Origin of the sequence: Stutzerimonas kunmingensis (assembly GCF_900114065.1) — a bacterium.
GTDB lineage: Bacteria > Pseudomonadota > Gammaproteobacteria > Pseudomonadales > Pseudomonadaceae > Stutzerimonas > Stutzerimonas kunmingensis.
Window position 1 is genome coordinate 170,741 of record NZ_FORS01000007.1, and the last position, 57,671, is coordinate 228,411.

Here is a 57,671-nt window from a genome sequence, read left to right on the forward strand (position 1 = left end):
CTCGGGATCGAGGGATTGCCAATCGGCCATTAAGAGATGTCACCTTTCATTCATTTATAGGGCCAGAACGCCCTTCTTCTATTGAAGCGCGAATCGCTCCCGGACGGCAGCTTTCACGCGAATTATTTTTCGCCATCAGGGGTTTACAAGGCCAAACCTCAGCCGTATAGTTCGCGCCCACAATGTCTGGCAGACGTTGTAACACGGAAACGGCTTAGTATCATCGTTTCTAGTGCCCAGGTGGCGGAATTGGTAGACGCACTAGGTTCAGGTCCTAGCGGTGGCAACACCGTGGAAGTTCGAGTCTTCTCCTGGGCACCACTTATTCAAATGAAACCCGCTGCGACATGGCGAGTCTCATGCAAGACGAAGAAGCCGACTTCGGCCGATCTGATCGGTGAAATGGCAAAAAGCCGGTGAGCGATCATCGCAATGTGCCCAGGTGGCGGAATTGGTAGACGCACTAGGTTCAGGTCCTAGCGGTGGCAACACCGTGGAAGTTCGAGTCTTCTCCTGGGCACCACTCTTCAAGAAAAAACCGAGCCTCTGGCTCGGTTTTTTCGTTTCGGCGAGCAACTGATTGAACTGCCCCTTCCGATAGCCGGCCACGCCAGACAAAAGAAGACCGCCCGAAGGCGGTCTTTTTGTACCTGCAGCCTAGATCAGGCGTAAGGGTGGCGCAGCACAATGGTTTCGTTGCGATCCGGGCCGGTGGAGATGATATCCACCGGCGCCTCGACCAGCTCCTCGAGACGCTTGATGTACGCGCGCGCATTGGCGGGCAGCTCATCAAGGGTCTTCGCACCAACAGTCGACTCGCTCCAGCCCGGCATCTCTTCGTATACCGGCTGCAGGCCGTCATAGCTGTCCGCATCGGTCGGCGCGTCAACCAGAACATCGCCGTTACGATCCTTGTAACCGACACATATGCGGATGGTTTCCAGACCATCGAGCACGTCGAGCTTGGTCAGGCAGATGCCGGATATACTGTTGATCTCGATGGCGCGACGCAGGATCACGGCATCGAACCAGCCGCAGCGCCGCGCACGACCGGTAGTGGAACCGAACTCGTGACCGCGCTCGGCCAGGCGAGCACCGATATCATCGAACAGCTCGGTCGGGAACGGACCGGAACCCACGCGCGTGGTGTATGCCTTGGTGATACCGAGAATGTAATCCAGATACAGCGGACCGAAGCCCGAACCGGTGGCAGTGCCGCCGGCAGTGGTGCTGGAGCTGGTGACGTAGGGATAGGTGCCATGGTCGATGTCCAGCAGCGAGCCCTGCGCGCCCTCGAACATGATGCAGGAGCCCTGCTTGCGCAGCTCGTGCAGGCGGGCGGTGACATCGGTGATCAACGGCTTGAGGATTTCCGCGTAGCCGAGCGCCTCATCTAGGGTCTTCTGGAAATCAACCGGCTCGACCTTGTAGAAGTTCTGCAGCACGAAGTTGTGGTATTCCAGCAGCTCGCGCAGCTTGACCGCGAAGCGCTCCGGGTTGAACAGGTCAGCAATGCGCAGGCCGCGACGCGCAACCTTGTCCTCGTAAGCCGGACCAATGCCACGACCCGTCGTGCCGATCTTGCCTTCCGAGCGCGAAGCCTCACGCGCCTGATCCAGCGCCACGTGGTACGGCAGGATCAGCGTGCAGGACGGACTGATGCGCAGGCGCTCGCGTACCGGCACGCCCTTTTCTTCCAGCTTGGTGATCTCACGCAGCAGCGCATCGGGAGCGACCACCACGCCATTGCCGATCAGACACTGCACATTGTCACGCAGGATGCCGGACGGAATCAGGTGCAGCACGGTCTTCTCACCGTCGATGACCAGGGTATGTCCGGCATTGTGGCCGCCCTGGTAACGCACGACCGCAGCCGCCTGATCGGTCAGCAGATCGACGATCTTGCCCTTGCCCTCATCACCCCACTGGGTGCCCAGGACCACGACGTTCTTACCCATAACCCTCTGTCCTCTTCGGCGAAGCATGCCGGTCGCAACCGGCGATAATCGAAACCAGGCCAGCGCCGCAGCGCGGCGCCACAGCCATCAGGACGCCAGCGAAGCCACCGTCCAGACACCATCCTTCAATTGCAATTGCCGGTCGCAGCCGAGCTGCGCAGCATCGGCTCGCGACTGCCCATCAAGGGCTTGCACCACGCGCTCGCCCTGACGCCGCAGCTGACGGACCGCATCCCACAGACCCGGTTCGCCGTCTTGCGGCGCCCAAACGCCCGACACAGGCGCGGAAAGATCAGCACTGCCCAGACTGACCAGCGTCTTCAGGTCGGTGGAGAAACCCGTCGCCGGGCGTGCGCGACCGAAGTCGGCACCAATGTCGTCATAACGACCACCCTGCGCGATCGACTGACCGACGCCGGGTACGAACACCGCGAACACCACTCCAGTATGGTAGTGATAGCCACGCAACTCGCCCAAATCGAAATACAGCGGCACATCCGGATAACGCGCCGCCAGTTGATCGGCAATGGCCGTCAGCGTTTCCAGCGCGGCTTGCACCTCGGCGGGCGCAGCCGCCAGCACCATACGCGCCTGATCGAGCACTTCCCGCCCACCGCACAACCGCGCCAGCGCGCGCAGCATGCCGGCCAATGCCGAATCGAGCGCAGCAGTCTGCTCGGCAATCTCGTCCATCGCCTTGCGCTGCAGCGCATCGAACAACCGCTGCTCGGCTTCGCCGCTCAGCCCGGCAGCCTTGGCCAGACCGCGATAGATGCCCACATGCCCGAGATCCATATGCACATCCGGCACCTCGGCAAGCTCGAGCATTTCCAGCATCAGACTGATGACCTCGATATCACTGGCAGCAGACGCATCGCCATACAGCTCAGCCCCCAACTGGATAGGGCTGCGCGAGGTGGAAAGCGCCTGCGGCTTGGCATGCAACACACTACCGGCATAGCACAGGCGACTGGGACCTTCGCGACGCAGGGTATGCGCGTCGACCCGGGCCACTTGTGGCGTGATATCAGCCCGCAGCCCCATCTGGCGACCGGAAAGCGGGTCGATGACCTTGAACGTACGCAGATCCAGATCCTGCCCGGAACCGGTGAGCAACGACTCGAGAAACTCCACGTGCGGGGTGATGACCAGCTCGTAGCCCCAGCACTGGAACAGGTCCAGCACGCGCCGACGCGCCGTTTCGATACGCGCCGCCTCCGGCGGCAGCACCTCTTCGATGCCATCTGGCAAAAGCCAGCGGTCTACCGTTGCCATTCGCGAAATCACCTCTCGTTCCGGTAAGCCCAGACGAAAACCGCGGCAGCAGCCTTAGCCGGCCTTCGGTCGCGTGCAGTTGTATTCGAACCATGGCATCCGAGCCATGCCCTGTGAAGGGATCGGCATGACCGCTGCATGCCTGGGATAGCCTGCGACCTCAAGGGCACAGACGCAAAAAAGCCGGGATTTTCCCGGCTGGCGGATCATAGCAATCTTTTCTCTAACGGTCACCCGACGGCACGGCCGTACCGCCGGGGAACCTTCATCTCGCCATCAACTAGTTGCTCTTTTCCAGATAACGGAAGAAATCGCTCTTCGGATCGAGCACCAACACGTCTTCCTTGCTGGAGAAGCTCTCGCGATAAGCCTGCAGACTGCGATGGAAGGCATAGAACTCCTGATCCTGACCATACGCCGCGGCATAGATGGCAGCAGCCTGAGCATCGCCATCACCGCGCAACTCCTCAGCCTCGCGGAACGCCTCGGCCAGCAGGACACGGCGCTGACGATCGGCGTCGGCACGGATACCTTCGGCTAGCTCTTTACCTTTGGCGCGATGCTCACGAGCCTCACGCTCACGCTCAGAGCTCATCCGCTCGAACACGCTGCGATTGACTTCCCGCGGCAGATCAATGCCCTTGACGCGCACATCGACCACTTCGATGCCCAGCTCCTGTTGAGCGGCGCGGTTCAGACTGGTTGTGACCTGAGCCATCAGCTCGTCACGCTGACCGGACACGGACTCGTGCAACGTGCGCTTACCGAACTGGTCACGCAACGCCGCCTCCAGACGGCGAGCCAGGCGCTCGTCGGCAATCTGCTTCATCCCCGAGGTCGCGGTGTAGAAGCGCTCGGCATCATCCACACGCCACTTGGCGTAGGAGTCGACCATCAGCGCTTTCTTTTCCAGGGTCAGGAAGCGGGAAGTCGTGGTATCCAGCGTCAGCAGTCGCGCATCGAATTTGCGCACCGAGTTCACGTACGGAATCTTCATGTGCAAGCCAGGCTTCACATCAGGCTCGACGATGCGACCGAAGCGCAGCAGGACTGCACGCTCGGTCTGCGAGACGATGTAGAAGCTGTTCCACAGAACGATTGCCGCCACAACGCCCACGATCAGGGCGGTAAGGGATTTATTGCTCATCAGCGGCTCTCCCTCGTACGAACTTCACGCGGATCCAACTCCGGCGGCAGACGGGTGCCCTGGGTAGCCGCGCCCGACGCAACTCCGGCCGGAGCAGGCGTGCTCGCACCACGACTGTTAATCATCTTGTCCAGCGGCAGATAGAGCAGGTTCTGCCCGCTGTCACCACTCACCATGACCTTGCTGGTATTGCTCATGACTTCCTGCATGGTTTCCAGATACAGGCGCTCGCGCGTCACTTCCGGCGCCTTGCGATATTCGGCGACCAGCTTGCTGAAGCGATCCGCCTCACCCTGAGCGCGGGAAATCACCGCGTCGCGGTAACCACTGGCTTCTTCCAGCATGCGCTGGGCCTGACCGCGGGCTTCGGGAATCACGCCATTGGCGTACGACTCAGCCTGGTTCTTCTCACGCTGCTCGTCTTCACGCGCGCGAATCACGTCATCGAACGCTTCCTGCACCTCACGCGGCGCAGCTGCGCTCTGCAGGTTGACCTGGGTGACGACGATGCCTGTGGCGTAATTGTCCAGGAAACGCTGCAAGCGCTCCTTGACCTCGCCAGCCATCACTTCACGACCTTCAGTCAGCACCTGATCCATGGCGGTCGAACCCACCACATGCCGCACGGCGCTATCGGTCGCATGCTGCAGACTTACTTCAGGCTGATCGACATTGAGTACGAACGCCTGAAGATTGCTGATCTTGTACTGAACGGTGAGCGGCACCTCGATGATGTTCTCATCCTCGGTGAGCATCTGCCCCTGCTTGCTGTAAGAACGCTCGCGGGTGACGTTTTCCTGGAACTTGCGATCGATCGGCGGGAAGTAGATGTTCAGGCCCGGCCCGACCGTCTCGTGATACTTGCCGAAGCGCAGCACGACGGCCTGCTCCTGCTCGTCGACGATATAGATCGCATTGAACAGCCAGACGGCCAGCAGCACGACCAGGGCAATCCAAACCAGACCGAAGCCGCCGCGCTTGCCGCTGCCACCGAAATTGCTGCCGCCGCCACGCTTCTTGCCACCGAACATGCCGTTCAGGCTGTCCTGCAGCTTGCGGAAAGCCTCATCGAGGTCCGGCGGGCCTTTCTGGTCGCCACCGCCACCACCGCGACGGCCACCGCCACCACTGCCCCAGGGATCCTGGTTGTTCGAGTTGCCACCCGGCTCATTCCAAGCCATAGCGCTCTCCATTCAAATAAAGCTAAAGGCGCGCCCACGGCGCGCCCGCCAATGCTACAGAAAGCCCCGAACTACCGGCAAAATTGCCACTAGAGGCTTTATTGCAAAGTGTGTTGCTCGATGAACTCATCCACCCGCAACCCTTCGCGACTGATCAAGCGATTCAATTCGATTCTTGGCAAGCGAACTTCCAGCAGGCTGCCACCCTCGTCATCATGCGTTTCCCGCTGCACCGCGCTGAGCTCGAAGAACTGCGCCCGCAGCCGCCCGAGCCGCTGTGGCAGGCACAGCGTCCCGACAAACAGATCGTTGCCCAACAGCTCGGCAATGGCCTGGCGCACCAGATCCAGCCCCAATCCATCACGAGCGGACACCCAGACACGCTGCGGCTTGCCATCGGCGTCGCGCTGAATCTGCGGCTCGATGCCCTCCATCAGGTCAACCTTGTTGTAGACCTCGAGCATCGGCAACTCGTTGGCGCCGATCTCACCGAGCACCGCCAGCACCTGCTCGATCTGCTGATCACGCTCTGGCTCGTGCGCATCGATGACATGCAAGAGAAGATCGGCGTTGCTGGACTCTTCCAGCGTAGCCCTGAAGGACTCCACCAACTTGTGTGGCAGATGACGGATGAAACCCACGGTGTCGGCCAGCACCACCGGCCCGACATCATCCAGCTCAAGCCGCCGCAACGTCGGATCGAGCGTGGCGAACAGCTGATTGGCCGCGTACACATCCGACTCGGTCAGCGCATTGAACAAGGTGGACTTGCCGGCGTTGGTGTAACCAACCAGCGACACGGAGGGTATATCGGCACGACGACGCCCGCGACGGGCCTGCTCGCGCTGACCGCGGACCTTTTCCAGACGCTGCTTGATTTGCCGGATGCGCACACGCAGCAAGCGGCGGTCGGTTTCCAGCTGGGTTTCACCCGGGCCACGCAGACCGATACCGCCCTTCTGTCGCTCAAGGTGAGTCCAGCCGCGAACCAGGCGCGTACTCATGTGCTCAAGCTGGGCCAGTTCGACCTGTAGCTTGCCTTCATGGGTGCGTGCGCGCTGAGCGAAGATATCCAGAATCAGACCGGTACGATCCAGCACGCGACATTCGAGCGCTCGCTCGAGGTTGCGCTCCTGGCTAGGCGTCAGGGTGTGATTGAAGATCACCAACTCGGCCTCGCCATCCTTGACGAGGTCATGCAGCTCCTCGACCTTGCCACTGCCGATCAGGAACTTGGCGGACGGCTGATGCCGGGCGACATTGACGAAGCCAACCGCCTCGGCGCCTGCCGAGCGCGCCAGCTCCTGGAATTCCTGAGGGTCCTCGCGCGCCGCGGGGTCCTGGCCGTCCAGGTGCACCAGGATAGCCCGCTCACCACCACCGGGACGTTCGAAGAACAAAGAAACCTACCTCAGTCGTTGCTCGACTCGGATTGCTCGGCATCACCAGCGGTCGGCAGGCGCACAGGGCGGCCCGGAACGACAGTGGAGATGGCGTGCTTGTAGACCATCTGGCTGACGGTGTTTTTCAGAAGAATGACGAACTGGTCGAAGGATTCGATCTGGCCCTGCAGCTTGATGCCGTTGACCAGATAGATGGAAACCGGGACGCGTTCCTTACGCAGTGTGTTGAGGTAAGGGTCTTGTAGCGAATGCCCTTTTGACATGTGCCGCACTCCTTAGAGGATCTGTTTTCATTAGTGTTCTAAAAGTACAACCGACGATCCACTTGTCTGAGAATAGACGGTCAATTCGCAGTGTCAGCTCAATATGGAGAGCGATTGCAGGTATTTCAATGCGCGCGGCAGATTGTCGCGGGACAAACTGTCCAGCCAGTGCATCTCCCCCCAGCTTCGCAACCAGGTGAACTGCCGTTTGGCCAGTTGCCGGGTTGCGATGATGCCGCGCTCCACCATTTGCTCTCGGGTCGATGATCCGTCCAGATATTCCCAGACCTGACGATAACCAACCGCTCGAATCGACGGCATGCCAAGGTGCAGATCACCCCGATTCCTCAGGGCTTCGACCTCTTCGACAAAGCCCTGTTCAACCATGTGCAGGAAACGTCTCTCGATGCGTTCATGCAGGATGTGGCGTTGTGCGGGGGCGATGCACAGTTGCGCGACAGTATAAGGCAAGACTCCTGAGCCTGGAGCGTCTGCGACGGCTTTTTGCGACCTTTGTCGGGCGCGGTGCTCGCTCATGGTCAAGCCGCTGACGCGATATACCTCTAGTGCGCGTACCAGCCGCTGCGGATCGTTAGGATGAATGCGCGCTGCCGACTCCGGATCCACCTGGGCCAGCTGATCGTGCAGCACCTGCAACCCTTGCGTCGCGGCCAGCGCCTCGAGCTCGGCACGTAGCAAAGGGTCAGCTGCCGGCATATCGGCGAGTCCTTCCTGCAACGCCTTGAAATACAACATGGTGCCGCCAACCAGCAGAGGAATTCGGCCAGCCGCGCTGATCTCGGCCATGGCCGCCAGGGCATCTGCGCTGAACTCTGCAGCCGAGTAGCTCTCGGCCGGGTCGAGGATGTCCACCAGACGATGGGGAAACTCGGCCAACACCTCAGCCGACGGCTTCGCCGTGCCGATATCCATGCCGCGATAGACCAGCGCCGAATCGACACTGATCAGCTCGCAGGGCAGCAAGCGCGCCAGTTCCAACGCAAGATCGGTCTTGCCCGACGCAGTGGGGCCCATGAGGAAGATAGCAGGAGGGAGAGCGGACATCAGGAAGCTCGACGGTCTTGGCCGCATAGTTTCCGGCGGCAGGCGGTCGGCTGCAAGCACGGCTCGCCGCCAAGGCTGCTCAGCGACCGCGCAGGAACAGCTTGTCCAGTTCGTCCATGCCGAGCTGCGTCCAGGTCGGACGCCCATGATTGCACTGCCCGCTGCGCTCGGTATGTTCCATATCGCGCAGCAAGGCGTTCATCTCCGGCACCGTCAGCCGCCGGTTGGCGCGCACTGCGCCATGACACGCCATGGTCGCCAGCAGCTCGTTCAGATGGGCCTGAATACGGTCACTGGTGCCGTACTCAAGCAGATCGGCCAACACGTCGCGGACCAGCCGGGTCGCTTCGGCCTGCTTGAGCAGCGACGGGATCTGTCGAATCGCCAAGGTTTCCGGCCCCAGTCGTTGCAGCTCGAAACCCAGCATCTGAAACCATTGCCCGTGCTCTTCGGCGCAGTCGGCTTCACGCTGACTCAGCGCAATCGACTCAGGCACCAGCAATGGCTGCCCGCGCAAGCCTTCGCTGGCCATGGCGGTTTTCAGTCGCTCATAGGTGATGCGTTCGTGAGCGGCGTGCATGTCAACCAACACCATGCCCTGGGCATTTTCGGCGAGGATGTAGACGCCCTTGAGCTGCGCCAGCGCATACCCCAGCGGCGGCACGTCATCCTGACTCGCCGGCAGTGCCGCGGGACCGCTTTCGGGCAACGGCGTGAAGAACTCGCGATAAGCACCCTGAGCTTCGGCGGTATAGCCGGCCGAAGCTGGCCGTGGCGCCTGATAACCGGCCCCTGCGCCGCGCCAGGACGACGTATCACCCTGGGGCCGCTCAAGCACGCTGGCCGCCAGACTCATTTCGTTCTGCCCGGCGAACTCGCCAGCGGCCAGTCCGGAAACCTGCGTCATCGGCGTGACGCTGGCCGGTGCCGCGAGCTGATCTTCCGGCCGCACATCCCCCAGCGCGCGATGCAGCGTGCCGTAAAGGAAGTCATGCACCATGCGGCTGTCGCGGAAGCGCACTTCATGCTTGGTCGGGTGCACGTTGACGTCCACCACCGCCGGGTCGACATCGAGGAACAGCACAAACGTCGGGTGCCGGCCATTGAACAGCACATCGCGATAGACCTGGCGTACCGCATGGGCCACCAGCTTGTCGCGAACCATGCGCCCGTTGACGTAGAAATACTGCAGATCCGCCTGACTGCGCGAGAAGGTCGGCAGCCCGACCCAGCCCCACAGTCGCAAGCCGTTACGCTCGATCTCGATGGGCAGCGCCTGCTCGAGGAACGCCGGCCCGCATACCGAAGCGACACGACGCGCGCGCGCCGCATCGTCTTCGGCCTGGTGCAGCGCCAGCACGACCTTGCCGTTGTGGCGCAGATGGAAGGCCACGTCGAAACGCGCCAGCGCCAGGCGCTTGATGACTTCCTGAAGGTGATCGAATTCGGTCTTCTCGGTGCGCAGAAACTTGCGTCGCGCCGGCGTGTTGAAGAACAGATCGCGCACCTCCACCGAGGTGCCCACTGGATGCGCCGCGGGCTGCACCCGCGCTTCCATTTCACGCCCCTCGGTCTCCACCTGCCAGGCCTCGCTGGCATCGGCGGTGCGTGAAGTCATGGTCAGACGCGAGACGGAACTGATCGAAGCCAGCGCTTCGCCCCGAAAACCCAGACTCATGACCCGTTCGAGGTCTTCCAGATCACGAATCTTGCTGGTGGCGTGACGCGCCAGGGCCAGCGGCAGATCGTCCGGCGGAATGCCGCAGCCGTCGTCGCGCACTCGCAGCAGCTTGACCCCGCCCTGCTCGATGTCCACATCGATGCGGCGCGCGCCCGAATCCAGACTGTTTTCCAGCAGCTCCTTGATCACCGAGGCCGGGCGCTCCACCACCTCGCCGGCGGCAATCTGGTTCGCCAGCCGCGGACTTAGCAGCTGGATGCGCGGCACCTCGCTCATGGCTGCGAGGCCAGCGTGGTGGCGGGAATGTTCAGCGTCTGGCCGATCTTGATCACATCATTGCGCAGATTGTTGGCGCTGCGCAGGGAAGTCAGGCTTACCTGATAGCGCTGGGCGAGCAATGCCAGGCTCTCGCCGGAACGTACGATGTGCTCGCGCGGCGCACTGGCGATCTTGCCGGAATCCCGCAACCAGGCCACATAGGTTCCAGGCGGCGGATTCTCATGAAAGAACTGCCTTACGCCACTGTGGATCGAGCGCGCCAGCGACTGCTGGTGGCTCGCCGTCTGCAGCTTCTTGGCCTCGGACGGGTTCGAGATGAAGCCGGTCTCCACCAGAATCGACGGAATATCCGGCGACTTCAGCACCATGAAGCCCGCCTGCTCGACCCGCCGCTTGTGCAGCGGGGTGATGCGCCCCATGTTGCTCAATACTTTCTGCCCGACATTCAGGCTCGATGACAACGAGGCGGTCATCGACAGATCCAGCAGCACACCTGCAAGCATCTGGTCCTTGTCGCCGAGGCTGACGTTGCCGGCACCGCCAATCAGGTCGGAACGGTTCTCGCTGTCGGCCAGCCAGCGCGCGGTTTCCGAGGTGGCGCCGCGGTCGGACAGGGCGAACACTGAGGCACCGTAGGCCGCCGAACGCGGCGCGGCATCGGCATGGATCGAGACGAACAGATCGGCGCCCTTCTTGCGCGCGATCTCGGTACGTTTGCGCAGCGGGATGAAGTAGTCGCCGGTGCGTACCAGCTCGGCTCGAAAACCCTTGTCGGCGTTGATCTGCCGTTGCAGTTCCTTGGAAATCTGCAGCACCACGTGTTTCTCGTAGATCTTGCCGGGGCCAATCGCGCCGGGGTCTTCGCCACCATGACCGGCGTCGATGGCGATCACGATGTCGCGTTTGCTGCTCGCGGTAGCCGGCAGCTTCACCGCTGGCAGGGTCGGGGAAACCGGCGCGGCGGGCGTCGCCGGGGTAGCGGTGGCTGGTGGTTGGGTCGCGGCGCGCGCGGCTGTCGCCTGATCGAAGAGGTCGACCACCAGGCGATGACCGTATTGTTGATTGGGCGCCAGACTGAAGCTCTTCGGCGCTACCGGCGCATGCAGATCGACGACCACGCGAAGTGTGTCGGCATCGTGCTGGCCGGCGCGCAGAGAGGCGACCGGCGTGTTCTTCAACGGAAGCTTGTCGAGCTCAGCCTTGAGCGTCGCGCCGGTCACGTCGATGACCAGCCGATCGGGCGCGGTAAGGGTAAATATCTTGTGTTCGACCGGGCCGGATAGATCGAACACCAGGCGGGTGTTGTCCGGCGCACGCCACAGACGCACGCTCTGCACATCGCTGGCGGCATGAAGGTCGGTTGCCATCAGCAACAGCACCAGTCCACCAATCAGGGTGCGAATGCGCATACCCAAACCCATGTTATTCATAGCTCTCCGTCGGTCAGGGCGACACACCAGGCTTCACCCCGCGCGGTGTGGGGCGACAGGCGCAGCGTACGGCCGGCCTCATGCGGTGCAATGGTAATGTCCATGTCGGCCTTTGGCAAAATGCCGGCCCCGCGCTCCGGCCATTCGATCAGGCACAGCGCATTGCCTTCGAAATAGTCGCGGATGCCGAGGAACTCCAGTTCTTCCGGATCGACCAGACGATACAGGTCGAAGTGGTAAACCTGCACATCGCCCAACTCGTAGGGTTCGACCAATGTGAAGGTCGGACTCTTGACCTTGCCCGCATGACCGAAGCCGCGAATCAGGCCGCGCGACAACGTGGTCTTGCCCGCACCCAGGTCGCCATGCAGATAGATGACGCCACGACCGCCGGTCGCCTGAGCGATGCGTGCGCCCAGCGCGAGCATGGCAGCCTCGTCCGCGGCATACAGATTCACTTCCGGCATGGCGACTGCTCCTCGAGCAACTGACGAATCACGGAAATTAGATCGCTGGCGGCGAGTCCGCGCCCCTGCTCACCCAAGCGCTCGCCAGCGGAGGCGTGTAACCACGCCCCCAGGCAGGCCGCGTCGAATGGCGTCAGGTCTTGCGCCAGCAACGCACCGATCACGCCGGCCAACACGTCGCCCAAACCGGCACTGGCCATCGCCGGATGGCCGCGATCACACAGCGCCAGCCGACCATCCGCGGCGGCGATCAGCGTACCGGCGCCTTTGAGCAGTGCCACGCAGGCGTAGCGATGGGCCAGCGCACGCGCCGCAGCGGGGCGATCAGCCTGGATTTCAGCTACCGAGCACCGCAGCAGCCGCGCAGCCTCGCCCGGGTGCGGGGTGATCACGCTCGCTGCCGGCAATTCGATGCCGCCAGCCGCCAGCAGGTTCAGCGCATCGGCGTCCCACACCTGCGGCAACTCATGTTGCGCCGCCAGCGACAGCAGGCTGCGTCCCCAGGGCGCCTGCCCCAGGCCCGGGCCGACCACCAGCACATCGGCGCGCTCGACCAGCGCGGTCAGGCTATAGGTCGACTCGACGCCACTGCACATGATTTCCGGGCGTCGTACCAGCGCAGCGGTGACATGTTCCGGACGAGTCGCCAGCGTCACCATGCCCGCGCCGCAGCGCAACGCCGCCTCGGCGCTGAGCAGCGCGGCGCCGCCGGTCCCCAGATCGCCGCCAATGACCAGCACCTGACCGAAGCTGCCCTTGTGCGCCACCGGCGAGCGCGGCGCGACAGGCACCAACGTTGACTGATCCAGGCGTACAGCGTCGCCTGCGACCTGACTGACGATCTGCGGATCGGCCTGCAGATCATCGAATACCAACGTGCCGACGCGATCCGGGCCGTCCGCGGTGAACAGCCCGAGCTTGAGTCCGATGAAGGTCACACTGAGATCGGCACGCACCGCTTGACCCAGCACCCGCCCGCTGTTGGCGCAAAGCCCGGACGGCAGATCGATGGCCAGCACCGGTAGCGCACTGGCATTGATCGCCTCGATCGCTGCGACATATGGCTCGCGCACGTCACCGGCAATGCCGGTGCCCAGTAGCGCATCCACCAGCACGCCCTGCAACATCGCCTCGGCATGCCAGGGCTCGACGACCACACCGCTCGCCCGTGCCTCGGCCAGGGCCTGCGCGGCATCGCCCTGCAAAGCTTGCGGATCGCCCACCGCCAGCACCCGCACCTGCCAGCCGGCGCGTTGCGCCAGCGCCGCGACCAGATAGCCATCGCCGGCGTTATTGCCACGTCCGGCCAGCACGGTGACCGCACCTGCATCCGGCCAGCGCCGGCGCAACGCACGCCAGGCGGCATGGGCGGCACGCTGCATCAATTCGAAACCGGGAGTGCCGGCGGCAATCAGGCGCGCATCGAGTTCGCGCACCTGGGCGGCGGTATACAGAGCGACGGGCAGGGAATCGGTCATCGGAGCAGGGATCATCGCGGCGGAATGTCTGGCAGAATTATACGCACCCGCCTGTCGTGCCGCTCTCCAATGTCCAGCCTCTCTCTCGACCCCGCCGCCCTCGCCCAATCCATCAAGGAATGGGGGCGTGAGCTCGGCTTCCAGCAGGTGGGGATCACCGATGTCGACCTCGGCGAGCACGAAGCGCATCTGGAGGCCTGGCTGGCAGCCGGGTATCAAGGCGAGATGGACTACATGGCCGCCCACGGCAGCAAGCGTTCGCGGCCGGACGAACTGGTACCGGGCACCCTCAGGGTGATCTCCCTGCGCATGGACTACCTGCCCGGCGACACGCGCATGACGCAGCAGCTCGCGAGTCCGGAGAAGGCCTATGTGTCACGCTATGCGCTGGGCCGCGACTACCACAAGCTGATCCGCAAACGCATCCAGCAGCTCGCCGAGCGCATTCAGCAGATGGTCGGCCCGTTCGGCTTTCGCGCCTTCGTCGACAGCGCGCCAGTGCTGGAGAAGGCCGCCGGGCAGCAGGCCGGCCTCGGCTGGATCGGCAAGAACACCCTGCTGCTCAATCGCAAGGCCGGCAGCTGGTTCTTTCTCGGCGAGTTGTTCGTTGATATCGCGTTGCCGGTCGACGAACCAGCGACCCGCGATCATTGCGGCAGCTGCCACGCCTGCCTGGACGTCTGCCCCACCGATGCCTTCGTCGGCGAACGGCTACTCGATGCGCGACGCTGCATTTCCTATCTCACCATCGAGCTGAAAGGCGCGATCCCCATCGAGCTGCGCGACAAGATCGGCAACCGCGTATTCGGCTGCGACGATTGCCAGATCGTCTGCCCGTGGAACCGATTCGCCCGCCCCACCGAGCAGAGTGACTTTCAACCACGCCATAGCCTGGACAACGCCGAGCTGGCGACCCTGTTCCGCTGGACGGAAGAGGAGTTTCTCAGCCGCACCGAGGGTTCGCCGCTACGCCGCGCCGGTTACCAGCGCTGGCTGCGCAACCTGGCGGTCGGCCTGGGCAACGCGCCGTCAAGCATCCCGGTGCTGGAAGCGCTCCAGGCGCGCCGCGACGACCCCTCGGAGCTGGTACGCGAGCATGTCGAGTGGGCGCTGGCGCAACATGCCCAGCGCCAGGCCGACTGACTCGCCAGCCCTGACGCCGCATCAGGCCTGAGGGGGTGCCTGTACCAGGTCGCTGGCTGGAGCGGCGCTGAGCTCACGCAGCTCATCGGCATCCAGCGTCTCCTGCTGCAGCAAACGACGCGCGCAGCGCTCAAGCAGTTCATGCCGCTCCTCGAGCAACCCCAGGCTGCGTTGGAATGCAGACTGCACCAGCTCCTGCACTTCCTCATCAATCGCCGTGGCGGTGCTCTCGGCATAATCATGTTGCGGCTTGAGGCCGAGCATCGCCTCGTTGCCAAGGAACGAGTTCGGCTCACGCTCCAGCGCCAGATGCCCGAGACGCTTGGACATGCCGTAACGGGTGACCATGGCCCGGGCGATATCGGTGACCTTGGCCAGATCGTCCGCGGCGCCGGTGGACAGATGGGCGAACACCAGCCATTCCGCCGCGCGCCCGCCGAGCAGCACGGCCATCTTGTTTTCCAGCTCCTCGCGGGTCATCAGGAAGCGATCCTCGATGGGCCGCTGGATGGTGTAGCCCAGTGCGCCCATGCCGCGCGGGATGATCGACACCTTGTGCACCGGATCGACCCCCGGCAGAGCCATGGCCACCAGGGCATGGCCCATCTCGTGATAGGCGACGATCTCCCGTTCGCGCGGGTTGAGCAGGCGATTGCGCTTCTCCAGGCCGGCGATGATGCGTTCGATAGCCGCAGTGAAATCTTCCATCGCCACCGCATCGGCATTGCGCCGGGTCGCCAGCAGCGTCGCTTCGTTGACCAGGTTGGCCAGGTCGGCACCGGTAAAGCCCGGCGTCAGCGCGGCGATGGCCTGCGGGTCGACATCGATACCCAGCCGCGATTTCTTCAGATGCACATTGAGAATCTGTACCCGCCCAACCTTGTCCGGCCGATCGACCAGCACCTGACGGTCGAAACGGCCGGCACGCAGCAGCGCCGGGTCGAGGATTTCCGGGCGGTTGGTGGCTGCCAGCAGGACCAGCCCGCTGGAGGTATCGAAGCCGTCCATTTCCACCAGCAGCTGGTTGAGCGTCTGCTCCTTCTCGTCATGCCCGCCGGACAGCGGCCCGGCACCGCGGGCGCGACCGAGGGCATCCAGTTCGTCGATGAAGATGATCGCTGGCGCCTGGGCCCGCGCCTGTTCGAAGAGATCGCGCACCCGCGCGGCACCGACGCCGACGAACATCTCGACGAACTCGGAACCGGAAATGGAGAAGAACGGCACCTTCGCCTCGCCAGCAACGGCGCGCGCCAGCAACGTTTTGCCGGTGCCGGGTGGACCGACCAGCAGCACGCCCTTGGGCATGCGTCCGCCTAGGCGGCCATAGGTTTGCGGATCGCGGAGAAACTCGATGATTTCCTTGAGCTCGTCCTTGGCCTCGTCGACGCCAGCGACATCGGCGAAGCTCACCTTCATGTCGGTCTCGACATAGACACGCGCCTTGCTCTTGCCGATCTGCATCATGCCGCCGCCGCCCAGGCCGCTGCCGATGCGCTTGAGCAGGAACAGCCAGATGCCGAAGAAGAGCATGGCCGGCACGATCCACGACAGCAGGTCACGCACCAGCGTGCTTTCCACCTTGCCGGTGTAGCGCACCGGGTACTGCTGCAGATGCTCGGCCAACTGCGGTTCGACGCGGTTGCTGATGAAACGTCGCTGACCGCTGGCCAAGGGCTCCTTGAGCAAGCCCTCGATGCGCCGCTCGGTGATCGCCAGCTCTTCGACGCGGCCCTCCTTGAGGTGCTGCTCGAACTCGCTGTAGGGGATGGTCGCCACCTCCTGCTGGATCGACAGCAGGTACTGCAGGCCGAGGAACACCAGAATGGCAATCATCCAGTAATTCATGTGGAACTGAGTTCGGTCTTTCACACCTGTTCTCCTTGTGCCGCAGACGGGGAAATTATGCCTGCTGCACGGGAGGCCAGCCTGAACCCAGATCAGTAATAAGGCGCGCCGCTCAAAGACCGCCGCGCACGCCGAGGCCGACACCCAGCTCCGCCGCCACGGCGAAGGGCAACAGCAGCGTATCCACCAGGGCGCTGGCGGGCAGATCCAGCGCGGGATATTTCGGCGGCATGGCACCGAAACGATCCATCGGGCAGCAACCGCCGTTGAGGCTGTACCAGTCCAGGCGTGTGCCGGAATAGATGATCGGTGCGCCGGGCTTGGCGGCATCCAGCGTGCGCACGCTGGCACAGCCGCCGAGCAGACTCAGCGTCATCAGCACCAGCAGCGCGCGGCCGATCATCTCAGTCGTCACTGACGATATGGTGCTCGCCCCAGCGCGGCAGCATGTCCTGCGGGATATTGAGCAGATTGAGGATGCGCGCTACGACGAAATCGACCAGATCATCGATGGTCTGCGGCTGGTGATAGAAGCCCGGCGAGGCCGGCAGGATGGTCACCCCGAGGTTGGATAGCTTGAGCATGTTCTCAAGGTGAATGCTCGAATAAGGGGCCTCACGCGGTACCAGGATCAACTGGCGACGTTCCTTGAGCGCGACGTCGGCGGCACGCTCGATCAGGTTGTTGCAGGCGCCGGCGGCAATCGCCGACAGCGTGCCGGTCGAGCATGGCACCACCACCATCGCGGTCGGTGCGCCGGAGCCGGAGGCCGGTGGCGCCATCCAGTCCTCCTTGGCGAACACGCGGATCTGCCCTGCGGCGGCACCGGTGTATTCCGAGAGGAACGCCTGCATGGCCTGCGGCTTGGCCGGCAGCACCACATCGGTCTCGGTGGCCATGACCAGCTGCGCGGCCTTGGAGATCAGGAAGTGCACCTCGCGGTCTTCCTGGATCAGGCAATCGAGCAGGCGCAGGCCGTACTGCGCGCCGGATGCGCCGGTCATGGCCAAGGTGATGCGTTCCGGTCCGTTCATACATTTGTTCCCTTGTAGCCACTTGGTCGTGTTCGGGCGGGCTGAAGCGGAACGCCGCCCGGCCCACCCTACTTGCTGATGCGATCCGCGTGGAAATGCCTTCGGCGATTTCCACCCTACCCACGGTCATCGTTGGGTGGAAAACCGCGAAGCGTTTTCCACCTTGAGCAATCAGCTCAACGCCTCAGCCAATTTGCCGTGCAACCCACCGAAACCGCCATTGCTCATCACCACCACCTGGGTGCCCGGCACGGCGTCAGCTTTCACCTTGGCGATGATCGCCTCCAGCGAATCGCACACGGTGGTCGGCACCGGCGAGCCGGCGACGGTTGCGGCCAGATCCCAGCCAAGATTGGCGGGTGCGTACCAGATCGCCTGGTTGGCCAGCGCCACGGATTCAGCCAGGCCCTCGCGATGCGCGCCGAGCTTCATGGAGTTGGAACGCGGTTCGACCACCGCGATGATCGGCGTATCACCGACGCGCTTGCGCAGGCCGTCGAGGGTGGTGGCGATGGCGGTCGGATGGTGGGCGAAGTCGTCATAGATGGTCACGCCGTTGACCTCGGCGACCTTTTCCATGCGTCGCTTGACGCTCAGGAACTCGCTCAGCGCCTCGGCGCCCTGCTTCGGCAGCACACCCACATGCCGCGCCGCGGCGAGCGTCGCCAACGCGTTGTTAACGTTGTGCTGGCCGGTCAGGTCCCATTCCACTACGCCCTGTACGACGCCCTCGAAGATCACCTCGAAGCGCGAACCGTCGGCGCTGAGCAGCTTCGCCTGCCACTGGCCGCCGTCACCGGTGGTCTGCACAGGGGTCCAGCAGCCCATGCCGATGACGCGCTTGAGCGCACCTTCCGACTCGGGATGGATGATCAGCCCCTCGCCCGGCACCGTGCGTACCAGATGATGAAACTGCCGCTCGATAGCGGCGAGATCCGGAAAGATGTCCGCGTGATCGAATTCCAGGTTGTTGAGGATCGCGGTGCGCGGGCGGTAGTGGACGAACTTGCTGCGCTTGTCGAAGAAAGCACTGTCGTATTCGTCGGCCTCGACCACGAAGAACGGAGTACCACCGAGCCGTGCGGAGATACCGAAGTTCTGCGGCACGCCACCGATAAGAAAGCCCGGGCTCATGCCGGCATGTTCCAGAACCCAGGCCAACATGCTACCGGTGGTGGTCTTGCCATGGGTTCCGGCCGCCGCCAGCACCCAGCGCCCCTGCAGCACGTGGTCGGCCAGCCACTGCGGGCCGGAGACATAGGGCAGGCCCTTGTTCAGCACGTATTCCACCGCCGGGTTGCCGCGACTGAGAGCATTGCCGATCACCACTAGGTCCGGCGCCGGCTCGAGCTGGCTCGGCTCGTAGCCCTGGGTCAGCTCGATGCCCTGGGCTTCGAGCTGGGTGCTCATCGGTGGATAGACGTTGGCGTCGGAGCCGGTGACGCGATGCCCGAGTTCCTTGGCCAGCACCGCGAGCGAACCCATGAAGGTGCCGCAGATGCCGAGAATGTGGATATGCATGGATGCCCTCAAAAGCGGTGAGACCCACTGAAAAACTGCGGCGCAGGTTAGCACAGCAGGTCCCGCCAGCCGACCAGGCGCCGTTAGTCGGACGCAGAGCCGAAACACGACCGACTAGTCACCTTCTTGAGCCAGATCATTTCGCCCTCAGGTCCAGATGCGATGCTGCGAAAACCTCATTCCAGACAATCACAGGCATTCACCATGAGCAGCACCTTCTTCATACCCGCAGTGAACATGATGGGCGCCGGAAGCCTCGATGAAGCGATGGTCGCCATCGCCAACTACGGCTTTCGCAAAGCGCTGATCGTCACCGATGTCGGACTGGCACGAGCAGGCGTCGCCGAAAAGGTCGCCGCGCTGCTGGCTGCCGCGGATATCCAATCGAACGTATTCGACGGCGCACAACCGAACCCAACCGTCGGCAACGTCGAGAAGGGCCTGGCCCAGCTGCGCGACAGCGCCTGCGATTTCATCATTTCCCTCGGTGGCGGCTCGCCTCATGACTGCGCCAAGGGCATCGCCCTGTGCGCCACCAACGGCGGGAATATCGCCGACTACGAAGGCGTCGACCGCTCCGCCAAACCACAACTGCCGCTGGTGGCGATCAACACCACCGCCGGCACCGCCAGCGAGATGACTCGCTTCTGCATCATCACCGACGAAACCCGCCACGTGAAAATGGCCATCGTCGACCGCAATGTCACGCCGCTGCTGTCGGTGAACGACCCGGCATTGATGGTCGCCATGCCCAAGGGGCTGACCGCCGCGACCGGCATGGACGCCCTCACCCACGCGATTGAAGCCTATGTCTCGACCGCCGCCACGCCGATCACCGATGCCTGCGCGCTCAAGGCCATCGAACTGATCTCGGCAAACCTGCGTACCGCCGTCGAGAACGGCAGCGACATGCCCGCCCGCGAAGCCATGGCCTACGCACAGTTCCTCGCCGGGATGGCGTTCAACAACGCCTCGCTGGGCTACGTCCACGCCATGGCTCACCAGCTCGGCGGCTTCTACGACCTGCCGCACGGCGTCTGCAACGCCGTACTGCTGCCTCACGTGGAGAGCTACAACGCCAGCGTCTGCCCCGAACGCCTGCGCGACGTTGCAACCGCGATGGGCGTGGAGACCCGCGGACTCGACGCCGCGCAGGGTGCCGAAGCCGCACTCGTGGCAATCCGTACCCTGTCGCAGGCAATCGGCATTCCGGGCGGCCTGGCCGAGCTTGGCGCCAAGGCCGATGACATCCCGACGCTGGCCGCCAACGCCATGAACGATGCCTGCGGCCTGACCAACCCGCGCCGCGCCACGCAAGAGGAAATCGAAGCGATCTTCCATAGCGCCCTCTGAGCCCCTGGGCCGGGGCTTCCGTCCCGGCCCGACCGCGCGGCAGCGCTCGCTCTGCCGCCACGAAAAGCGCCCCTGGCCACCGCGACAGTATTCAAGTCGTGATCTACGCTTTATGCAGCGAATCTCCATCCAAGAACAAACCGGAGCCCCCCATGATCTACGCCCCTCCCGGCACCGACGGTGCCCTCGTTACCCTCAAGGCCCGCTACGGCAACTTCATCAATGGCGAGTTCGTCGAACCCGTCAACGGGCAGTATTTCACCAACCTGTCTCCGGTTAATGGACAGCCGATTGCCGAGTTTCCGCGCTCCGACGCCGCCGACATCGAGAAGGCGCTGGACGCCGCCCATGCCGCTGCCGATGCCTGGGGCAAGACCAGCGTGCAGGCGCGCTCGCTGATCCTGTTGCAGATCGCCGACCGTATCGAGCAGAACCTGGAGATGCTCGCCGTCACCGAAACCTGGGACAACGGCAAGGCCGTGCGGGAAACGCTGAACGCCGATATCCCGCTGGCGGCTGACCACTTCCGTTACTTCGCCGGTTGCATCCGCGCCCAGGAGGGCACCGCAGCCGAGATCGACGAGCACACCGCGGCCTATCACTTCCATGAGCCGCTGGGCGTGGTCGGGCAGATCATCCCGTGGAACTTCCCGATTCTGATGGCCGCCTGGAAACTCGCCCCGGCACTGGCGGCAGGCAACTGCGTGGTGCTGAAACCGGCCGAGCAGACCCCTCTAGGTATCGCAGTGCTGATGGAAGTCATCGGCGACTTGCTGCCCCCGGGCGTGCTCAACGTCGTGCAGGGCTACGGCCGTGAAGCCGGCGAGGCCCTGGCCTCGAGCAAGCGCATCGCCAAGATCGCCTTCACCGGCTCTACCCCGGTGGGCTCGCACATCATGAAGCGCGCCGCGGAAAGCATCATCCCGAGCACCGTAGAGCTGGGCGGCAAGAGCCCGAACATCTACTTCGAAGACATCATGCAGGCCGAACCGACCTTCATCGAGAAGGCCGCCGAAGGCCTGGTGCTGGGCTTCTTTAACCAGGGCGAGGTGTGCACCTGCCCGTCGCGCGCGCTGGTGCAGGAATCCATCTACGCCCCCTTCATGGAAGCGGTGATGAAGAAGGTCGCGCAGATCAAGCGCGGCGACCCGCTGGACACCGAGACCATGGTCGGCGCCCAGGCCAGCCAGCAGCAGTTCGACAAGATCATGTCCTACCTGGAGATCGCCAAGGGCGAAGGCGCGGAGGTGCTCACCGGCGGCGCAGCGGAGAAGCTCGAAGGCTCTCTCGCCACCGGCTATTACATCCAGCCGACCCTGCTCAAGGGCACCAACCAGATGCGTGTGTTCCAGGAGGAGATCTTCGGCCCGGTGATCGGCGTCACCACCTTCAAGGATGAAGCCGAAGCCCTGGCCATCGCCAACGACACCGAGTACGGCCTCGGTGCTGGCGTATGGACCCGCGACATCAACCGCGCCTACCGCATGGGCCGGGCGATCAAGGCGGGCCGTGTCTGGACCAACTGCTACCACCTCTATCCGGCCCATGCCGCGTTCGGTGGCTACAAGAAGTCCGGCGTCGGTCGCGAAACCCACAAGATGATCCTCGACAGCTACCAGCAGACCAAGAACCTGCTGATCAGCTACGACATCAACCCGCTGGGCTTCTTCTGATAGATCGGCGCGGGCGGCATACCCGCCCGCGCCTTGAACAAGACACCTGCCGGGCTCCGCCGTGGTGCTGCGGAGCACGCAAAAGGTGCGTTCCTGTCACACTTGGCTGACAAAACACCGTAAATATCGCATTTCCGGCGTGGGGCATGACGCTTGCTAGGGAGAGACCTGCCAACCTATCCAAGAGGATTCCCCCATGGCCCTCGAACACAGCCGTTCAACGCCACCGCACCATGCAATCGATTTCGAAACCGTTGGCAGTAGCTATTTCCAGGAACGCGAACTGAAGAAAGGCGCCGCCGGCTGGGTGCTGCTGGTCGGTCTCGGCGTCGCCTACGTGATCTCCGGCGACTATGCCGGCTGGAACTTCGGGCTCGCCCAGGGCGGTTGGGGTGGCTTGTTCATCGCCACGTTGCTGATGGCGACCATGTACCTGTGCATGTGCTTCTCGCTGGCCGAGCTGTCATCGATGGTGCCCACGGCTGGTGGCGGCTACGGTTTTGCCCGTACCGCGTTCGGCCCGCTGGGCGGCTTTCTCACCGGCACGGCGATCCTCATCGAGTACGCCATCGCGCCGGCGGCCATCGCCGTGTTCATCGGCGCCTATTGCGAATCGCTGTTCGGCATCGGCGGCTGGATGATCTATCTCGCCTTCTACATTATCTTCATCGGCATCCATATCTTCGGCGTCGGCGAGGCGCTGAAGCTGATGTTCATCATCACCGCCGTCGCGGCCCTGGCGCTGGCGGTGTTCATCGTCGCGATGGTGCCGCACTTCTCGGTGGACAAGCTGCTCGATATCGCGCCGACCACCGCTGCCGGTGCCAGCAACTTCCTGCCCTACGGCTACGTCGGCATCTGGGCGGCGATTCCCTACGCGATCTGGTTCTTCCTCGCTGTGGAAGGCGTGCCGCTGGCCGCCGAGGAAACCAAGAACCCGCAGCGCGACATGCCACGCGGGCTGATCGGCGCCATGCTGATACTGGTCGCCTTTGCCGGCCTGATCTTGCTGGTCGGCCCGGGCGGCGCCGGCTCCAGCACCCTGGTGGCCTCCGGCAATCCGCTGGTGGAAGCGCTGACCACCGCCTACGGGTCGTCCACCTGGATGAGCGGCTTCGTCAATCTAGTCGGCCTGGCCGGGCTGATCGCCAGCTTCTTCTCGATCATTTATGCCTATTCGCGGCAGATCTTCGCGCTGTCACGGGCCGGCTACCTGCCGCGCAAGTTATCGCTGACCAACAAGAACAAGGCGCCAGTGCTGGCCCTGGTGATTCCCGGCGTCATCGGTTTCCTGCTGTCGCTGTCCGGCCAGGGCGACCTGCTGATCCTCGTCGCGGTGTTCGGCGCAACCATCTCCTACGTCTTGATGATGGCCTCGCACATCGTCCTGCGCCTGCGCAGGCCTGACCTGCATCGCCCGTACAGGACACCCGGCGGCATCGTCACCTCGGGCGTGGCGCTGGTGCTGGCCTGCATCGCGGTCATCGCGGGCTTCCTGGTCGATCCCCGCGTGGTAATCGGCGCCGCGATCATCTACGGGATCTTCATCGCCTATTTCGCGATCTACAGTCGACACCATCTTGTTGCCGGCACGCCGGAAGAGGAATTCGCGGCGATCGAGAAGGCCGAAGCTTCACTGCACTGAAGGAAGGAGGCTGACATGGCGTACTCGCACAGCGTGGGCGGCACCACCTGGCGCTTCGACGACCTGCGCGAGGTGATGGCCAAGGCCAGCCCGGCGCGCTCCGGCGACCTGCTCGCCGGAGTCGCGGCCGACAGCGACGCCGAACGCGTTGCGGCGCAGATGTGCCTGGCCTCGGTGCCGCTCAAGCGCTTTCTCGAGGAAGCACTGATTCCCTACGAAAGCGATGAAGTGACTCGGCTGATCATCGACAGCCATGACGCCGCTGTCTTCGCCCCGGTCAGCCATCTGACCGTGGGCGATTTCCGCAACTGGCTGCTCAGCGATGATGCGAACGAGTCGTCGCTGAAAGCCCTCGCACCGGGGCTAACGCCGGAGATGGTCGCCGCGGTGTCGAAGATCATGCGTGTGCAGGACCTGATCCTCGTCGCGCAGAAGGTCCGCGTCGTCACTCGCTTTCGCAACAGCATCGGTCTGGCCGGGCGCATGTCCACCCGGCTGCAGCCGAACCATCCCACCGACGACGGCGCCGGCATCGCCGCGAGCATCCTCGACGGCCTGCTCTACGGCAACGGCGACGCGGTGATCGGCATCAACCCGGCCACCGACAGCACCGCCGGCATCTGCGAGCTGCTGAAGATGCTCGACGCGGTGATCGGCCGCTACGAGATCCCGACCCAGGCCTGCATCCTCACCCACGTCACCACCTCCATCGAGGCGATCAATCGCGGCGCGCCGCTGGATCTGGTGTTCCAGTCCATCGCCGGCACCGAGGCGGCTAACGCCAGCTTCGGCATCAGCCTGGCGACGCTGCAGGAAGGCTACGAGGCCGGTCTTTCGCAGAAGCGCGGCACCCTCGGCGACAACCTGATGTATTTCGAGACCGGCCAGGGCAGCGCGCTGTCGGCCAACGCCCACCACGGCGTCGATCAGCAGACCTGCGAAGCCCGCGCCTACGCCGTCGCACGCCGCTACAAGCCGCTGCTGGTTAACACCGTGGTGGGCTTTATCGGCCCGGAATACCTCTACAACGGCAAGCAGATCATCCGCGCCGGGCTGGAAGACCACTTCTGCGGCAAGCTGCTCGGCGTGCCCATGGGTTGCGACATCTGCTACACCAACCACGCCGAAGCCGACCAGGACGACATGGACATGCTGCTGACCCTGCTCGGCACAGCGGGCATCAACTTCATCATGGGCATCCCGGGCTCGGACGATGTGATGCTCAACTACCAGACCACCTCCTTCCACGACGCGCTCTACGTGCGCCAGGTGCTGGGCCTCAGGCCCGCGCCGGAATTCGAGGAGTGGCTGGCGAAGATGCAGATCCTCCGGCAGGACGGCAACCGCCTGCAGCTCGGCCGCGAGCTGCCCGAAGCCTTCCGCCGGGCGCTGGAGAAAATGGCATGAAGCCGCTCTCGTTACCTCGCCCATCCTCAGGTGGAAAACGCTGCACGCTTTTCCACGCGCCTGACCGTCACGCTCCGAGGTAGCCATGCACGACCGCTCCCCCACCACCGAAAATCCCTGGCAGCACCTGCGCCAGCTAACCCCGGCACGCATCGCCCTTGGCCGGGCTGGTGTCAGCCTGCCCACCGACGCGCAGCTGGATTTCCAGTTCGCCCACGCCCAGGCGCGCGATGCCGTGCATCTGCCACTGGACTGCGCAACGCTGGCCGCCGAACTGGAAAAGCATGACCTCAGTCATCTGCATCTGCGCAGCGCCGCCACCGACCGGCAGATCTACCTGCAGCGCCCGGACCTCGGTCGGCGCCTCGACGAAGCCAGCGCCGCAACGCTCGATGAGCATGCGGGCGACGGTTGCGATCTGGCGCTGGTGATCGCCGACGGCCTCTCCGCACTGGCGGTGCAGCGCCACGCCGCACCGATGGCCTTGAAGATCGCCGAGCAGTGTCAGGCCGAAGGCTGGGCGCTCGGGCCGATCACCCTGGTCGAACAGGGCCGCGTCGCGATTGCCGACGAAATCGGCCAGCGGCTGAAGGCGCGGATGGTGGTCATTCTGCTCGGCGAACGCCCAGGCCTCAGTTCGCCGGACAGCCTGGGCCTGTACTTCACCTGGGCGCCGCAGGTCGGCCGCCACGATGCGCAGCGCAACTGCATTTCCAACATTCGCCCCGAGGGTCTGAGCTACAACCTGGCCGCGCACCGCCTGCTCTATCTGATGCGCGAAGCCAGCCGCCGGCAGCTCTCTGGCGTACAGCTCAAGGACGAGGCAGAAGTCCCGGTGCTGGAAGGCGAATCCCGCGCCGGCAACTTCCTGCTCGGCTGAGCCTGCTCAGGCGGGCTGCCAGGGCTCAAGCGTCTGGCTGTAGACCACCGTGCCGTCGATGTCACGCAGACTCACGCCCAGCGCACCGCTCTGCGCGTCGATCTCCACCTCGCCGAAGAACTGGAAGCCGGCCCGCGGCGAGCTGTTCGCAGTCGCCGGAGCCTTCTGGAACACCACCTCCGGGCCGAAGGTGCCATCCAGCGGATTCGGTCCGAAGCTGCCGGCGTTCAGTGGCCCGGCGACAAACTCCCAGAACGGTTCGAAACGCTGATAGGCAGCGCGATTGGGGTGATAGTGATGCGCCGCACAATAGTGCACATCGGCGGTCAGCCAGACGGTGTTGCGCACCCGCGCGCGCTGGATGAAGGTCAGCAGCTCGGCAATCTCCAGCTCGCGGCCAAGCGCTTCGCCGTCATGGCCGTTGGCGATCGCCTCCCAGCGCGGACCGTCCGGTACGTGCAGGCCGATGGGCATGTCGGCGGCGATGACCTTCCAGGTTGCGCGCGAGGCCCGCAGCTCGCGCTTGAGCCAGCGCAGCTGCTCGCGGCCGAGAAACGCCGTGTCGGTGCCCTGCTCCGCTTGCAGGTTGTGGGTGTTCGGCCCGCGGTAGCTGCGCATGTCCAGCACGAACACATCCAGCAGCGGCCCGTAGTTGACCTTGCGGTAGATGCGCCCGAGCTTGTCGCCGCGGGCCAGGCGCATCGGTGCGTATTCCAGATACGCCTGGCGTGCGCGCTGCACCAGCGTATCGATGTCGCGCACCTGCTGATAGCGGTCATCCAGCTCCTTGCTCGGCGACCAGTTGTTGGTCACCTCGTGGTCATCCCACTGCCAGATCTGCGGCACCTCGGCGTTGAAGGCGCGCAGGTTCTCGTCCAGCAGGTTGTAGCGGTAGTTGCCGCGAAACTCGCGAAGCGTCTCGGCGACCTTGCTCTTCTCTTCGGTGACCAGGTTGCGCCAGACACTGCCGTCCTCGGCAGTCAGCTCGGCGGGGATCGGCCCGTCGGCATAGATCACGTCGCCGCTGTGCAGAAAGAAGTCCGGTCGGCGCATGCGCATGCTTTCGTAGATGCGCATGCCGCCGAAGTCCGGGTTGATGCCGTAGCCCTGGCCGCAGGTATCGCCACCCCAGACGAAACGGATATTGCGCGGGCGAGTTGGTGCGCTGCGCAGATGGCCGAACCAGGGCTCGCTGAGCACGCCGCTGCGAGCATCCTCGAAGCGCGCGCGGTAGAAGATCGACTGATCTGCCGGCAGCCCACGCAGATCAACGCGGGCGGTGAAGTCCTGACCGGCATCGGTGATCGAAGACAGCATGCGCCGCGGATTGCCGAAGCGGCTGCGCGTATCCCACTCGACGACCAATCGCCCGGGCCTGTCGCAGCGGCTCCAGATCAGCGCGCGGCCGTCCGTGACGTCGCCGGACTGCACGCCGTCGAGCATCTGCGGGCGCTCGCGCGGCGCGGCGATGATGGCGGGTGCAATGCCCAGGGCCGGCAGGGCGATGCCGGCGCCGATGCCCTGCAGCAGTTGGCGGCGTTTCTGATCCGGTGCGGTCATCTCGGGGTCTCCTTGCGAGTGAGTGGTTCTCCTGATGTAGCCGCCCCGCTTGACAGTCCCGTGACGCACCGACCGACGGTACTTCACTGCTTGTCGCATCCCGCAGCCACGCTTAATGTGGGCGCCCACTTCGCTGGAGCCTCCGCCCATGTGGTCCTTCCGCGCCTGGCAGCGCAAACGCATCCTTGCCCGCAATCCGGTCGCGCCTGAGCTGTGGCAGCAGGTGCTCGACAGCCTGCCGATACTCGATGGCCTGAGCGGGGACGAGTTGAGCCGTCTGCGTGAGCGCGCCGTGCTGTTTCTGCACGACAAGCGCCTGACGCCGCTGGCAGGGGTCGAACTACAAGCCGAGGACCGCCTGCGCCTGGCGCTGCAGGCGCAATTGCCGCTGCTGCACCTGGCCGATCTCGGCTGGTATCGCGGCTTTCACGAGATCGTGATCTACCCCGACGACTTCCTCAGCCCGCAGAAGCACCGCGACGCCGCCGGCGTCGAGCATGAATGGGACGCCGAGCACAGCGGCGAAGCCTGGTTGCAGGGCCCGGTGATACTGGCCTGGCCTGGCGTACAGCAGAGTGGCGGCTGGGAGGCCTACAACCTGGTGATCCACGAGCTGGCGCACAAGCTGGACATGCTCAACGGCGACGCCAACGGCCTGCCGCCGCTGCACCGGCAGATGCGCATCGACGCCTGGGCCAGCGCCATGCAGCGCGCCTACGACCAGCTCGACCGCATGCTCGACGCCGACCCGGATGCCGAGACACTGATCGACCCCTACGCCGCCGAGAACCCGGCAGAGTTCTTTGCCGTGACCAGCGAGTATTTCTTCAGCGCGCCCGACGTGCTGCATCGGGCCTTTCCCGAGGTCTACGCGCAGCTGGCGGACTTCTATCGGCAGGACACGCTGGCGCGCTTGCAACGCCTGCAGGCCGAACATCCCGATTACCGGGAACCTGCGTAGGCCGGGCGCGTCGAAGCCGGCGTGCATTGCACGCGACATTGCGCCTATAATCGCGCCCACTTTTTCCGCCCCCAGGCCGCGCTGGCCGATCAGGAGCCCATCGTTCATGAGCTACAGCAAAGTCCCGGCTGGCAAAGACCTGCCGAACGACATCTACGTCGCCATCGAGATCCCGGCCAACCACGCGCCGATCAAGTACGAAATCGATCACGACACCGACTGCCTGTTCGTCGACCGCTTCATGGCCACCCCGATGTTCTACCCGGCCAACTACGGTTTCATTCCGCACACCCTGGCCGATGACGGCGACCCCCTCGACGTGCTGGTCGTGACCCCCTATCCGGTTGCCCCGGGTTCGGTCATCCGCTGCCGTCCGGTCGGCGTACTGAACATGACCGACGAAGCCGGCGGCGACGCCAAGCTGATCGCCGTTCCGCACGACAAGCTGACCCAGCTGTACGTGGACGTGAAGGAATACACCGATCTGCCGCCGCTGCTGATCGAGCAGATCAAGCACTTCTTCGAGAACTACAAGGATCTCGAGAAGGGCAAGTGGGTCAAGGTCGAAGGCTGGGAAGGCGCCGACGCCGCCCGTGCCGCCATCATCAAAGCTGCCGAGGCTTACCAGAAGTAAGTCGAAGCACTGAAGAAAAGCCGGCCACAAGCCGGCTTTTTTATTGCCCGCGATTTAGCCTTCCGCTTCGTCCTCCGGGCGGCCGACGCGAACCTGGTTTCGACCTCCGTGCTTGGCGTCATAGAGCGCCTTGTCCGCCCACGCGATCAACTGATCGATCTCATGCTGCCCGGCCTGCGTCTGGGCCACGCCGATGCTAACCGTGATCTCGATGTTGCCCGCTGCGGTCGTCAATGGCGCCTGCTCGATGGCCATGCGGATCTTCTCGGCCACACTGCGTGCGCCGTCGGGATCTGTATGCGGCAGTGCAATTGCAAACTCCTCTCCACCGAGACGGCCGAACAGATCGTGCGCGCGCAGCATGCTGGCGCATGTCGCAGTGAACTGCTTGAGTACCGCGTCGCCGATCGGATGGCCGTGCACATCGTTGACGCGTTTGAAGTGGTCGATGTCGAGCATCAGCAGGCTGAGGCTTTCATCGTGGCGGCGAGCCCGGGCAAGCTCGGCCTCCAGGCCGGTCAGGAACGATCGACGGCTGCTCACCCCCGTCAGCACATCGGTATTGGCCAGCTGCGCCAGTTGATCGTGAGCCTGACGCAGCTTTTCCGTGCTCTGGAAATAGCGGTTGCTCAGGACAAATATCAGCAGCGCGACCGCCGCCAGCAGCAGCGAGATGATGCCAGCCGAGGCAATCAGCAGCTCCCGGCGCTCATCGAACGCAGCCATGAAATCCTTCGGCGACAACAGCACCACGACCACGACCCCATCATCGGCGAGCCGCCGGTAGGCACCCAGGCGATACTCACCATCGATCGCGCTCACCCCTTCGTAATAACCGCGCGCAGGGGCATTCGGATCGAAATAGGGCTTGTCTTCCGGCACCTTGAAACGCCCGTAACGACCGACGACGGGCGCTCCCGCAGCAATGGCACGCAAGCTGCGATCAGTGCCAACCAGCGCGATGCTGCCATTGGGACCCACGTTTATCTGCTGGTAGTAGTCAGCGAAGAAGCTGGTGGGAATGGAGAGCACCAGAACGCCGGCGAACTCACCGTCTTGGTGAATGGGGCGAGTGAACTGGATGGTCCACTGTTTCGACACCCTGCCCAGCACCGGCTTGCTGATGAACAGGCGGTCTTCCCCGGGGTGGTCGCGGTGTACGCGGAAATGCTCGCGATCACTCAGATCCACAGGCTTGATATTCGCGTCGAGGTTGGAAAAAACCAGTCGGCCGTCCTTGTCGATCACTGCCAGTTGCGTGAGGAAATTGCCATAGACAGCCAGCTCCTCGTCCACATAACCGGCGAAGTCGGCGTGCTCCAGCACGTCTTCGCGCATATCTAGGAGCACGGTATCCATCAGTCTTATCACGCTGTGCACATGCGCCTCGAAGGCGGTGGCCAGGTTCATCGCGTCGTTGCGCGCGGCGTCCGTAGCGAGGACGCGCTCGTGCTTTATCTCATTGATAACGAAGACCCACATTGGCACCAGCGTCAGGGTCAATATGAGTGCCGCCAATAGTCCTGCCTTGCGTTTCAAGCTTCCGCTCCGTCGCGTCCTACGCGAAGTTCTTGTTCTGGAAGCTACCAGACGCGCGCTTGCGTCCGCCGGACACGTTGTCGCAGCTCAGCTGCCACGTCCGGCAGCAGGCACTGCGGACCCAGGTCATCGCGTCAACGGCGAGGTCTCTACTGCACTCGGTGGGAATACCCACTGCTTTAGCAGGGATTCCCGTGACCGTACGGTTTCGCTATGGTGGCATTCAGGTATCACGGAGTGATCGAATGGTCCGGGGCTCAATACTATTGATGACGTTCATCGTCTTGCTCGGCTGTCAGCCCGACCCGGACAATATCCGGGTCGGCAGTAACCGCTGGCTTGGCTATGCACCGTTGTATCTGGCAGACGAATTTCGATGGACGGCTCCAAGCGGCATTCGCCTGGTTGAGTACCCAACCACCACCGGCGTATTGCGCGGCTTTCGCAATGGCATGCTGGATGCCGCCATGCTGACCCTGGACGAAACGCTGCTGCTGCAGGCCAGCGCCGATCTGAATCTGGAGATCATTCTGGTCACCAATGTTTCCGCCGGCGCGGACGTCCTCTTCGCCCGCGCGCCGATAGCCACCCTCGACGACCTACGTGGCCGGCGAATCGGCGTGGAGAACACTGCGCTTGGTGCCTATTTCCTTTCCCGTGTGCTGGATCAGACGCAGCTGACCATTGCAGACTTAGAGGTGGTCAGCCTGCCGGTGCATGAGCAGGTCGAGGCGTATGCCGCCGGACGTGTCGATGCGGTTATCACCTTCGCCTCGGAAGGGCCGGCGCTGGAGGCCAGCGGCGCGCGCCGCATCTTCGACAGCCGCCAACTGCCGGGGGAGATCGTCGACGTTCTGGTCGTTGATCGCCAGCGGGTCAATCCTGAGCAGCGCAAGCGCCTCAGAGCGCTCTGGTTCGACGCCTTGCGCGCCTGGCAGGATCAGCGCGCCAAGACCGACCCGCACCTGCTTGCACGCCTGGGCCTGACGCCCGCTGCGCTGCAGGTCACTCTCGACGGTCTGCTCATGGGCGACCCTGCGGTTAATCGCGAATGGCTCCATGACGGCCAGCTGCACCGAAGCATCAAGCGCCTGAGCCGGTACATGAGCGAACGACAACTGCTGAACAACATCCGGCATGAGGGGCTGGTCCCCCGCTGTGAGGTGCTCGAATGCTGACAAGATTGTCGCTGCGAAAATCGCTGCCCCTGCTGCTGGGCATCTTCGGCCTGATGTTCACGGTGCTCTTGACCACCTGGCACCTGCCGACGCGCATCGAGGAAACGCTCACCGACTGGCGCGACCACACCGCGCAGCACCTAGCCCTGCTGCAGAGCAGCCTGAGCGACCATCGCCGGCTGGGGCGCAACGCCGAGCTGGAGACGGAGCTGGCCGACCTGGCGAGCCTGGAGGGGGTGCGCTGGGCGATGGTGATCGGCCCTGACCTGCAGATAATCGCCACCACCCGGCTGGGCCTGACCGCCGAGCGGCTCGAGCTGATCGACGCCGCCGCGCTCAAGGCCCGTGTCGACAGCGGTCGACCCGCCTGGGCCGGCGAAGGCGCGCGACAGCTGGCGATCTACCCGCTGGACCGTGTCGCACAGGATGGCACGCCGGTGCGCGAAGCGCTGCTGGCCGAATACGACTTCACGCCGATGCTCGCGCAGACCAAGCGTGACGCCTGGTTCTATCTGGCCCAGACCCTTACGTTATTGCTGCTGCTCGGCCTGATCCTCAACCGCATCTACGGACGCCTGCTGACGCGCCGCCTGGCGCGCATCGACCAGGCCGCAAGGCAGTTCGCCATCGACCAGCGGCCACAGACCCTGGCAGTGACCGGCCGCGATGAGATCGGCCGGCTCGCCGCCACCCTCAGTCGCATGATGAACCAGCTGCACGAGCGGCAGCTGGCCCTCAGCGAAAGCGAACAGCTCTTGCGCGACCTGATCGACACGGCGCCGATCGGCATGCTGGTGGTCGACCGCGAGCTGCGCGTGCTGCAGGCCAACCCGGCGGCTGCCGCCCTGTTCGGTTGTACGCCGGAGGAGCTCATCGGCAACCTGCCGGGCGACCGCCTGGCAGAGAGCGATGCCACCGCGCGCCTGCGCAGCACGCCGGCGAACACCACGCTGGAGCTGACCGGCCGCCGAAACGGTCAGGACATTCCGCTGGAAATCAGCTGCACGCCCTTCCAGCGCTACGGCGTGCGCCATTTCCTGGTCCTGCTGCGCGATATCAGCGACCGACTGCGCGCCGAACAACGGCTGCGCTTTCTCGCCCACTTCGATCCGCTGACCCAGCTGGCCAACCGCAACTACCTGATGCAGCGCCTCGACCAGCTGTTGGCAGCTCGCCTGCCGTTGAGCCTGCTCTACCTCGATCTGGATCACTTCAAGCGCATCAACGACAGCCTCGGCCACGAAATAGGGGACAAGTTGCTGATACAGATCGGCGATCGCCTCGGCCAGCTGATGCCGGAAAAATCCCTGCTTTCGCGCACCGGTGGCGACGAGTTCATGCTGTTGCTCGACAGCAGCGATGCCCGGCGTGCGGAACAACTGGCGAAAAGCATCATCGAGCGTTTCGAGCTGCCGGTGCGCATCGGTCAGTACGAGTGCTTCGTCAGCCCGAGCATCGGCATCGCCGTCAGCGACGGCCGGCACAGCGCCACCGAGCTGCTCAAGCGCGTCGACCTGGCGCTGTATGCGGCCAAGGACGCCGGACGCAATCGCACCGTCATCTACAACGAAGCACTCAGCGACGCAGCCGCCAGCCGCCGTGAGCTGGAGCAGGCACTGCGGCGCGCGCTGGATCACGAAGAGTTCGTGCTGCACTACCAGCCGCAGGTCAACGCCCAGGGTGAGCCGGAAGTCATGGAGGCCCTGCTGCGCTGGGCTTCTCCGGACCGCGGCCTGGTGCCGCCCGGGGAGTTCATTCCGGTGCTGGAAGAGAGCGGCATGATCATCGAGGCGACCCGCTGGGTGTTTCGCGAGGCCTGCCGCCAGGCTTGTCGCTGGCACGCCATGGGGCATGCGCTGCGCATCGCGGTCAACCTGTCGCCACTGGACTTCCGCCAGGCGGATCTGGCCGGCAGCCTGCTGGCGATTCTTGAGGAAGAAGGCGCATCGGCGAGCATGCTGGAACTGGAGGTCACCGAGAGTGCGCTGCTCGAAGCCGATGAGCATGTCCAGCAGACCCTCGGCCGTCTGAAGGCCGCCGGGCTGCCGCTGCTGCTCGACGACTTCGGCACCGGCTATGCCTCGCTGACCTACCTGCAGCGCTTCCGCTTCGATGGCATCAAGATCGACCGCGAGTTCGTCAGCGGGCTGCCGGATAGCGAACAGTCGGTCGCGCTGGTGCGCGGTATCCTCACCATGGCCAGCCACCTCGGCCTGCACGTGGTCGCCGAAGGCGTGGAGAACGAGCGTCAGGCGGCGTTCCTGCGCCTCAACGGCTGCCCCAGCTTGCAGGGATTCCACTACGCACGGCCGCAGCCGGCAGCGCAGTGCCGCCTGCAGCAGAACGGTCGACCGATCAACCTGCAGCTGCCGCTGGACGGATAAGCACCGACCGGCGTGCCAGCATTAAGCCTGCAATTGCGAACGGTTCGCATCTGGGATAGTTTCGTTGCCCCTCTCGGTGGCACGCTCCCATGCGCGACAACAACAAGATTTCCGATTCCTGCCTGCAGTGTTACGTCCATCATCGCCAGCAACTGGTCGCCCACCTCACGCGCCTCGGCGGCTGTCGCGCGCTGGCCGAGGACCTGGCGCAGGATGCCTGGCTGAAGCTCGCCCAGGTCATGCCCGAGCAGCGTCTCGACAATCCCAAGGCCTATCTCTTTCGCATCGCCACCAATCTGCTCCGCGACGCCATGCGCCATCGCGCCTTGCTCGGTGCATCAGACGAAGCTCCGCTGGAACTGATCGAAGCCGTGCAGGCCGACCCTTGCGGGCTGGTTGAAAACCACTGCGCGCTGCAGTGCGTGCTGCGCCAGCTCGATGACCTGCCGCCGCGTTGCCGCGAGGTGTTCGAACTGGCCCGGCTGGAAGGTCTCAGCCAGGCCGAGATAGCCGGACGCCTTGGCATCTCGGTGAATACCGTGATCGCCCAGCTGGCCAAGGCGCGCCAGCGGCTGGAGCGGCCGTAACTTTTTTTCTTCGACGCCGTAATGGTTTTTCCGCGCTGATTCGTCTTGCCTGTGCCCTTGCGCAATTGAGAGTTATTCTCGATTAACCGGCATCCTCGCAGATGCTTTCGTGCGGTCCAGCCGCCAGACAAGAAACCACCGAAGCCGCGAAAACGGCCCGCTCTGGGTCGCGGCCGCGCTCGGCCCGAGGAATGTGCATGACCCCGTCCAGTACCGTAGTGCCCTTCGCCCCCGGCCCCGTCAGCAACGGGCTGTTCACCCGCAGCAACCACGATGACTACCGCCAGCTCATGCAGCAGGGGCTGAACCTGGTGCAGCAGTGTCTGCAGCACCAGCAGCAGCCGTTCAGCGGCATCCTTCCGCAGGAACTGGCCGCCGATTTCGAACGCGTCGATCTGGAGCGCCCGCTGGGCGACGCCGGTGCCGCGCTGCGCGAGCTGGATCAGCTCTACCTGCGCGACGCGGTGTACTTCCATCATCCGCGCTACGTCGCCCACCTCAACTGCCCGGTGGTGCTGCCGGCGCTGCTCGCCGAAGTGCTGGTGTCGTCGCTCAATTCTTCGCTGGACACCTGGGACCAGAGCGCCGGCGGCACGCTGATCGAACAGCGCCTGATCGATTGGACCTGTGAGCGTATCGGCCTCGGCGGCCAGGCCGACGGCGTGTTCACCAGCGGCGGCACCCAGTCCAACCTGATGGGCCTGCTGCTGGCCCGCGAGCATGTCTGCAATCGATTGCCGGGCCACGGCGGCAACCTGCGCCATGGCCTACCGGCCGAGGCCGTCGGGCTGCGTATCTTCGCCTCCCGCGCCAGCCACTTCAGCGTGCAGAAATCCGCCGCGCTGCTGGGCCTGGGCTACGACGCCGTGCGCAGCATCGAAACCGACAGTGCCCAGTGCATGAGCGTGCCGGCGTTGGCCCAGGCCCTGGCCGACTGTCAGCGCCTGGGCGAGCTGCCCATGGCCGTGGTCGCCACCGCCGGCACCACCGACTTCGGCAGCATCGATCCGTTGCCGGAAATCGCCGCGCTGTGCCAGCACTATGGCGTCTGGCTGCACGTCGACGCGGCCTATGGCGGCGGTCTGCTGGTCGCACCGCGCTACCGCGACTGGCTGGCCGGCATCGAACATGCCGACTCGGTCACCGTCGACTATCACAAGTCGTTTTTCCAGCCGGTCAGCTGCAGCGGTTTCTTCGTTCGCCAGCGTCAGCACCTGAGCTACATCACTCACCACGCCGACTACCTCAACCCGCGCAGCCAGACCCGCGAGGGCACGCCGAACCTGGTCAACAAGAGCATCCAGACCACCCGCCGCTTCGACGCGCTGAAGCTCTGGCTGACCCTGCGCATCCTCGGTGCCGAGCATATCGGTGCGATGTTCGAGGAGGTCATCGACCGCGCTGCCGACACCCATCGCCTGCTCGCCGAGGACCCGGCCTTCGAGGTCTTCGCCCCGCGCCTGAGCACGCTGGTGTTCCGTTTCGTCGCCCCGGGCGTGGCCGACGAGCGTCTGGATGAGATCAACCGCGAGATCCGCAAGGCGATCTTCCGCTCCGGCGCGGCGGTGATCGCCGCCACCGTGGTCGAGGGCCGCCAGCACCTCAAGTTCACCCTGCTCAACCCGGAAACCACGCTGGACGACCTGCGCACCATCGTCGAGCTGATTCGCGGCCACGGCACTCGCCTGCTCGACGGCCTACCCACCGCCGCCAACCAGTAAGGAGATCGCACATGAACAAGATGTATGACTTCATTGGCATCGGCATTGGCCCGTTCAACCTCGGCCTGGCCTGCCTGGCCGAACCCATCGACGGGCTCGATTGCCTGTTTCTCGACCGCGCCGAGGGTTTCAACTGGCATCCCGGCATGATGCTCGACAGCGCCACCCTGCAGACGCCGTTCATGGCCGATCTGGTGACCCTGGCCGACCCCACCAGCCGCTTCAGCTTTCTCAACTACGCCAAGCAGGTCGGGCGGCTGTACGCCTTCTACATCAAGGAAGACTTCTTCCTGATGCGCCGCGAGTACAACCAGTACTGCCAGTGGGTGGTCGAGCAGCTCGACAGCCTGCGCTTCGAGCACTTCGTACAGCAGGTCGACTACCTCGACGAGCGCCGCTGCTACCGGGTGCGCGGCGTGCACACGCGTAGCGGCGAGGGCTTCGAGTTCCTCACCCGCCGTCTGGTGCTCGGCACCGGCACCACGCCCTATCTGCCGATCTGCTGCGAGGCGCTGGCCGAGCACGTCAGCCACAGCGGCAACTACCTGCAGGACAAGTCGCGACTGCAGGGCAAACGCTCGATCACCGTGGTCGGCAGCGGCCAGAGCGCGGCGGAGATCTACTACGACCTGCTGCAGGAGATCGACCGCCACGACTACCAGCTGAACTGGATCACCCGCGCGCCGCGCTTCTTCCCGCTGGAATACACCAAGCTGACGCTGGAAATGACCAGCCCGGAGTACATCGACTACTTCCATAGCCTGCCTCGCAGCACCCGGGAAAAGCTCATCGACAGCCAGAAGGGCCTGTACAAGGGCATCAACGCCACGCTGATCAACGCCATCTACGACGAGCTGTACAACCAGAGTCTCAAGGGCGAGGTGCCGACCCAGCTGCTGACCAACGCCGAGCTGCGTCGCTGCCAGCGCCTGAGCGATGGCACGCTGGAGCTGGAGTTCTTCCAGCACGAACTGGAGCAGAGCTATCGCCACCGCTGCGACGCACTGGTGATGGCCAGCGGGTATCAGTACCGCCTGCCGCGCTGCATCCAGCCGATAGCCGAGCGCATCGCCTGGCAGGCGCCGGAGCGCTTTGCCGTGGCGCGCAACTACAGCATCGACCGCAACGGCGGTGAGGTCTTCGTACAGAACGCAGGGCTGGTCGATCACGGCCTGGTGACGCCGGATCTCGGCATGGGCTGCTACCGCAACGCCTCAATCCTGCGCGAGATCTGCGGGCGCGAGCACTACGCGGTGGAAACGAAGATCGCCTTCCAGCAGTTCAGTTTGCCGCAGCCGGTGACACCCCAGGGCGCGGTGGCGGCGCGATGACGCTGCGACGCGCGCTGATCGGCATGACGCTGCTGGCGGTGCTCGGCGACAGCCTGCTGATGCCGTTCTATCCGCAGTACTTCGCCGAACGCTTCGGCGAGCTGCGCAGCGAGCAGGTCGGGCTGTACCTGGCCGCGGTATGCCTGGTGGCGATGCTCGCCTTGCCGCTGTGGGTGCGCCTGTCCAGGCATGCGCATCCGCTGCGGCTGCTGATCTTCGGCCAGCTGATGGCCGGGCTGCTGGCGCTGGCCTGCGCGGCGATCGAGCAACAATGGCTGTTCTGGCCGGTGTCGCTGACGATGATCGCCTTCAAGGCCAGCTATCTGCTGATGTATCCCTACGTGATGGGCTTGGTGGGCGCCGACCAGCAGGTGCGCACCATCGGCCTGCTCTCGGTGGTGGTGCATCTGGGTGCGATTGCCGGCGCGACGCTGGGTGGCGGGGTGCTGCACTACCTCAGCCCGGCGCGGATGTTCGTGCTGATGGGCCTGATGGATTTCGTGCAGATGGCTGTCAGCCTGCTCTTGTTGCGCCATGCGCCGCAACCGACTCGGGTCGATGCAAGCACGCCACCACGGCCGCGCGGGGAGCACCTGGCAATCGCCCGGCTGTGCCTGCTGATGCTGGCGTTCTACTTCTGCATCTACCTGGCGCGGCCGTTCTTTACGGTGTACTGGGAGCAGCTTGGTGGGCCCCAGGCAAGCTGGATCACCGGCCTGGTCTACGCCATTCCCGGCATGCTGGCGCTGCTCGCCCTAGCCCTGCATTACCACGCCGGGCAGCACCTGACCGCCTGGCTGCTGCTGGGCGCGGCCGGACTGGCACTGCAGGGCATCGAGCAGATGCCGCTGGTACTGGCCGGGCGCGTGCTATTCGGCTGGGCGCTGTACCAGCTCACCGTCGCGCTGGATGCACGACTGTTCGCCCTCAGCCGGCCGGAGCACTACGGCCGCGACTACAGCCTGATCAACATCTTCCAGAACCTCGGAGTGCTCGCCGCGTCGTGGCTCGCCGGATTGGTGGTGCGCGATGCCGGCCTCGCCGCGCCGTTCTTCCTGTCCGCCCTCGGCCTCGTTCTCACCGCCTACGTACTGCGCTGGCTGCTGGTTTCAGCACCAGTCAGCGCGTCTCTCTGTGGAGCCAAATCATGAATACCGCTCTTTCCCGCGCGGATGGTCCGCGCTTCGTTCGCTACTGCGCGCTTGGCGCCATGCACTTCGAGACCGTGCAGCCGGAGCATTTGCCGCTGCTGCAGGACTGGCTGCGCCGCGACTATGCGCGCTTCTGGGCCATGAGCCATCTGAGCCTGGCGCAATTGGCCGACTATGTTGGCGAGATCCAGCGCAGCAGCCATCGCGACATTGCCATCGGTATGTGCAACGGCGAACCCGCGTTCCTTTTCGAGGGCTATCACCCAGCCCATGACCGCCTCGCCGATCACTACCAGGTGCGCCCCGGCGACCGCGGCATGCACCTGCTGCTCGCACCCTGCGAAAAGCCCGTGCACGGCTTCAGCCTGGAAGTCATACGCAGCATCCTCGCCTACCAGTTCGCCGACCCATTCGCGCGGCGCATCGTCGTCGAGCCCGATGCGCGCAACGCCAAGGTGCATGCCTTGAACCAGCGCGTCGGCTTCGTCTACCAGCGCCTGCTGCAGCTACCGGAAAAGGATGCCTGCCTGGCGTTCTGCACCCGCGCGCAGTTCCTCGCCACCCTTCAGGAGAATCCGCAATGAATCAGCTCGTGCACCTTCCAAACGCCGCCGGCGATCTGGCCACCGAACACCTGCAGGCCGAACATTGGGCCCGCGCCAATCGCCTGCTGGTGAAGAAAGCGCTGGCCGAGTTCAGCCACGAGAAGCTGCTCAGCCCCGAGCCGCTGGGCAACTGTTGCTACCGTGTGGCAGTGCCGGACAGCTCGACCGAGTACCGCTTCAAGGCACGAAGGCTGGCGCTGGACCACTGGTCCATCGTTACTGACTCCATCGAAAAATTCACCGATGGCCAGCCGCAGCCACTGGACGCGCTGAGCTTTATCATCGAGTTCGCCGACACTCTGGGCATCTCGGAAAACAACCTGCCGGTCTACCTCGACGAGATCAGCAGCACCCTGTTCGGCAGCGCCTACAAGCTCGCCAACAGCCCGCTGAGCGCCGCCCAACTGGCCCTGGCGGACTTCCAGCAGATCGAGACCGGCATGCGCGAAGGCCACCCGGGCTTCGTCGCCAACAACGGGCGGATGGGCTTCGACGCTCAGGATTACCGCGCCTACGCGCCGGAAGCGGCGAGTCCGGTGCGCCTGGTCTGGCTTGCCGTGCACCGCAGCCGCGCCAGCTACAGCGCCATCGACGGGCTCGACCAGCCGACCCTGCTGCGCGAGGAGCTGGGTGGTCAGCTCGAGGTGTTTCATAGCCAGCTGCGAGCGCTGCAGCTTGACCCCGACGACTACCTGCTGATGCCCGCGCACCCCTGGCAGTGGCACAACATCCTGGCCATCGGCTTCGCCGCAGAGATCGCCAACCGGCAGATCGTCCATCTCGGCCTGAGCAATGACCGCTACCTGGCGCAGCAGTCGATCCGCACCTTCTTCAACCAGAGCCAGCCGCAGCGGCGCTACGTGAAGACCGCCCTGTCTATCCTCAACATGGGCTTCATGCGCGGGCTGTCGCCCTACTACATGCAGGCGACGCCCGCGATCAACGCCTACCTTGCCGAGCGCGTGGCCAGCGACCCGCTGCTGCGCGACTGCGGCTTCCAGTTGCTGCGCGAAGTCGCGGCGATCGGCTATCGCAATCCCTATTACGAGCAGGCACTGCCGGCCAGCAGTCCGTATCGCAAGATGCTCTCGGCGCTGTGGCGGGAGAGCCCTTATGGCCACATTCAACCCGGCCAGCGGCTGATGACCATGGCCGCGCTGCTGCACAGCGACGGTGACGAACGCGCCCTGCTGGCAACGCTGATCAGTGCCTCGGGCCTGACCGCCGACCGCTGGCTGCGCCAGTACCTCAATGCCTACCTGAGGCCGCTGCTGCACTGCTTTTATGCCCACGACCTGGTGTTCATGCCGCATGGCGAGAACCTGATTCTGGTGCTGGAAGATCACCTGCCGGTGCGCGTGCTGATGAAGGACATCGGTGAGGAAGCGGTGATTCTCGATGGCGACGCGCAGATCCCCGAGGCCGTAGGCCGTCTCGCGGTATCGGTGCCCGACGAGCTCAAGGTGCTGTCTATCTTCACCGACGTGTTCGACGGCTTCTTCCGCTACCTCAGTCAGATTCTCGATGAGCAGGTCGGCCTGCCGGAACAGCGCTTCTGGCAACAGGTCGCCGACTGCATCGCCGACTACCAGGCCAGCCAGCCGCAGCTGCGCGACAAGTTCGCCCGCTACGACCTGTTCGCCGAGGAATTCGCCCGCTCCTGCCTGAACCGTCTGCAACTGGGCAACAACCGGCAGATGCTGGATCTGGCCGATCCGGCCGGTGCGCTGAAATTCGCCGGCACCCTGAAAAACCCCGTCGCGCCCTATGCGCCGGAACGCTGAAACCCAATGGGCGGATGACGAGGCGCTGAACGACCTGCTGCTGCGGGTGCGCAGCGCCCTGCCGGGACTGGACGGGCGCGTCGGCTCGCCAAGACCCGACGAGCTGATGCTGGATCGCCCGCAGTCGCTGGCCGCCCTGCTGGCGCACTGGCAGGCGGCGCACCCGGAAGCGGGCCGCCATTACTGGGCCGCGCGCTGCTGGACGCTGCTGGTCTGGCAGCCCATCTATCTGCAGGTGCTGGCCGTGCAACTCGATGGCCAGTCACCCGAGCTGGAGGGCATGGCGCAGGGTATGCAGCAGGGCTTCGTCGCCGGTTTCTGCCTGCCGGATCATCAGCCGCTGCGCGCCGACGCCCAGCACCTGCTGCGCCATGCCGGGCAGCAGATCCGCCAGTTCTGCGCCCAGGCCCATGCGGCTTGCGGCGCGTTGCTCGGCCTGCATCCGAAGCTCGCGCAGCGTCTCGCTGCGGACTGCGTGATGGCCGCGCTGCTGCACGCGCAACGGACCGATGGTTGCGGCAACCTGCAGCTTTGCCGTCGCGCCGATGCCTGGCTGGATGCGTGCGGCATGCAGGGCGCCAGCGGCCTGCTGGCGGTGCAACTGGCCGAGGGAGGCACCCGTCTCGGCTTGCAGCGCAAGGCCTGCTGCCAGCATTTCCGCCGCGCCGATGGCGAGCTCTGCGACAGCTGCCCGAAGCTGCCGCTCGCCGAGCGCACTCGACGCCTGCGCGAGCAGCATGGTTAGCGCTCGCTGACCTCGGGCAGCATCCCGACACCTTACGCAGCTGGATACACATCACGCGGGCGAACCTTGTGGCTGCCGCGGGCGTTTCTTTGCTAATGTCGCGCCCGTTTCCGACTCGCCGCCGACGACAGGTTCCCGCCATGGCCCGCAAGAAAGCTGCCCTCGATTTCGAACAATCCCTCGCCGAGCTGCAACAGCTGGTGGAACGCCTGGAAAGCGGCGAGCTGTCGCTGGAAGACTCGCTGACCTGCTTCGAACAGGGCATCGGCCTGACCCGCGACTGCCAGGCTGCGCTGAGCCAGGCCGAGCAGAAGGTGCAGATCCTGCTGGAACGCGACGGCAGCCTGCAGGAAGCCCCCTTCGAGTCGGACCCCGAAGCATGATGATCGGCGACTACCAGAAACGCTGTCAGCAGCGCGTCGACGGCTGCCTCGAAACCCTGTTCGTCGCGCCGCTGCCGCAGCTCGAACGCCTCTATCAGGCCATGCGCTACAGCGTGATGAACGGCGGCAAGCGCGTCCGCCCGCTGCTGGTCTATGCCGCCTGCGAAGCACTGAACGGCGACAAGGCCAGCGCTGACGGCGCCGCCTGCGCCGTCGAGCTGATCCACGCCTACTCGCTGGTGCACGACGACCTGCCGGCCATGGACGACGACGACCTGCGCCGCGGCCAGCCCACCACGCACAAGGCCTTCGACGAGGCCTGCGCGATCCTCGCCGGCGATGGCCTGCAGAGTCTGGCTTTCGAGGCCATGGCCCAGGCCGAGCACAATCCGCAGGACGCCACGCTGCGCCTGCGCATGTTCGCCGTACTGGCCCGCGCCGCCGGGCCGGCCGGGATGGTCGGCGGTCAGGCCATCGACCTCGGTTCGGTCGGGCTCAAGCTCGATCGCGACGCCCTGGAGCTGATGCACCGGCACAAGACCGGCGCGCTGATCGAAGCCAGCGTGCAGCTCGGCGCGCTCGCCAGCGGCCATGCCGACGCCGACAACCTCGCCTCACTGAGCCAGTACGCCCGCGCCATCGGCCTGGCCTTTCAGGTCCAGGACGACATTCTCGACGTCGAAAGCGACACCGCGACCCTGGGCAAGCACCAGGGCGCCGACATCGCTCGGGACAAGCCGACCTACCCGGCACTGCTCGGCATGGACGCGGCCAAGGCCTACGCGCTGGAGCTGCGCGACCAGGCACTGCACGCGCTGCGCCCGTTCGATATCTCCGCCGAGCCGTTGCGCGAGCTTGCTCGCTACATTGTCGAACGACGCAACTGAGCCTTTCGCTGAAATAGCAGTCAAACCCCTACCGGACCCGGGACCGTTCTTATCGAAGGGCCCATCGGGTAAACTGCCGCTCTTTTTTCAACAACAACGATCCGCCTGATGCCCAAGACTTTTCACGAGATCCCTCGGGTTCGCCCCGCGACGCCCGTTCTTGACCGAGCGGCGACCCCCGAACAGCTGCGCCGACTGGGCGAGGCGGAACTCGAAGAGCTTGCCAACGAACTGCGCCAGGAGCTGTTGTACAGCGTCGGCCACACTGGCGGGCACTTCGGCGCCGGCCTCGGCGTGATCGAGCTGACCATCGCCCTGCACTACGTCTACGACACCCCGGACGACCGGCTGGTGTGGGACGTCGGCCATCAGGCCTATCCGCACAAGATCCTCACCGGTCGCCGCGAGCGCATGGCCACGCTGCGTCAGAAGGACGGCCTGGCCGCCTTCCCGCGCCGCTCGGAGAGCGAGTACGACACCTTCGGCGTCGGTCATTCCAGCACCTCGATCAGCGCCGCCCTGGGCATGGCGGTCGCCGCCCGTCTGAAAGGCGAGCAGCGCAAGTCCATCGCGGTGATCGGCGACGGCGCGCTCACCGCCGGCATGGCCTTCGAGGCGCTCAACCACGCCCCGGAAGTCGGCGCCAACATGCTGGTGGTGCTCAACGACAACGACATGTCGATCTCGCGCAACGTCGGCGGGCTGTCCAACTACCTGGCCAAGATTCTCTCCAGCCGCACCTACTCGAGCATGCGCGAAGGCAGCAAGAAGATCCTCTCGCGCCTGCCGGGTGCCTGGGAAATCGCCCGCCGCACCGAGGAATACGCCAAGGGCATGCTGGTGCCCGGCACGCTGTTCGAGGAACTGGGCTGGAACTACATCGGCCCCATCGACGGCCACGACCTGCCGACGCTGATCGCCACCCTGCGCAACATGCGCGACCTCGACGGCCCGCAGTTCCTCCATGTGGTGACGAAGAAGGGCAAGGGCTTCGCCCCCGCCGAAGCCGACCCGATTACCTGGCATGCGATCAGCAAGCTGGAGCCGGTCGGCGCCCCGGTCAAACCGAAGAAGCCCTCAGGGCCCAAGTACTCCAATGTGTTCGGCCAGTGGCTGTGCGACATGGCCGCCGCCGACCCGCGCCTGACCGGCATCACCCCGGCGATGAAGGAAGGTTCGGACCTGGTGGCCTTCAGCGAGCGCTACCCGCAGCGTTACTTCGATGTCGCCATCGCCGAGCAGCACGCGGTGACGCTGGCGGCCGGCATGGCCTGCGAAGGCATGAAGCCAGTGGTGGCGATCTACTCGACGTTCCTCCAGCGCGCCTACGATCAGTTGATCCACGACGTCGCGGTGCAAAACCTCGACGTGCTGTTCGCCATCGACCGCGCCGGACTGGTCGGCGAAGACGGCCCGACCCATGCCGGCAGCTTCGACCTGTCCTACCTGCGCTGCATCCCCGGCATGCTGGTGATGACGCCCAGCGACGAGAACGAGATGCGCCGCATGCTCACCACCGGCTACCACTTCGAAGGCCCGGCCGCGGTGCGCTATCCGCGCGGCAGCGGCCCCAACGCCACCATCGAGCCGGGACTGGAGCCGCTGGAGATCGGCAAAGCCGTGGTACGCCGTCAGGGCAGCAAGGTGGCGCTACTGGTGTTCGGTGTGCAACTGCCAGAGGCGCTGCAGGTCGGCGAAAAGCTGGACGCCACGGTGGTCGACATGCGATTCGTCAAACCGCTGGACGAAGCCCTGCTGCGCGAACTGGCGGGCAGCCACGAGCTGCTGGTGACGATCGAAGAGAACAGCATCATGGCTGGCGCCGGCAGCGCGGTAGCCGAGTTCCTCACTGGCGAAAGCATTCTCAAACCGATGCTGCATCTGGGCCTGCCCGACTACTACGTCGAGCACGCCAAGCCCAGCGAAATGCTCGCCGAGTGCGGCCTGGATGCGGCGGGCATCGAAGCGGCGGTGCGCAAGCGGCTTGCGGCACTAGGCAACGCCTGACGTCGTTTCGGTGGATGGGTGGAGCGTCATCCACCCTACACTGGCCACTCCGAGTCGCACTATCGGCAGACTCGCTCCCCTTAAAGTGGGCGGATGTTCAGCCACGCAACAACAAATCACCCTCGATCGGCACGTAACGCGTCGCCGCACGGATCAGCGATTGCGCGGTAAGTCCCGGTACGCCATAGGCGGTCGCTTCGGCGCCGCCGGCCCGCACCCGATCGAGCAGCAGGTCGAAATCGCCATCGCCGGACGCCAGCACCACCTCGTCGACCCGTGCCGCCGCATCCAGCACGTCGATGGTGATGCCCACATCCCAGTCACCCTTGGCGGAGCCGTCGCTGCGCTGGATATAGGGCTTGAGCTTCACCGTGAAACCGAGGTTGCGCAGGATTTGCTGAAACTGCTGCTGGCGTGCGTCACCGCGCTCGATGGCGTAGGCATAGGCCTCGACGATGGTGCCGCGACGGCTGACATCGGCCCACAACGCGGAATAGTTGAAGTGGCAGCCATGGGCCTGCCGCACGGTGTAGTAGAGGTTCTGTACATCGGCGAACAGGGCGATCTTCTTCACGCGGCGGCCCGAATCTGAAAGGGGGCTCCAGTATGGACGGCGAAATCGCACATGTCCCGTCCTTGCCGCATCCGTTACAGTGGCGCCCCGAAACGATTACTCACCTTCGGTCTGCAATGAACGTTCTTGCCATCCTGCGTGACGCCTGGTTCTTCTACTCCCGCCACTTCCTGACCATCGTCCGGCTCTGCCTGCCGCTGATCCTGCTCGAAAGCGCGACACGCCTGGCGCTCGATCACTGGCTCGGCGAAAACGTCCTGCCCGCTCTGGACCTGCTGGTGGGCCTGATCTTCTATCCGCTGTACATCGGCGCGCTGATCCTTTATCTGGATGCGCGCAGCCGTGGCCACGATCCGGCGCTGCGTGCGGTCTACGCCCGGGCCCTGCCGCTGTGGCCAGCGCTGGCCGTGCTCTCGGGGCTCGGCTCACTGCTGATCATGCTCGGCGCCTCGCTGTTCGTGCTGCCCGGCATCTGGGTCATGGTCAAGATCGCCTTCGCCGAGTACCTGCTGGTCTTGCGTGGCCTGACACCGCTGGCGGCGCTGAAGGAGAGCTTCGCCCTCACCCGCGGGCATTTTTTGCTGATACTGGGCTGCGTGATGACCGTGCTGTTGCCGATCTGGATGCTGGAAATCTGGATCGCCGCCCAGCTGTTCGCCGAGCAGACGCCACCACTGTTGCCGGCGATGTTGCTGGACGCCGTGGTCGGCCTGCTGCAGTTGCTGCCGACGATCATGCTGTTCCGCTGCTTCATGCTCTGCACCGAGCCGCCGACACGCCAGCCGGACAACGGCTGAGCGGTCTTTCGACGGAGGTTCAGGCGAGGCGCGCAGAGCCTGCTAGGCTTGCTCCGGCCACATCAGGAGACCCCGCCATGGCCGACCAGAACCCAAGCATCCTTTCGCACATTTCACTGGGCAGCAACCGCTTCGACGAGGCGGTTGCCTTCTACGACCAGGTCCTCGCCACCCTTGGCTGCAAGCGAATCCTCGAACACCCCGGCGCCGTCGCCTGGGGCCGTGAATACCCGGAATTCTGGATTCAGCGCCCCATCGACGGCGGCAGCGCGTCGGTGGGCAACGGCACCCATGTCGGCTTTTTCGCTGCGGATCAGGCCGAGGTCGACGCCTTCCATCGCGCGGCGATCGCCGCCGGCGCAAGCGATGAAGGCGCACCCGGCCCGCGCCCGGAATATGGCGAGCCCTACTACGGCTGTTTCGTACGCGATCTGGACAGCCACAAGATCGAGGCGTCCTACTGGGACGAGGCGCTGATGCAGCAACTCTACGGCAGCGGCAGCTAGCCGGCTGCGTTCAGGAGGCGCGCCCGCCGAGCAGCCGCGGTAACAGCAGGCTCTGGTAAAGCCGCGGAAAACAGCGCGCCAGCAGCTGGGCTTTCCAGTCCAGGTTGGACAGCACCAGCAGCCGGCGCCGGCGCAGCGCGCCCTGATAGATCGCCTCGGCCACGTCCTGCGGCGAAGCGACCCGACCGATGTCCAGCACCGGCGTCGGCGCTGTCGAACCATCGCCGACCAGCACGTTCTTGCGCAGATCGGTGGCGGTGTAGCCGGGGCAGACCAGCATGACGTTGACGTCGGTTTCCCGAAGCTCGCAACGCAGCGTTTCGAACAATCCGTGCAGGGCATGCTTGCTGGCGTTGTAGGCGGCCCGGTTGGGCACCGGCGAATACTGCGAAAGCGAGCTAAGTACAATGATCTGCCCGCCGCGGGAGATCAGACTGGGCAGCGCGGCCTGAGTGCAATGCAGCGCGCCGTAGAAATTCACCGCCATCACCCGCTCGAACACTGCCAGGCTGGTATTCGCTACCGGGCTGCGGTGAGTGATGCCGGCGTTATTGACCAGCACGTCGATGCCGCCGTAACGCTCCACCACCAGCGCAATCGCGCGCTGCACCGCCTCGGCATCGCTGACGTCACAGCACAACCCCAGCGCATCGGCATTGTGGTGATCGGCCAGATGCTGCACCAGGCCATCCAGCGCATCCTGATGCAGATCGAAGATCACCAGCCGCGCGCCAGCCTGTGCCATGCGCACCGCCAGCGCGCGGCCGATCCCGGCACAGCCGCCGGTGATCACCACCAGCTTGCGGTTGAACACCTTGCGATCGAACACCTTGCGCTGCATACCCCTACTCCTTCGTGCCGCACGCGTGCCTTTCGGTATGAGCATAGGTCGATATAGGCCGACATTCCTCACGCTGCTGCAGCAATATGGCTCATGGACAACCGGGCATCGGCTGCGCATGCTTGTTGGAACAGCGCAAGGCAGCGATCGATCCATTGAAAGCATTCATCTATCTGGCCCTGGCCTCCCTTCTCGGCTTACCAGCCGCGGTCCTGGCCAATCCCGTTTCGCAACGCGTCCTCAACGTCGGCTACTACGAGTTCGCCCCGGCCATCTACACCGATGCCCAGGGCATGGCACGCGGCGAACTGGCCGAACTGACCCGGCGCGTCGCGCGTGAGGCCGGCTACGGCGTGCGCTTTCGAGGGCTGCCCGGCGCCCGCCTCTACGCGGCGCTGGAGAATGGCAGCATCGACCTCTGGCCTGGAGCCCAGGGCAAGCCGGAGCTGGCGACCCATACGCTGGAAGGCCGGCATACGCTCAGCCAGATCAATCTCAACCTCTACCGCCTTGCCGGTACACCGGCGCCGCGCCTGCCGGACGACCTTGCCGGCAAGTCGCTGATACTGATCGGCGGCTACAGCTACTGGCCGAACGTCAACGCGCTACTGGACGATCCCGGCCTCGACCTGCGCCTGCTGCGCACCAGCAATCACCTTTCCGCGCTGGAAATGCTGCAGCGCAACCGTGGCGATTACCTGCTCGATTACCAGATTCCAGTGGAACAGGCCCGCCAACGACTACGGATGGAAGCGCTGCCCTACCAGCGCCTGGCCCAGGTGCCGATCCACTTCATCGTTTCGCGTCATGCTCGCGACGCCGCGACCATCGTCACTGCGCTCGACGACGCCTATGAAGCGTTGCGCGTCGCCGGCGAGGACCTCAGCCTGCCCTCGGACTGAGCCTACTGCCCGCGTGGCTTGGCCCGTGCGGTCGGCTCGGCGATCAGCGGGTCGTCCGGCCAGTAGTGCTTGGGATAGCGCCCCTTCAGATCCTTCTTTACCTCGGCGTAGGTGTTGGCCCAGAAGCTCGCCAGGTCCTGGGTGACCTGTACCGGACGCCGCGCCGGCGACAGCAGGTGCAGCTTGACGACCTGTCGGCCACCAGCAATCCGCGGCGTGTCGGCCAGGCCGAACAGCTCCTGCAGACGCACCGCCAGCACCGGCGGCTGCTCGCTGTAGTCCAGCCGAATGCGCGAGCCGGACGGCACGCTGAGCGCCACCGGCGCCTGCTCGTCCAGGCGCTGCGGCAGCGGCCAGGGCAGCAGCGTGGCGAGCATGCCGGCCAGATCGAGCTGGGCGAAGTGCGCCAGGCGCGACACCTTGCCGAGGTAGGGCAGCAGCCAGTCGTCCAACCGTTCCAGCAGTGCGGCATCGCTGACGTCCGGCCAGTCGCTGCTGTTGCCTGCGTCCAGATCGAGCTGACGCAGCAGGCCGATGCGCGCCTGCCACTGGCGCAACTCCGGCGTCCAGGCCAGCAGTTCCAGGCCCTTGCGCCGTACCAGGCCGAGCAGCGCGCGAGCCCGCGCGTCATCGTCGAGGTTCGGCAGTGGTTCGCGGCTGAGCACCAGTTCGCCGATCCGCCGCTGCCGTTCGGCGCGCAGCACGCCCTCGCGCTCGTCCCACTCCAGCTCATCGCGCAGAAACACCTGTTCGGCCAGCGGTCCGTCGAACAGCGCCGGGTCCAGCGCGACCGCCCGGTAGATGCGCTCCTCGCGTTGTCCCTGATGGCTGCCCAGCTCGGCGATCACCAGCCAGGGCTCCTTCACCAATGCATCCGGCTCACCGAACAGCGCCGCGCGACCGTTGGCCAGACGATAACCCCCGCCACCTTCGCGGCGCTGCCGGGCGACGCGGTCGGGGTAGGCGAAAGCCAGCAGCGTGGCCAGCGCGTGCTGTTCGTCCAGCGCTCCGTCGCCCTGCCCCGAAGTGCCGCGCAGCAGGCCACGAAACTGCCGGGCCAGCTGCCGCACCCGCTGCACCGCAGCGCCACGGCCGCTCTGCAACTGGTGCAGACGCAGCGCCAGATCGGCGCCGCCGCTGCGCTGTCCGCCGGATTGAATGTCACGCTCGACCAGCAGCGCCGCGACATCCGCCGCCAGCGCGCCAATACCCAAGCCATGCCCGCGCAGCAGCATGTGCGCCAGCCGCGGGTGTGCCGGCAACTCGGCCATGGCCTGACCGTGGCGGGTCAGCTGCCAGCCGCCATGTTCGTTGTGCTGCAATGCGCCAAGGCGCTCGAGCAGCGCCTGAGCCTGGGCGTAAGCCGCCGCCGGCGGCCGGTCGAGCCAGGCCAGCTCGTCCGGCTCGACACCCCAGCGTGCCAGTTGCAGCGCGACACCCGCAAGGTCCGCCTGGAGGATTTCCGCCTCGCCGTAGGCCGCCAGCTGCGCGTGCTGATCCTCGGACCACAGCCGATAGCAGACGCCCGGCTCCAGGCGCCCGGCGCGACCGGCGCGCTGCGTGGCCGAGGCGCGGGAGATGCGCCGGGTTTCCAGCCGGGTCATGCCGCTGCCTGGATCGAAGCGCGGCACCCGCGCCAGTCCGGCGTCCACCACGATGCGCACGCCTTCGATGGTCAGGCTGGTCTCGGCGATGTTGGTCGCCAGCACCACCTTGCGCATGCCCGCTGGCGCCGGCTCGATGGCCGCGCGCTGCTGCGCCAGCTCCAGCTCGCCGTGCAGCGGGCAGAGCAGGATGTCGCCGCGCCCGCCCAGCTGATCGGCAAGCGCCTCGTGGACGCGGCGGATCTCGGCCTGCCCCGGCAGAAACACCAGCACGCTGCCCTGCTCGTCCTCCAGCGCCTGCAGCACCGTCTGCATCACGCGCGGCTCGATACGCTCATTCGCCGCAACGAGACGGCCCCAGCGCTGCTCGACCGGGTGCATGCGCCCCTCGCTGCGCACCACCGGTGCGCCGTCGAGCAGTGCCGACAGGCGCTGGCCCTCCAGCGTCGCCGACATCAGCAGCAGCTTGAGCGGCTCGTCGCGCAGCAGCTGCCGCGCATTGAGCGTCAGCGCCAGGGCCAGATCGGCGTCCAGGCTGCGCTCACGCATTTTGCCATTCGCATGGATTTATCATTAGATACCTAAACCCAGCAAATACGGGATCTTCCACCCCAAAGCAAGGACAAGAATTCGTTGACAATCATCAGCAGCACCCTGTTCTTACCCAACTATCCATTCCGAAAAATTTCGGAGCCCCTAGCCAAGGCCTTTCAAACCCACGCGTCGTCGGAGTTGATTAACGTTCCGCTGAAGCTGCTCGAGTGCTACCTCCAACTCATCGAGGCAGAACTCTCCTACGTCCATCTGTCGAGTCGAAGCTGCGAGCCGATCATCATCGGTTTTGTCGGTGCATTGCGATCAAGAACTTTGGCCGATAGCAAAGAGCCTGTTCGGATTCGCTGGGCTCGACGTTTCGTAGAAACACTTACAAGTCTGCGCGACGAAATTCCAGGCATGCCCAATTTCGACTATTTGATGGCCGACCTCGAAGAAGGGAAAGAACTCTGGGATTCCCAGCAGAAAAAATTGAACCCATTGGCCTTGCGCTATTGGAACGGATGGCAAGTCGACTCCCTAAAAGGAGTACCAAGTTTTCTCGCGCTGGGAGAACTATGGCACTCCCATGGCCCTGAGTTTACAGAAGAGTACTACCGGACATGGAAGACTTTTTCGGCCAAGCAAGCAAGATGCAACACCACATTGTGCAACAAGCTGGCCAGCTATTTATCGAAGAACTCTTTGGAGTGGCCAACTACAACCTTCCAAAACCCAGAAAATATAAAATCATTCTTTTTGCACTTCATGAAGGAGCACTTCTTAACCGCATATAGAGAAAATCTAAATATACCAACCCAGATAAAAACGTGGAACAGGTTCATATCGAACTGCGAAGAGGCCTTTATACAATCAGGAGTTTGGGCAACCCCTTTTGGGGATGGACTACCACGGCCCATCCGCCCCAAACAACACAGAGCGCAAACAAGAGTGTCCGTGTCTGATGAGGGGGTGGAAATCCATGAAAAACTTATCACTAGAGTCCCTCTCGAAATAACTGATAACGAGGCAATAGAAATATTATTCAAAAGTATCCACAAAGACATCGAAACCGTAAAATCCTGGGCAACAGAACAAGCCAATGAACTTTACTCGAGAGTCCAACTTCGTATACTCGCAACCACACGGATAAACTCCTCGGAAATCAAACCTCGAAAAGGCTGGCAGCGTCGGAGTTACGATCACGAATCAATTTGCGCGATTTTTCAAAGCAACGGCTTTCCATCCTCGCGCATGGACTTCGAACACCAATACGGATACACCATATTATCTGCTGATGTCGCAAATATACTTGGACTTCCGGCTGCTGGCACTCTTTATCCCTACCAATGCTTACTGGTAGCAGAGCACAATGAGATCACAGAATCTTTCCTTAAGAATTTTCGTTTGTATGACGACAAAGGTAGAAGATCCGGCTTTGTGAAAACCGACACCGGGTATCAGTTGGTCGGCTTCAAGGATAGAAGAGGTGGAAAGCTAAGCGAGCAGAAAATACAACTAAACGCGAACTCAACAAAGCGAATCTTCGAAGTAATAAAGATCACAGCACCGTTAAGAAAATATCTCAAGGGAATTGGCGACAGCCGATGGAAGGAGTTATTCCTGACCTGCGGGAAGGGTTTCGGTCACCCGCGGAGCGCTGTAATTCCGACTTGGAACAAAGCGCTATTCGATAAACACACACGGATTTTTGAACGACTTGCACAACAATTTTCAAATCATACTTCCTTGAGGGGTACTGAACTAAAAAATTTCTTATCTCGAGTCACCCTTTCTAGTCTTCGAGCCTCATGTGGGGTAGAGGTATATTTAAAAACCCAAAGCGTCGAAGCCATGTCCAAAGCGCTCGGCCACGCAAACCACGACTGCCTGCAACTTTCTCACTACCTGCCGGAGTCAATACTAGCCTTCTTCCAAGCCCGCTGGATAAGAATTTTTCAGCGCGGCTTAATCTGTGACGCGATGAAAGATAGCAGCTTCCTCATAGAGGCCGCAGACTTCGAGACAATGGAAGAGTTAAATCTATTTCTTAAGAACCATGCACTAAAAGACATCCCTGACCACCTGGTCAACCCGGAGAACACTCAAACAACTGAACCCTATTCAGCGAATCAGTACTCAGAGGTCTACATCTCAGTGGATCCAGGGATAATGACCGCCCTCGTATCATTAGAGAAAGCAGTGGCTACAGCGGAACGACCCGAAGAAGTGACAGGAGTAGCACGATACTGGGCAGATCTAACGAAGGCCGTTGTTGCCGAGATCAGAAGGGATAATGACGCACTACTGAAAGACCACCTTTATGTCGCCGAGCAGAGGTGTAACCCCCGCAGAATGGAGAAGTTGATATATGAATGTTGAATTACCAGCAGAGCTAGACTTCCTAAAAGCGTTCTACACCGACCCTAGGACAGAATACAAAAAATCAAGTTGGTTGCTGAGTGATTTCGACTTGCACATATGGAAATATGATTTCAATTTTGCGACCCCCAACACGATCAACTGGGACATTACATTAGACGACGAAACTTCTCTGCTTGCCCAAAAAAACAAGCCATTACTAGACGGGCTAAAGTATTTTTTAACAACATCTACACGTTCTGTTCGAGGATCGGCGATCGAATTAGGTTCACTAGCCGCACAGATGACGATGTTTAACAGGGCCATTCACGTTGCCGATTACATTCTTCTGAATGCAAAAGAATATCAGCTATCCAGATTCGGATTGGCTGGAATCAACAGCCATCACATGAAGAGAATGCTAGACGTCTTCTCAAGCGTCAACGGTTCGGAAGAGTCGGTTTACGAGTGGACCAAGACTATCAGCAAATTTTGTTTAAGCTTAATAAACACTTCCAGTTCTATCGAACTCGATAGCATTCTAGATCAATATCCACGAATGCGCATTGTGACTGACGAACAACTAGATGAGCATCACCTGGAAATACCTTTTGATTTAATACCTTATGCAAGAGCTGCCTTGCATTTGCATGGATATTATAAAAAAAGATCAACTGCTGGAGTCCGCACCCCTAACACCTTGCAGCTAGCGAAATCGCTTTATGCCAACACACTGAAAGGCGGGCATCTAAAACTAAAAACATTAAGCTCATTAGAATTCTATACTGATAATGAGAGAGAAATAATATCGAGAGAGTATCCCGGTTCATCGGTCAGGACAGGTGACCATGAAGCAATGACATCCGGTCCATTTCGCGCCTACAGATTTTTAACATACAACCTTGGAATTCTTCATGAAATTGGGCTTCCAGCTCCCGAAGTATCAGAGCTGAAGCAGATACTTGATTATGAACCATCACTCTCTGAAGCTGCTCGGTTTCGGACGCTGCCGTACCCAATAGTGAGAGACGCCTTCAGAAAATCAATCGAGTACCATTTCAAGTATGGAGAACTTCTAATAGAAGGTTTCTGCCGCATGGCAGAGCATTGCAACCTCAATGGAATTGCCCCTACGCAACTTACCAATGGAGAGTTACAAGACATTATGCCCCCTGAGCTTATCGACATGGGAATTAGGAAGCTTGGGCTTGTATGTCAAACGGTGTCTATTAGGCACGGCGCACTGAGAAAGCAGTCAAATTACTTCATAGAACTCAGAAATAATGTGGGACTGATTGAGTGCTTACGCATCTATATTGGATGTGTCCAGATGGTAGTTGGAACAATCATGGCTCGCCGAATAGGAGAAATGCTCGATTTGCACTCGACTGACTGCCTAGATAAAAGCGAAAGATGGTTGATCTTCTTAAATAGAAAAAGCACATCCAACCTGTTCGGCATAAGACAACGCCAAGCACGCCCAATCGAACCCATTGCCGTAAAAATGATTAAAAACTTAATTTCCATGCAGCAGAGACTTTTAAAAAGCGGATTCATAACTGAAATGACTAGCCTCTTTGCCCCCCCCCGGACTCCTCGGAAATGCCGGGCTTAGTCAGCAAACAATGTATGCCTACAATAGAAACCTAGACTTGTTGTGCGATTATTTCGAACTACCACTAAATTCAAAAGGAGAAAGGTACTATATCCGACAACATCAACTTCGACGCTTTTTCTCCATGGTATTCTTCCACTCGAGCAGTTTTGGAGGACTGGAGACACTGCAGTGGATGCTCGGGCACACCGACATGCAGCATGTTTGGAATTACATTACTGAGTCCACTGATGGTGCAGTTTTGCGTAGCGCTAAGGCTCAGTTCATAGCAGAAAGCTTGCATAATGGCGATATCACTGCTTACGAAGATCTAGCCGAAATACTAAAAATTCGTTACAACACAGATAATTTTGCTCTAGTAGACACTGCTGAACTTGAAGACGCAATCACCGACATGATAAAGACAGGGAAAGTCCAGATTGAGCCAGAGTTTTTCACAGACGAAACCGGCCAACATATGCGCGTGGTAGTAAAAATTCAGAGCACAGACTAAATGAAAAAAATCTCCGACCTAGAGCCACATGCTAGCGCCACATTAATAACCAGTGAACTTTTAAAGCTAATCTACCGTAATCCTGACTATTTTTCCAAAAACGAGAACATTCTAAAGGCTCTCAGAAGCCAAGGAGCGCTAGCCAAGCTCGAATTCAATTTCGAGGACTCAGGGGCTATAAAGTCAAAATCCCCAATGAGCATCAACACTTTAAAATCTCACGCCAACTTACAGTTCAAGGGAGGATTTAAGGAACTTGATACCCTCCGCCTAGCGGCATTGAGGGCCATTGAGAAGGTCAATGGCAGCAAAGAGGCCACTTCAACAAAACGCACTAAGTCCGGACTTTCGCGACTAGTAACTGAACTAGAGGAGAGACTTGATAAGCAGCGCTGCGCCAACATGGTCCTCCTCCAGGGATTAAGCCTGGCAATTAACGAGTTAAGAAATATACGTAGCAATCTAGATCCCGCTCTACTTGAAAAGCGGGCAAGCGATGCCGTTCAGGCACTTACTGCTCTACTGAGCCTCCCTCCAGAACAGCCACCCCCCCCCTCCCCTTCTTCCGGAGACGGGCGAGTTACGCGACTGGAGGAGTATCGCAAGTGACAAACCACCTTCGCCAACAACTATTTAAACCACTTAAAGAGCTAACACTCTTTAGCTACCATGCGCATGGAAGTACTATAACAAAAGATGGTTCTGGCCTGCCGTTTTGCTGTTGGCCTGATGGCACGCCCAATAACGTCGCAAATCTCTACATGCTCGCACTACGTGACCGCCCTGGCCGAGGTGGAAAAGGCCTATCAAGGCACGGCGGTAAAGGCGGAAGCATTGGGGAGTATGCATCCAAAATAAGCCCACTAGTTCGCTACTGCTTCAGATACCGAACTGACTTTATAGGACTGTCTGACCAACAGTTCTCAGACTTCATTGACGAATTAAGAAAGGAGCGATCTGTCAACGATCCCACTGTAAATAGGCGCACCGAAACTACACTCCTAGCAATTGGTAGGATCTGTCTAGATTTTTTGCAATTCGTAGGACGTCTTTATGGCGACGATGCATTTGTATCAGAGAATGGAACCATCCGCGCCGTAATGAAAACATTTACTATCACAACGCGCTCAGGAAGAACGATAAAGCGGAGTTATCTGCATCACCACTCTCTTCATGTATCTGGAACGCGCTACCACACGCGCGATCCGATCCCGAGCGAACATATAAAGCTTTTGCGAGATTCAGCAAACAAAATCCACCCATCGAGACACCTTCAACTTCGACGGAATCTGGTGATTTCCTTGCTTGAGCATACGGGCGCTCGACGCAGCGAGATAATTGAAATTACCGTTTCGGACATACGTAATGCCATGAACATGTCGTTCCCATTGCTACGTCTGCGAACCTTGAAACGTGGAACCTATTCCGAGCGTTTTATCCCGATTTCAAGAGTGGTACTAAGCGAAGCTAAGAAATATATTCAGTTTGCCCGCAGAATATCTCTTCGCAACTTCAAGGACACGGATCACGACAGACTCTTTGTTCAAGAAAAGACTGGTAAGCCGCTCGGTGCCTGCAGTATTACGAATGAAATGATTCAACTTAGAAGTCACGCCGGCATCGAAGAAAAAGTCTGTGCACACATGTTCCGCCATGCTTTCATCACCAATCTTTTCGTACTCCTAATCAAAAGACACAAGTTCAAGCAAAAGGACGACTTCAGAAGCGCCCTGCTTAATAGCAAAAAGTTTCTTTACGACGTCATGCTGTGGACTGGCCACAAAGATCCCCTCTCGGTAGAACGGTATATTCATCTTGCATTCGCCAAACTTGATGGATACGAAGACATCGTTTCATCT

48 protein-coding genes, 2 tRNA genes and 1 pseudogene (2 of these 51 running past the window's edge) are annotated in these 57,671 nt (G+C 62.8%); 30 read left to right on the plus strand and 21 right to left on the minus strand.

Going from position 1 to position 57,671, the window contains the following annotated elements:
- Positions 1–30, minus strand: partial view of a ribonuclease R gene (rnr, locus tag BM275_RS17000; protein ID WP_042926642.1) — the beginning only. Its footprint begins 2,475 nt before the window's first position; 30 of the gene's 2,505 nt are visible here — the first part of the coding sequence; the start codon lies at positions 28–30; its stop codon lies off the left edge, out of view.
- A gap of 204 nt (positions 31–234) precedes the next feature.
- On the opposite strand from rnr, the gene BM275_RS17005 reads away from it, so the two are divergent.
- Together BM275_RS17005 and BM275_RS17010 are read left to right on the plus strand one after the other, a co-directional pair.
- Positions 235–321: transfer RNA gene (locus tag BM275_RS17005), tRNA-Leu, on the plus strand.
- Between the two features lie 115 nt (positions 322–436).
- A tRNA-Leu gene (locus tag BM275_RS17010) sits at positions 437–523 on the plus strand.
- 139 nt (positions 524–662) lie between these two features.
- On the opposite strand, the gene BM275_RS17015 is transcribed toward BM275_RS17010, so the two are convergent.
- The 11 genes from BM275_RS17015 to BM275_RS17065 all read right to left on the minus strand — a co-directional run bounded on the left by BM275_RS17015 (position 663) and on the right by BM275_RS17065 (position 13,627).
- Positions 663–1,958: an adenylosuccinate synthase gene (locus BM275_RS17015; protein ID WP_090522466.1), complete on the minus strand. Its 1,296-nt coding sequence runs from the start codon at positions 1,956–1,958 to the stop codon at positions 663–665.
- A gap of 87 nt (positions 1,959–2,045) precedes the next feature.
- Positions 2,046–3,233, minus strand: coding sequence for an ATP phosphoribosyltransferase regulatory subunit (locus tag BM275_RS17020; protein ID WP_090522468.1), 1,188 nt, complete (start codon positions 3,231–3,233; stop codon positions 2,046–2,048).
- A gap of 280 nt (positions 3,234–3,513) precedes the next feature.
- Entirely contained in the window at positions 3,514–4,380 is an 867-nt protein-coding gene (hflC, locus tag BM275_RS17025; protein ID WP_003298550.1) for a protease modulator HflC, read from the minus strand.
- Positions 4,380–5,561 carry an FtsH protease activity modulator HflK gene (gene hflK, locus BM275_RS17030; RefSeq protein ID WP_014819046.1) on the minus strand — a complete coding sequence of 394 codons (1,182 nt, stop codon included), beginning with the start codon at positions 5,559–5,561 and terminating at the stop codon, positions 4,380–4,382. Before hflK ends, hflC begins: the two co-directional genes overlap by 1 nt.
- Before the next feature lie 98 nt (positions 5,562–5,659).
- A complete protein-coding gene (hflX, locus tag BM275_RS17035) occupies positions 5,660–6,961 on the minus strand; it encodes a ribosome rescue GTPase HflX (RefSeq protein WP_090522470.1) in 1,302 nt (433 codons plus the stop codon).
- 11 nt (positions 6,962–6,972) lie between these two features.
- On the minus strand, positions 6,973–7,227 hold the full coding sequence (gene hfq, locus BM275_RS17040; RefSeq protein WP_003298547.1) for an RNA chaperone Hfq: 255 nt from the start codon (positions 7,225–7,227) through the stop codon (positions 6,973–6,975).
- 93 nt (positions 7,228–7,320) lie between these two features.
- Positions 7,321–8,292 carry a tRNA (adenosine(37)-N6)-dimethylallyltransferase MiaA gene (miaA, locus tag BM275_RS17045; RefSeq protein ID WP_090522472.1) on the minus strand — a complete coding sequence of 324 codons (972 nt, stop codon included), beginning with the start codon at positions 8,290–8,292 and terminating at the stop codon, positions 7,321–7,323.
- Between the two features lie 79 nt (positions 8,293–8,371).
- Entirely contained in the window at positions 8,372–10,249 is a 1,878-nt protein-coding gene (mutL, locus tag BM275_RS17050) for a DNA mismatch repair endonuclease MutL (RefSeq protein WP_090522474.1), read from the minus strand.
- Entirely contained in the window at positions 10,246–11,661 is a 1,416-nt protein-coding gene (locus BM275_RS17055; protein ID WP_041016075.1) for an N-acetylmuramoyl-L-alanine amidase, read from the minus strand. Before BM275_RS17055 ends, mutL begins: the two co-directional genes overlap by 4 nt.
- Positions 11,662–11,678: 17 nt before the next feature.
- Positions 11,679–12,149, minus strand: coding sequence for a tRNA (adenosine(37)-N6)-threonylcarbamoyltransferase complex ATPase subunit type 1 TsaE (tsaE, locus tag BM275_RS17060; RefSeq protein ID WP_014819041.1), 471 nt, complete (start codon positions 12,147–12,149; stop codon positions 11,679–11,681).
- Positions 12,137–13,627 (minus strand): bifunctional ADP-dependent NAD(P)H-hydrate dehydratase/NAD(P)H-hydrate epimerase, encoded by a 1,491-nt coding sequence (locus BM275_RS17065; protein WP_041015957.1) that lies wholly within the window; start codon positions 13,625–13,627, stop codon positions 12,137–12,139. Before BM275_RS17065 ends, tsaE begins: the two co-directional genes overlap by 13 nt.
- Positions 13,628–13,696: 69 nt before the next feature.
- Here BM275_RS17065 and queG point away from each other — a divergent pair, with 69 nt between their 5' ends.
- On the plus strand, positions 13,697–14,770 hold the full coding sequence (gene queG / locus BM275_RS17070; protein WP_090522477.1) for a tRNA epoxyqueuosine(34) reductase QueG: 1,074 nt from the start codon (positions 13,697–13,699) through the stop codon (positions 14,768–14,770).
- A gap of 21 nt (positions 14,771–14,791) precedes the next feature.
- On the opposite strand, the gene ftsH is transcribed toward queG, so the two are convergent.
- The 4 genes from ftsH to mpl all read right to left on the minus strand — a co-directional run bounded on the left by ftsH (position 14,792) and on the right by mpl (position 19,170).
- Positions 14,792–16,639, minus strand: a complete 1,848-nt coding sequence (gene ftsH, locus BM275_RS17075) for an ATP-dependent zinc metalloprotease FtsH (protein WP_090522479.1) — start codon at positions 16,637–16,639, stop codon at positions 14,792–14,794.
- An 88-nt stretch (positions 16,640–16,727) separates the two neighbouring features.
- Entirely contained in the window at positions 16,728–17,018 is a 291-nt protein-coding gene (locus BM275_RS17080) for a YceK/YidQ family lipoprotein (RefSeq protein WP_041015954.1), read from the minus strand.
- Position 17,019: 1 nt separating this feature from the next.
- Positions 17,020–17,649, minus strand: coding sequence for a flavin prenyltransferase UbiX (gene ubiX / locus BM275_RS17085; RefSeq protein ID WP_014819036.1), 630 nt, complete (start codon positions 17,647–17,649; stop codon positions 17,020–17,022).
- Positions 17,650–17,820: 171 nt separating this feature from the next.
- The gene (gene mpl, locus BM275_RS17090; protein WP_090522482.1) at positions 17,821–19,170 is read right to left on the minus strand and encodes a UDP-N-acetylmuramate:L-alanyl-gamma-D-glutamyl-meso-diaminopimelate ligase; all 1,350 of its coding nucleotides are present in this window, start codon (positions 19,168–19,170) and stop codon (positions 17,821–17,823) included.
- 204 nt (positions 19,171–19,374) lie between these two features.
- Between mpl and yiaY the strand changes: the two genes are divergently transcribed.
- The 5 genes from yiaY to eutC all read left to right on the plus strand — a co-directional run bounded on the left by yiaY (position 19,375) and on the right by eutC (position 26,128).
- Entirely contained in the window at positions 19,375–20,523 is a 1,149-nt protein-coding gene (gene yiaY, locus BM275_RS17095) for an L-threonine dehydrogenase (protein ID WP_090522484.1), read from the plus strand.
- A gap of 152 nt (positions 20,524–20,675) precedes the next feature.
- A complete protein-coding gene (exaC, locus tag BM275_RS17100; RefSeq protein WP_041015951.1) occupies positions 20,676–22,196 on the plus strand; it encodes an acetaldehyde dehydrogenase ExaC in 1,521 nt (506 codons plus the stop codon).
- 196 nt (positions 22,197–22,392) lie between these two features.
- Positions 22,393–23,841, plus strand: coding sequence for an ethanolamine permease (gene eat, locus BM275_RS17105; RefSeq protein ID WP_090522486.1), 1,449 nt, complete (start codon positions 22,393–22,395; stop codon positions 23,839–23,841).
- 15 nt (positions 23,842–23,856) lie between these two features.
- Positions 23,857–25,248, plus strand: coding sequence for an ethanolamine ammonia-lyase subunit EutB (locus BM275_RS17110; RefSeq protein WP_090522488.1), 1,392 nt, complete (start codon positions 23,857–23,859; stop codon positions 25,246–25,248).
- Between the two features lie 85 nt (positions 25,249–25,333).
- The gene (eutC, locus tag BM275_RS17115) at positions 25,334–26,128 is read left to right on the plus strand and encodes an ethanolamine ammonia-lyase subunit EutC (protein ID WP_090522490.1); all 795 of its coding nucleotides are present in this window, start codon (positions 25,334–25,336) and stop codon (positions 26,126–26,128) included.
- Positions 26,129–26,134: 6 nt separating this feature from the next.
- Here eutC and BM275_RS17120 read toward each other — a convergent pair whose 3' ends face one another.
- Positions 26,135–27,688, minus strand: a complete 1,554-nt coding sequence (locus BM275_RS17120) for an alkaline phosphatase D family protein (protein WP_090522491.1) — start codon at positions 27,686–27,688, stop codon at positions 26,135–26,137.
- Between the two features lie 148 nt (positions 27,689–27,836).
- Here BM275_RS17120 and BM275_RS17125 point away from each other — a divergent pair, with 148 nt between their 5' ends.
- Positions 27,837–28,649 carry a M90 family metallopeptidase gene (locus tag BM275_RS17125; protein WP_090522493.1) on the plus strand — a complete coding sequence of 271 codons (813 nt, stop codon included), beginning with the start codon at positions 27,837–27,839 and terminating at the stop codon, positions 28,647–28,649.
- 106 nt (positions 28,650–28,755) lie between these two features.
- Positions 28,756–29,283 (plus strand): inorganic diphosphatase, encoded by a 528-nt coding sequence (gene ppa, locus BM275_RS17130; RefSeq protein WP_014819027.1) that lies wholly within the window; start codon positions 28,756–28,758, stop codon positions 29,281–29,283.
- Between the two features lie 54 nt (positions 29,284–29,337).
- On the opposite strand, the gene BM275_RS17135 is transcribed toward ppa, so the two are convergent.
- A complete protein-coding gene (locus tag BM275_RS17135) occupies positions 29,338–30,822 on the minus strand; it encodes a sensor domain-containing diguanylate cyclase (RefSeq protein ID WP_244153886.1) in 1,485 nt (494 codons plus the stop codon).
- Positions 30,823–31,067: 245 nt separating this feature from the next.
- Here BM275_RS17135 and BM275_RS17140 point away from each other — a divergent pair, with 245 nt between their 5' ends.
- From BM275_RS17140 to dxs, 12 genes are all read left to right on the plus strand, one after another.
- On the plus strand, positions 31,068–32,000 hold the full coding sequence (locus BM275_RS17140; RefSeq protein ID WP_090522495.1) for an ABC transporter substrate-binding protein: 933 nt from the start codon (positions 31,068–31,070) through the stop codon (positions 31,998–32,000).
- Positions 31,994–34,384 carry a putative bifunctional diguanylate cyclase/phosphodiesterase gene (locus tag BM275_RS17145; protein ID WP_090522497.1) on the plus strand — a complete coding sequence of 797 codons (2,391 nt, stop codon included), beginning with the start codon at positions 31,994–31,996 and terminating at the stop codon, positions 34,382–34,384. The genes BM275_RS17140 and BM275_RS17145 overlap by 7 nt, the downstream gene beginning before the upstream one ends.
- Before the next feature lie 89 nt (positions 34,385–34,473).
- On the plus strand, positions 34,474–34,971 hold the full coding sequence (locus BM275_RS17150) for an RNA polymerase sigma factor (RefSeq protein ID WP_041015942.1): 498 nt from the start codon (positions 34,474–34,476) through the stop codon (positions 34,969–34,971).
- Between the two features lie 197 nt (positions 34,972–35,168).
- Positions 35,169–36,692: a pyridoxal phosphate-dependent decarboxylase family protein gene (locus BM275_RS17155; RefSeq protein ID WP_090522499.1), complete on the plus strand. Its 1,524-nt coding sequence runs from the start codon at positions 35,169–35,171 to the stop codon at positions 36,690–36,692.
- An 11-nt stretch (positions 36,693–36,703) separates the two neighbouring features.
- On the plus strand, positions 36,704–38,023 hold the full coding sequence (locus BM275_RS17160; RefSeq protein ID WP_090522501.1) for a lysine N(6)-hydroxylase/L-ornithine N(5)-oxygenase family protein: 1,320 nt from the start codon (positions 36,704–36,706) through the stop codon (positions 38,021–38,023).
- Positions 38,020–39,174, plus strand: coding sequence for an MFS transporter (locus BM275_RS17165; protein ID WP_090522503.1), 1,155 nt, complete (start codon positions 38,020–38,022; stop codon positions 39,172–39,174). Before BM275_RS17160 ends, BM275_RS17165 begins: the two co-directional genes overlap by 4 nt.
- Positions 39,171–39,758 (plus strand): GNAT family N-acetyltransferase, encoded by a 588-nt coding sequence (locus BM275_RS17170; protein WP_014819019.1) that lies wholly within the window; start codon positions 39,171–39,173, stop codon positions 39,756–39,758. The genes BM275_RS17165 and BM275_RS17170 overlap by 4 nt, the downstream gene beginning before the upstream one ends.
- Positions 39,755–41,563 (plus strand): IucA/IucC family protein, encoded by a 1,809-nt coding sequence (locus BM275_RS17175; protein WP_090522506.1) that lies wholly within the window; start codon positions 39,755–39,757, stop codon positions 41,561–41,563. Before BM275_RS17170 ends, BM275_RS17175 begins: the two co-directional genes overlap by 4 nt.
- Complete coding sequence (locus BM275_RS17180; protein WP_090522508.1) at positions 41,547–42,308, plus strand: siderophore ferric iron reductase; 762 nt, start codon at positions 41,547–41,549, stop codon at positions 42,306–42,308. Before BM275_RS17175 ends, BM275_RS17180 begins: the two co-directional genes overlap by 17 nt.
- A 140-nt stretch (positions 42,309–42,448) precedes the next feature.
- Complete coding sequence (locus BM275_RS17185) at positions 42,449–42,691, plus strand: exodeoxyribonuclease VII small subunit (RefSeq protein WP_003283056.1); 243 nt, start codon at positions 42,449–42,451, stop codon at positions 42,689–42,691.
- The gene (gene ispA, locus BM275_RS17190) at positions 42,691–43,578 is read left to right on the plus strand and encodes a (2E,6E)-farnesyl diphosphate synthase (RefSeq protein ID WP_090522533.1); all 888 of its coding nucleotides are present in this window, start codon (positions 42,691–42,693) and stop codon (positions 43,576–43,578) included. Before BM275_RS17185 ends, ispA begins: the two co-directional genes overlap by 1 nt.
- Positions 43,579–43,686: 108 nt before the next feature.
- Positions 43,687–45,585 (plus strand): 1-deoxy-D-xylulose-5-phosphate synthase, encoded by a 1,899-nt coding sequence (gene dxs, locus BM275_RS17195; protein ID WP_090522510.1) that lies wholly within the window; start codon positions 43,687–43,689, stop codon positions 45,583–45,585.
- A gap of 97 nt (positions 45,586–45,682) precedes the next feature.
- Here the strand turns inward: dxs and BM275_RS17200 are convergent, their stop codons facing one another.
- On the minus strand, positions 45,683–46,159 hold the full coding sequence (locus BM275_RS17200) for a LabA-like NYN domain-containing protein (protein ID WP_014819014.1): 477 nt from the start codon (positions 46,157–46,159) through the stop codon (positions 45,683–45,685).
- Between the two features lie 116 nt (positions 46,160–46,275).
- Between BM275_RS17200 and BM275_RS17205 the strand changes: the two genes are divergently transcribed.
- Both BM275_RS17205 and BM275_RS17210 read left to right on the plus strand, forming a co-directional pair.
- Entirely contained in the window at positions 46,276–46,956 is a 681-nt protein-coding gene (locus BM275_RS17205; RefSeq protein ID WP_090522513.1) for a YciC family protein, read from the plus strand.
- Positions 46,957–47,033: 77 nt separating this feature from the next.
- Entirely contained in the window at positions 47,034–47,462 is a 429-nt protein-coding gene (locus BM275_RS17210) for a VOC family protein (RefSeq protein WP_042928908.1), read from the plus strand.
- A gap of 10 nt (positions 47,463–47,472) precedes the next feature.
- Here the strand turns inward: BM275_RS17210 and BM275_RS17215 are convergent, their stop codons facing one another.
- A complete protein-coding gene (locus BM275_RS17215) occupies positions 47,473–48,303 on the minus strand; it encodes an SDR family oxidoreductase (protein ID WP_023444970.1) in 831 nt (276 codons plus the stop codon).
- Positions 48,304–48,389: 86 nt separating this feature from the next.
- On the opposite strand from BM275_RS17215, the gene BM275_RS17220 reads away from it, so the two are divergent.
- Positions 48,390–49,205 (plus strand): substrate-binding periplasmic protein, encoded by an 816-nt coding sequence (locus tag BM275_RS17220; RefSeq protein WP_046619121.1) that lies wholly within the window; start codon positions 48,390–48,392, stop codon positions 49,203–49,205.
- 2 nt (positions 49,206–49,207) lie between these two features.
- Here BM275_RS17220 and hrpB read toward each other — a convergent pair.
- A pseudogene (hrpB, locus tag BM275_RS17225) lies at positions 49,208–51,361 on the minus strand (ATP-dependent helicase HrpB); the annotation flags it as partial.
- Between the two features lie 81 nt (positions 51,362–51,442).
- On the opposite strand from hrpB, the gene BM275_RS22090 reads away from it, so the two are divergent.
- From BM275_RS22090 to BM275_RS17240, 5 genes are all read left to right on the plus strand, one after another.
- Positions 51,443–53,725 (plus strand): hypothetical protein, encoded by a 2,283-nt coding sequence (locus BM275_RS22090; RefSeq protein ID WP_015275584.1) that lies wholly within the window; start codon positions 51,443–51,445, stop codon positions 53,723–53,725.
- Positions 53,715–55,319 (plus strand): integrase, encoded by a 1,605-nt coding sequence (locus tag BM275_RS22095; protein ID WP_139229580.1) that lies wholly within the window; start codon positions 53,715–53,717, stop codon positions 55,317–55,319. The genes BM275_RS22090 and BM275_RS22095 overlap by 11 nt, the downstream gene beginning before the upstream one ends.
- A 124-nt stretch (positions 55,320–55,443) precedes the next feature.
- Positions 55,444–55,812 (plus strand): hypothetical protein, encoded by a 369-nt coding sequence (locus BM275_RS17235; RefSeq protein WP_138412367.1) that lies wholly within the window; start codon positions 55,444–55,446, stop codon positions 55,810–55,812.
- On the plus strand, positions 55,813–56,421 hold the full coding sequence (locus BM275_RS22100) for a hypothetical protein (protein ID WP_015275582.1): 609 nt from the start codon (positions 55,813–55,815) through the stop codon (positions 56,419–56,421).
- On the plus strand, positions 56,418–57,671 hold the 5' portion of the coding sequence (locus BM275_RS17240; RefSeq protein ID WP_063613243.1) for a tyrosine-type recombinase/integrase. The gene runs 216 nt beyond the window's last position; only the first 1,254 of its 1,470 coding nucleotides appear in the window; the start codon lies at positions 56,418–56,420; its stop codon lies off the right edge, out of view. Before BM275_RS22100 ends, BM275_RS17240 begins: the two co-directional genes overlap by 4 nt.

Coding starts and splice junctions, on each gene's coding strand:
- BM275_RS17015 (WP_090522466.1), bottom strand. CDS start 1,958: ATGGGTAAGAACGTCGTGGTCCTGGGCACCCAGTGGGGTGATGAGGGC.
- BM275_RS17020 (WP_090522468.1), bottom strand. CDS start 3,233: ATGGCAACGGTAGACCGCTGGCTTTTGCCAGATGGCATCGAAGAGGTG.
- hflC (WP_003298550.1), bottom strand. CDS start 4,380: ATGAGCAATAAATCCCTTACCGCCCTGATCGTGGGCGTTGTGGCGGCA.
- hflK (WP_014819046.1), bottom strand. CDS start 5,561: ATGGCTTGGAATGAGCCGGGTGGCAACTCGAACAACCAGGATCCCTGG.
- hfq (WP_003298547.1), bottom strand. CDS start 7,227: ATGTCAAAAGGGCATTCGCTACAAGACCCTTACCTCAACACACTGCGT.
- miaA (WP_090522472.1), bottom strand. CDS start 8,292: ATGTCCGCTCTCCCTCCTGCTATCTTCCTCATGGGCCCCACTGCGTCG.
- mutL (WP_090522474.1), bottom strand. CDS start 10,249: ATGAGCGAGGTGCCGCGCATCCAGCTGCTAAGTCCGCGGCTGGCGAAC.
- BM275_RS17055 (WP_041016075.1), bottom strand. CDS start 11,661: ATGCGCATTCGCACCCTGATTGGTGGACTGGTGCTGTTGCTGATGGCA.
- tsaE (WP_014819041.1), bottom strand. CDS start 12,149: ATGCCGGAAGTGAATCTGTATGCCGCGGACGAGGCTGCCATGCTCGCG.
- BM275_RS17065 (WP_041015957.1), bottom strand. CDS start 13,627: ATGACCGATTCCCTGCCCGTCGCTCTGTATACCGCCGCCCAGGTGCGC.
- queG (WP_090522477.1), top strand. CDS start 13,697: ATGTCCAGCCTCTCTCTCGACCCCGCCGCCCTCGCCCAATCCATCAAG.
- BM275_RS17080 (WP_041015954.1), bottom strand. CDS start 17,018: ATGATCGGCCGCGCGCTGCTGGTGCTGATGACGCTGAGTCTGCTCGGC.
- ubiX (WP_014819036.1), bottom strand. CDS start 17,649: ATGAACGGACCGGAACGCATCACCTTGGCCATGACCGGCGCATCCGGC.
- mpl (WP_090522482.1), bottom strand. CDS start 19,170: ATGCATATCCACATTCTCGGCATCTGCGGCACCTTCATGGGTTCGCTC.
- yiaY (WP_090522484.1), top strand. CDS start 19,375: ATGAGCAGCACCTTCTTCATACCCGCAGTGAACATGATGGGCGCCGGA.
- exaC (WP_041015951.1), top strand. CDS start 20,676: ATGATCTACGCCCCTCCCGGCACCGACGGTGCCCTCGTTACCCTCAAG.
- eat (WP_090522486.1), top strand. CDS start 22,393: ATGGCCCTCGAACACAGCCGTTCAACGCCACCGCACCATGCAATCGAT.
- BM275_RS17110 (WP_090522488.1), top strand. CDS start 23,857: ATGGCGTACTCGCACAGCGTGGGCGGCACCACCTGGCGCTTCGACGAC.
- eutC (WP_090522490.1), top strand. CDS start 25,334: ATGCACGACCGCTCCCCCACCACCGAAAATCCCTGGCAGCACCTGCGC.
- BM275_RS17120 (WP_090522491.1), bottom strand. CDS start 27,688: ATGACCGCACCGGATCAGAAACGCCGCCAACTGCTGCAGGGCATCGGC.
- BM275_RS17125 (WP_090522493.1), top strand. CDS start 27,837: ATGTGGTCCTTCCGCGCCTGGCAGCGCAAACGCATCCTTGCCCGCAAT.
- ppa (WP_014819027.1), top strand. CDS start 28,756: ATGAGCTACAGCAAAGTCCCGGCTGGCAAAGACCTGCCGAACGACATC.
- BM275_RS17140 (WP_090522495.1), top strand. CDS start 31,068: ATGGTCCGGGGCTCAATACTATTGATGACGTTCATCGTCTTGCTCGGC.
- BM275_RS17145 (WP_090522497.1), top strand. CDS start 31,994: ATGCTGACAAGATTGTCGCTGCGAAAATCGCTGCCCCTGCTGCTGGGC.
- BM275_RS17150 (WP_041015942.1), top strand. CDS start 34,474: ATGCGCGACAACAACAAGATTTCCGATTCCTGCCTGCAGTGTTACGTC.
- BM275_RS17155 (WP_090522499.1), top strand. CDS start 35,169: ATGACCCCGTCCAGTACCGTAGTGCCCTTCGCCCCCGGCCCCGTCAGC.
- BM275_RS17160 (WP_090522501.1), top strand. CDS start 36,704: ATGAACAAGATGTATGACTTCATTGGCATCGGCATTGGCCCGTTCAAC.
- BM275_RS17165 (WP_090522503.1), top strand. CDS start 38,020: ATGACGCTGCGACGCGCGCTGATCGGCATGACGCTGCTGGCGGTGCTC.
- BM275_RS17170 (WP_014819019.1), top strand. CDS start 39,171: ATGAATACCGCTCTTTCCCGCGCGGATGGTCCGCGCTTCGTTCGCTAC.
- BM275_RS17175 (WP_090522506.1), top strand. CDS start 39,755: ATGAATCAGCTCGTGCACCTTCCAAACGCCGCCGGCGATCTGGCCACC.
- BM275_RS17180 (WP_090522508.1), top strand. CDS start 41,547: ATGCGCCGGAACGCTGAAACCCAATGGGCGGATGACGAGGCGCTGAAC.
- BM275_RS17185 (WP_003283056.1), top strand. CDS start 42,449: ATGGCCCGCAAGAAAGCTGCCCTCGATTTCGAACAATCCCTCGCCGAG.
- ispA (WP_090522533.1), top strand. CDS start 42,691: ATGATCGGCGACTACCAGAAACGCTGTCAGCAGCGCGTCGACGGCTGC.
- dxs (WP_090522510.1), top strand. CDS start 43,687: ATGCCCAAGACTTTTCACGAGATCCCTCGGGTTCGCCCCGCGACGCCC.
- BM275_RS17205 (WP_090522513.1), top strand. CDS start 46,276: ATGAACGTTCTTGCCATCCTGCGTGACGCCTGGTTCTTCTACTCCCGC.
- BM275_RS17210 (WP_042928908.1), top strand. CDS start 47,034: ATGGCCGACCAGAACCCAAGCATCCTTTCGCACATTTCACTGGGCAGC.
- BM275_RS17215 (WP_023444970.1), bottom strand. CDS start 48,303: ATGCAGCGCAAGGTGTTCGATCGCAAGGTGTTCAACCGCAAGCTGGTG.
- BM275_RS17220 (WP_046619121.1), top strand. CDS start 48,390: ATGGCTCATGGACAACCGGGCATCGGCTGCGCATGCTTGTTGGAACAG.
- BM275_RS22095 (WP_139229580.1), top strand. CDS start 53,715: ATGAATGTTGAATTACCAGCAGAGCTAGACTTCCTAAAAGCGTTCTAC.
- BM275_RS17235 (WP_138412367.1), top strand. CDS start 55,444: ATGGTATTCTTCCACTCGAGCAGTTTTGGAGGACTGGAGACACTGCAG.
- BM275_RS22100 (WP_015275582.1), top strand. CDS start 55,813: ATGAAAAAAATCTCCGACCTAGAGCCACATGCTAGCGCCACATTAATA.